The 47,942-nt window shown below is 40.6% G+C and carries 40 protein-coding genes and 1 pseudogene; 26 read left to right on the top strand and 15 right to left on the bottom strand.

Annotated features, from left to right (window positions below):
- The 16 genes from rfbC to BMY80_RS05675 all read left to right on the top strand — a co-directional run.
- Positions 1 to 420, top strand: a 420-nt coding sequence (rfbC, locus tag BMY80_RS05750) for a dTDP-4-dehydrorhamnose 3,5-epimerase (RefSeq protein ID WP_093141818.1), incomplete at its 5' end; no start/stop codon positions are given.
- A 144-nt stretch (positions 421 to 564) separates the two neighbouring features.
- Positions 565 to 2,892: a glycosyltransferase gene (locus BMY80_RS05745; RefSeq protein ID WP_177178505.1), complete on the top strand. Its 2,328-nt coding sequence runs from the start codon at positions 565 to 567 to the stop codon at positions 2,890 to 2,892.
- 26 nt (positions 2,893 to 2,918) lie between these two features.
- Entirely contained in the window at positions 2,919 to 6,137 is a 3,219-nt protein-coding gene (locus BMY80_RS05740; RefSeq protein ID WP_093141810.1) for a glycosyltransferase, read from the top strand.
- A 295-nt stretch (positions 6,138 to 6,432) separates the two neighbouring features.
- The gene (locus tag BMY80_RS05735) at positions 6,433 to 7,185 is read left to right on the top strand and encodes an acyltransferase (protein ID WP_143066463.1); all 753 of its coding nucleotides are present in this window, start codon (positions 6,433 to 6,435) and stop codon (positions 7,183 to 7,185) included.
- An 834-nt stretch (positions 7,186 to 8,019) separates the two neighbouring features.
- Positions 8,020 to 9,090, top strand: coding sequence for a hypothetical protein (locus BMY80_RS05730; protein ID WP_093141805.1), 1,071 nt, complete (start codon positions 8,020 to 8,022; stop codon positions 9,088 to 9,090).
- 678 nt (positions 9,091 to 9,768) lie between these two features.
- Positions 9,769 to 10,953, top strand: coding sequence for an efflux RND transporter periplasmic adaptor subunit (locus tag BMY80_RS05725; RefSeq protein WP_093141802.1), 1,185 nt, complete (start codon positions 9,769 to 9,771; stop codon positions 10,951 to 10,953).
- A 43-nt stretch (positions 10,954 to 10,996) separates the two neighbouring features.
- The gene (locus BMY80_RS05720; RefSeq protein ID WP_093141815.1) at positions 10,997 to 13,012 is read left to right on the top strand and encodes a MacB family efflux pump subunit; all 2,016 of its coding nucleotides are present in this window, start codon (positions 10,997 to 10,999) and stop codon (positions 13,010 to 13,012) included.
- Between the two features lie 11 nt (positions 13,013 to 13,023).
- Positions 13,024 to 14,433, top strand: a complete 1,410-nt coding sequence (locus BMY80_RS05715; protein ID WP_093141800.1) for a TolC family protein — start codon at positions 13,024 to 13,026, stop codon at positions 14,431 to 14,433.
- A 752-nt stretch (positions 14,434 to 15,185) separates the two neighbouring features.
- A complete protein-coding gene (locus tag BMY80_RS05710) occupies positions 15,186 to 16,424 on the top strand; it encodes a hypothetical protein (RefSeq protein ID WP_093141797.1) in 1,239 nt (412 codons plus the stop codon).
- Between the two features lie 291 nt (positions 16,425 to 16,715).
- Positions 16,716 to 16,898: a hypothetical protein gene (locus BMY80_RS05705; RefSeq protein WP_031579644.1), complete on the top strand. Its 183-nt coding sequence runs from the start codon at positions 16,716 to 16,718 to the stop codon at positions 16,896 to 16,898.
- 279 nt (positions 16,899 to 17,177) lie between these two features.
- Positions 17,178 to 17,684 (top strand): hypothetical protein, encoded by a 507-nt coding sequence (locus BMY80_RS05700; RefSeq protein ID WP_051621923.1) that lies wholly within the window; start codon positions 17,178 to 17,180, stop codon positions 17,682 to 17,684.
- Between the two features lie 396 nt (positions 17,685 to 18,080).
- Positions 18,081 to 19,040: a TAXI family TRAP transporter solute-binding subunit gene (locus BMY80_RS05695; RefSeq protein ID WP_093141795.1), complete on the top strand. Its 960-nt coding sequence runs from the start codon at positions 18,081 to 18,083 to the stop codon at positions 19,038 to 19,040.
- Positions 19,041 to 19,789: 749 nt separating this feature from the next.
- A complete protein-coding gene (locus tag BMY80_RS05690) occupies positions 19,790 to 20,686 on the top strand; it encodes a hypothetical protein (protein ID WP_093141792.1) in 897 nt (298 codons plus the stop codon).
- Between the two features lie 692 nt (positions 20,687 to 21,378).
- Positions 21,379 to 22,806 (top strand): AAA family ATPase, encoded by a 1,428-nt coding sequence (locus BMY80_RS05685; RefSeq protein WP_093141789.1) that lies wholly within the window; start codon positions 21,379 to 21,381, stop codon positions 22,804 to 22,806.
- Positions 22,796 to 23,440, top strand: a complete 645-nt coding sequence (locus BMY80_RS05680) for a hypothetical protein (RefSeq protein ID WP_093141787.1) — start codon at positions 22,796 to 22,798, stop codon at positions 23,438 to 23,440. The genes BMY80_RS05685 and BMY80_RS05680 overlap by 11 nt, the downstream gene beginning before the upstream one ends.
- A 437-nt stretch (positions 23,441 to 23,877) precedes the next feature.
- Positions 23,878 to 24,648, top strand: coding sequence for an LbetaH domain-containing protein (locus tag BMY80_RS05675; RefSeq protein WP_051621925.1), 771 nt, complete (start codon positions 23,878 to 23,880; stop codon positions 24,646 to 24,648).
- A 215-nt stretch (positions 24,649 to 24,863) separates the two neighbouring features.
- On the opposite strand, the gene BMY80_RS05670 is transcribed toward BMY80_RS05675, so the two are convergent.
- The 3 genes from BMY80_RS05670 to BMY80_RS05660 all read right to left on the bottom strand — a co-directional run bounded on the left by BMY80_RS05670 (position 24,864) and on the right by BMY80_RS05660 (position 27,280).
- Positions 24,864 to 25,283, bottom strand: a complete 420-nt coding sequence (locus tag BMY80_RS05670) for a type II toxin-antitoxin system death-on-curing family toxin (RefSeq protein WP_093141784.1) — start codon at positions 25,281 to 25,283, stop codon at positions 24,864 to 24,866.
- Between the two features lie 265 nt (positions 25,284 to 25,548).
- Complete coding sequence (locus BMY80_RS05665) at positions 25,549 to 25,797, bottom strand: hypothetical protein (protein WP_093141782.1); 249 nt, start codon at positions 25,795 to 25,797, stop codon at positions 25,549 to 25,551.
- A 736-nt stretch (positions 25,798 to 26,533) separates the two neighbouring features.
- Complete coding sequence (locus BMY80_RS05660) at positions 26,534 to 27,280, bottom strand: alpha/beta fold hydrolase (RefSeq protein WP_093141779.1); 747 nt, start codon at positions 27,278 to 27,280, stop codon at positions 26,534 to 26,536.
- A gap of 544 nt (positions 27,281 to 27,824) precedes the next feature.
- Between BMY80_RS05660 and BMY80_RS05655 the strand changes: the two genes are divergently transcribed.
- Complete coding sequence (locus tag BMY80_RS05655; protein WP_093141776.1) at positions 27,825 to 28,355, top strand: hypothetical protein; 531 nt, start codon at positions 27,825 to 27,827, stop codon at positions 28,353 to 28,355.
- A gap of 226 nt (positions 28,356 to 28,581) precedes the next feature.
- Here BMY80_RS05655 and BMY80_RS05650 read toward each other — a convergent pair whose 3' ends face one another.
- Entirely contained in the window at positions 28,582 to 29,610 is a 1,029-nt protein-coding gene (locus BMY80_RS05650) for a bile acid:sodium symporter family protein (protein ID WP_093141774.1), read from the bottom strand.
- Positions 29,611 to 29,965: 355 nt separating this feature from the next.
- Here BMY80_RS05650 and sfsA point away from each other — a divergent pair, with 355 nt between their 5' ends.
- A complete protein-coding gene (gene sfsA / locus BMY80_RS05645) occupies positions 29,966 to 30,652 on the top strand; it encodes a DNA/RNA nuclease SfsA (RefSeq protein WP_093141771.1) in 687 nt (228 codons plus the stop codon).
- 86 nt (positions 30,653 to 30,738) lie between these two features.
- On the opposite strand, the gene BMY80_RS05640 is transcribed toward sfsA, so the two are convergent.
- From BMY80_RS05640 to rsxA, 9 genes are all read right to left on the bottom strand, one after another.
- Positions 30,739 to 31,518 carry a hypothetical protein gene (locus tag BMY80_RS05640; RefSeq protein ID WP_093141768.1) on the bottom strand — a complete coding sequence of 260 codons (780 nt, stop codon included), beginning with the start codon at positions 31,516 to 31,518 and terminating at the stop codon, positions 30,739 to 30,741.
- Between the two features lie 16 nt (positions 31,519 to 31,534).
- Positions 31,535 to 31,888 carry a histidine triad nucleotide-binding protein gene (locus BMY80_RS05635; RefSeq protein ID WP_031580030.1) on the bottom strand — a complete coding sequence of 118 codons (354 nt, stop codon included), beginning with the start codon at positions 31,886 to 31,888 and terminating at the stop codon, positions 31,535 to 31,537.
- Between the two features lie 203 nt (positions 31,889 to 32,091).
- Positions 32,092 to 32,880 (bottom strand): TatD family hydrolase, encoded by a 789-nt coding sequence (locus BMY80_RS05630; RefSeq protein ID WP_031580031.1) that lies wholly within the window; start codon positions 32,878 to 32,880, stop codon positions 32,092 to 32,094.
- A gap of 306 nt (positions 32,881 to 33,186) precedes the next feature.
- Positions 33,187 to 33,876: an electron transport complex subunit E gene (locus BMY80_RS05625; RefSeq protein ID WP_093141766.1), complete on the bottom strand. Its 690-nt coding sequence runs from the start codon at positions 33,874 to 33,876 to the stop codon at positions 33,187 to 33,189.
- The gene (locus tag BMY80_RS05620; RefSeq protein ID WP_093141763.1) at positions 33,876 to 34,502 is read right to left on the bottom strand and encodes an RnfABCDGE type electron transport complex subunit G; all 627 of its coding nucleotides are present in this window, start codon (positions 34,500 to 34,502) and stop codon (positions 33,876 to 33,878) included. The genes BMY80_RS05625 and BMY80_RS05620 overlap by 1 nt, the downstream gene beginning before the upstream one ends.
- Positions 34,495 to 35,625, bottom strand: a complete 1,131-nt coding sequence (locus BMY80_RS05615) for an RnfABCDGE type electron transport complex subunit D (RefSeq protein ID WP_093141760.1) — start codon at positions 35,623 to 35,625, stop codon at positions 34,495 to 34,497. The genes BMY80_RS05620 and BMY80_RS05615 overlap by 8 nt, the downstream gene beginning before the upstream one ends.
- Entirely contained in the window at positions 35,625 to 37,562 is a 1,938-nt protein-coding gene (gene rsxC / locus BMY80_RS05610) for an electron transport complex subunit RsxC (protein ID WP_093141758.1), read from the bottom strand. The genes BMY80_RS05615 and rsxC overlap by 1 nt, the downstream gene beginning before the upstream one ends.
- Before the next feature lies 1 nt (position 37,563).
- A complete protein-coding gene (locus BMY80_RS05605) occupies positions 37,564 to 38,112 on the bottom strand; it encodes an RnfABCDGE type electron transport complex subunit B (protein WP_031580036.1) in 549 nt (182 codons plus the stop codon).
- Positions 38,113 to 38,271: 159 nt separating this feature from the next.
- Positions 38,272 to 38,850: an electron transport complex subunit RsxA gene (rsxA, locus tag BMY80_RS05600; RefSeq protein ID WP_031580038.1), complete on the bottom strand. Its 579-nt coding sequence runs from the start codon at positions 38,848 to 38,850 to the stop codon at positions 38,272 to 38,274.
- A 765-nt stretch (positions 38,851 to 39,615) separates the two neighbouring features.
- On the opposite strand from rsxA, the gene BMY80_RS05595 reads away from it, so the two are divergent.
- From BMY80_RS05595 to BMY80_RS05575, 5 genes are all read left to right on the top strand, one after another.
- Entirely contained in the window at positions 39,616 to 41,013 is a 1,398-nt protein-coding gene (locus BMY80_RS05595) for an AAA family ATPase (protein ID WP_093141755.1), read from the top strand.
- A gap of 510 nt (positions 41,014 to 41,523) precedes the next feature.
- A complete protein-coding gene (locus BMY80_RS05590) occupies positions 41,524 to 42,306 on the top strand; it encodes an SIMPL domain-containing protein (RefSeq protein WP_093141752.1) in 783 nt (260 codons plus the stop codon).
- Positions 42,307 to 42,650: 344 nt separating this feature from the next.
- Positions 42,651 to 43,832 carry a TatD family hydrolase gene (locus BMY80_RS05585; protein ID WP_093141749.1) on the top strand — a complete coding sequence of 394 codons (1,182 nt, stop codon included), beginning with the start codon at positions 42,651 to 42,653 and terminating at the stop codon, positions 43,830 to 43,832.
- 101 nt (positions 43,833 to 43,933) lie between these two features.
- Positions 43,934 to 44,167, top strand: a complete 234-nt coding sequence (locus tag BMY80_RS05580; RefSeq protein ID WP_093141746.1) for a primase-like DNA-binding domain-containing protein — start codon at positions 43,934 to 43,936, stop codon at positions 44,165 to 44,167.
- Positions 44,168 to 44,242: 75 nt separating this feature from the next.
- A complete protein-coding gene (locus BMY80_RS05575) occupies positions 44,243 to 44,869 on the top strand; it encodes a hypothetical protein (protein ID WP_093141743.1) in 627 nt (208 codons plus the stop codon).
- A gap of 126 nt (positions 44,870 to 44,995) precedes the next feature.
- Here the strand turns inward: BMY80_RS05575 and BMY80_RS05570 are convergent, their stop codons facing one another.
- Positions 44,996 to 45,643 (bottom strand): hypothetical protein, encoded by a 648-nt coding sequence (locus BMY80_RS05570; protein ID WP_093141740.1) that lies wholly within the window; start codon positions 45,641 to 45,643, stop codon positions 44,996 to 44,998.
- Positions 45,644 to 45,850: 207 nt separating this feature from the next.
- On the opposite strand from BMY80_RS05570, the gene BMY80_RS05565 reads away from it, so the two are divergent.
- Genes BMY80_RS05565 through BMY80_RS12555 form a run of 3 tightly spaced genes read left to right on the top strand, consistent with a single transcriptional unit; the run spans position 45,851 to position 47,768 of the window.
- Positions 45,851 to 46,084 carry a hypothetical protein gene (locus tag BMY80_RS05565; RefSeq protein ID WP_218140321.1) on the top strand — a complete coding sequence of 78 codons (234 nt, stop codon included), beginning with the start codon at positions 45,851 to 45,853 and terminating at the stop codon, positions 46,082 to 46,084.
- Positions 46,084 to 47,442 carry a restriction endonuclease subunit S gene (locus BMY80_RS05560; RefSeq protein WP_177178504.1) on the top strand — a complete coding sequence of 453 codons (1,359 nt, stop codon included), beginning with the start codon at positions 46,084 to 46,086 and terminating at the stop codon, positions 47,440 to 47,442. Before BMY80_RS05565 ends, BMY80_RS05560 begins: the two co-directional genes overlap by 1 nt.
- 2 nt (positions 47,443 to 47,444) lie before the next feature.
- Entirely contained in the window at positions 47,445 to 47,768 is a 324-nt protein-coding gene (locus tag BMY80_RS12555) for a virulence RhuM family protein (RefSeq protein WP_245730062.1), read from the top strand.
- On the opposite strand, the pseudogene BMY80_RS12795 reads toward BMY80_RS12555, so the two are convergent.
- A pseudogene (locus tag BMY80_RS12795) lies at positions 47,722 to 47,883 on the bottom strand (IS3 family transposase); the annotation flags it as partial. The gene BMY80_RS12555 and the pseudogene BMY80_RS12795 overlap by 47 nt on opposite strands.
- Between the last annotated feature and the right edge of the window lie 59 nt (positions 47,884 to 47,942).

The following is a 47,942-nucleotide window of genomic DNA, read 5'->3' as shown; positions in this document are numbered from 1 at the left end:
TTTGTGCAGGACAACCAGTCAAAGTCCAGTATCGGTGTATTGAGAGGACTTCACTATCAGCTTAACAATCCGCAGGGAAAACTGGTGAGAGTAGTATCCGGTACAGTATTTGATGTTGCAGTGGATATCAGAAAGAGTTCACCGACCTTCGGTAAGTATGTAGGTGTGATTCTGTCTGCCGAAAACAAGCGTCAGTTCTGGATACCTGAAGGATTTGCGCATGGTTTCTACGTAATGAGTGAAACAGCAGAGTTCGTATATAAATGTACAAACTACTATGACCCTACATCTGAACATTCAATTTTATGGAACGATCCTGATATCGGTATTGAATGGCCTTTGGTTGAAGGTGTCAAGGTAAATGTTTCTGAAAAAGACGGAAAAGCCTCATCATTTAAAAACGCTGTTATTTTCGATTAGTTTTATAAATCTAAAATTATTGGTGAACGATGTTGTGGATGGATAAGGATGAATTAACAGCTTTGCCAAGTTAATTTTTTCAATTCTTATTTGGTAATAATCTTTGTGTTTTAGTCACAAAAAATATATATGCTAGAGAAGTTTATGGATAATATAGTTTGCGGTTGGATTTCTGATGTTCTGTACAACAATCGTATTGTCGGCTGGTTATTAGATCCTTCCTCAACATCTCCGAGAGATGCTGTGGTAGAAATTAATGGTTTTGCAATAGATGTTTTATGCAATGAAAAAAGGCATAATCCAAAGAACTATAAAACTCACATAAATAATGGTTTTAGCGTTTTGATCGATGAAAAGGTTTATGCCCATTTAAATTCAAAAAATATTATTAAATTAATCGATAAATCAACAAATAGTGAAATTGCAAAATCTGTAATAAAAATCGATTTGGACTCATTGAAAAAACAGATTTTTAACGATGACAGTATATTTGGAGAAGTTAAAACTGAATCTGATTCAGGCGTACTAGAAAAAAAGAAAGTTATAGGTAAGTTAAATTCAAAGTTCAACAACCTGAAAATATCCGGTTGGCTGGCTTCTACAGATGCTGACGCAAAAGAGCCTAGAAAAGCCTTGTTGAAATTTCCTAATGGAATGTCCTTTACGGTTAAAACAAATAAATTCAGAAAAGACTTAGTATCCAAAGGTATAAACGGAAATTCCGGTTTTGTTTTTGACATTCCTCTGGATCTGATTGCTCAGTTGCCTGAGACCTTTGAGGTATCACTCTGGGATAAAAAACTGAATAAGTTGATTGACAAGGTAAAGTACAGTAATCAGCCAGTTTTTACTCCTCGGAATTTTGATGAATATTTAAAGTATTCAATGGTTATGCCTATAGCGTATGCTCCTTTTTCAGAAAACTACAAAAGATGCTTTGCTTTCATGGAAAATGTAGCGGCCAGATTGGCAAATCATAATTCAAGCACTCTGGTTTCTGTAATCATGCCAGTATACAACCGAGAAAAAGTTGTTAGGGAATCTATAATGTCTGTTTTGGCGCAGACATATCAGAATTTTGAACTGATAATTGTAGACGATGGCAGTACAGATAATACGGTAAGCGTCATTGAATCCATTAAAGATAATAGAATAGTTCTTTTAAAAAATCGCAAGAATAAAGGCTGTAGTTACTCGAGAAATTTAGCTGTAAGCAAATCTAAAGGTGAATATATATTCTATCTTGATTCTGATAATACCTGGGATAATCGTTATCTTAAGGTAATGGTTGGCGCATTTGAAACACTCCCTAAAGCCTCAGCTCTTTACTGTGGCCAGTATTTATTCAAAAAGAACAGTGACCAATGTTATGCAGTGAGATTTGCATCATTCAACAAATCATTGCTGGAGAACAGAAATTACATTGATATGAACTGTTTTGGTCATACCCGCAAGTCGTATGATGCAATAGGGGGATTTGATGCTTCTTTGAGAAGACTTGTTGACTATGATTTAATATTACGGTTAGCAAATGCTTTTGAAATATATTCTGTTCCGGTAATTTTATCAAATTATTACTATGACAAGGCTGACAATACTATAACATCAACTGAAATACTTCATAATTTACAATCTGAAAAGTACCAGAGTTTTAATCTTAATAAAAAGCCTGAAGAAGAACTTAAGGTCTCAGCAGTAATTCCTAATCACGAAACTATAGATGATTTAGAAGAGTGTATAAATAGTCTGATCTCTGCAGGTTGTTCTGAAATTATTGTCGTGGATAACAATTCATCTGAGGATTGTATAAGAAGATTAGAAATACTAGAAAAAAATAAAAAAATTAAACTTATTAAGAATAACTGTAATTATGGTTTTACTTATGCTGTAAATCAGGGAATGCATCTTGCTGATGTTAATAACGACATTCTGCTGGTTAATAATGATTCTGTATATACAGGCAATTCAATTTATGCAATGAAAAAGGCGGCTTACTCATTGGATAATGTTGGATTAATAGTTCCAAGACAGGTCCTATATGAAGACAACGAATCAATTACGATTCATGTTCCATATGCTAACAAAAAAAATAAATGTGACGTTAATTTATCAATCAGACACTTCAATATAGATTCTGTTCCTCTGTTTAGTAATGGTAAAAACGTTAAATTGAATTTTGCTCCTTTTTTCAGTGTGTATATTCGAAGGGATATTTACAGTTTAGTCGGTGATCTTGATGCTGAACACGGCAGACATTACAGATCAGACAGAATTTATTGTGATGTTATTAGGCATCTCTGGAGGTTGAATATCTTCTATGTTGAGGATTCTGTTGTGTATCACAAATTACAGAAATCTACAGCACAATTGAAATCAAATAAAGACGAGTATGAAAAAATTTTTGTGAAAAATTCTTGGACTTCAGAGGAAATGGAACAAGAAGCTTTTACTAAAAAACATTGGGAATTTTAACTTATTTTTATCGCTTGGAATATTATATGAGTAGTGTTATTGGAAAGTTTGGTACCAAAATAAAAGGAAACAGAATTGTAGGGTGGCTGGCCTTAAAAGATTCTAAAGAATTAGATATACGAACAGCAAGATTAGAATTTCAAAATGGGCAAAAATTTACCATAAAGGCCGATGTTGAGAGAGATGATCTTCGTGAAAAAGGGATTAACAAGGGGGTGGCAGGTTTCGTTCTTGAATTATCAGAGGAGGTCTTTAGTAATCTGCCTGCAACCTTTACTGTTTCGCTTTTTGATAACGATTTAAATGAACAGGTGGATAAAGTTTATTATAACAATCCCTATTATTTGAATAACTCTGAGAATGCCGGTTCATCTAAAACTGTAATTAATTCAGATAAGAAGTACATATTCCCAAAAGATGGAAAATATTCCGTAGTTGAGCGTTTCAATTCTGCTCTGAATTCTGAAAGAGACGATTGCAAGGACGTGTTTGCGTATCACATAGAGCAGTTAAAGGATCTTAATTTAGAAAACAAGCGTATCAGTTCTTATTTAAGTAATAAAACCAAATCTCCTAGAATAGCAGTATTCAGTTCTTGTTCTAATTCTTATGATGAAATTAGATGTCCTAAGTACCTAGATCCGAAGTTTGACTATGTACTTTATACTGATAGTGCTGAATATGAATCTGGAGTTTGGAATGTCCGTCGCGCACCATACTGGTCAAGTGACCCAACCAGAATCAGTCGATATGTTAAAACGCATCCTCATTATCTCCTAAAGGATTACGATATTGCTATTTGGGTTGATACCAATATTTGTATTGCTGGAGATATTTCTGATGAGATTGCCAAATTTTTAAAATCAGGAAAACCGATAGGAGCTTTTTATCACCCGTTAAGGAAGAGTGTTTATGATGAAGCTTCTAAGTGTATTGAATTAGGCAAGGACGACGTTGACGAAATTAGTCAGCAGATTAATCGTTATAAAGCTCTGTCATATGAAAACAATGATTTGATAGAGAGTAATTTTATGATGTTCAATCTGAAGCATCCTAAGTTATCAGATATAATGAATACCTGGTGGGCAGAAATTGACAAGTTCAGCAGAAGAGATCAGCTGTCATTAAATTTTGCAATTGATAAAAATCTTGAATCATGGTACCCACTGGCAGATCAAAGAATTTGCACAAGAAATCACGAAAAAATTATTTATTATCCACATAAGCTAATGGATGATTTTGCAAAGACAATTAATAGTTCTTTATTTAACAGGAAGGTTTTTCCTTCGTCCAATGATTTCTTCAGTTTGCATAAATCTGATGTCTTAAAAAAATATAATAAATTGACTGCTGATGTAATTATTCCTGTATATAACGCACTTGATGATTTAATTAAGTGTATTGAATCTTTAAAAAAATACCGAAAGAATTGCATGTATAAATGTATTATTATTGATGATGCCAGTGAGCAGGATACTCAAGAATACATACTGCAGTTAACTCGTGATTTTGATTGGATAACGTCTGTTCGTAATCAGTCGTCTGTTGGTTACGGAAGAGCTGTTAACATAGGTATCAATAAGAGTAAGGCTGATTTCCTCGTTCTCTTAAACAGCGACACTATTCTTACTGATGGTTGGATTGAAAAAATGGCTGATGCTGTATTTTCAACTGTCGGAGCGGGCATAGTTGGTCCTATTTCCAATGCTGCAAGTCATCAAAGCATTCCATACACCAAAGGTGTTAACAAGCAGACTGCTGTAAATCCGATTCCAAAGGGACTTACTCCTGATTTGTTGAATTCATACCTGGAAAGTTGGACAGAATTTGGAAACTACCCTAGAGTTCCGTTAATACATGGCTTCTGTATGGGGGTAACAAGGGAAGTAATTAATAAAATTGGAGGCTTTGACGAAATTCATTTTCCTAAAGGATATGGAGAAGAGAATGATTTTTGCTTCAGAGCGACAAATGCAGGTTTCTCACTGGTAATAGCTACTAATACATATATATTCCATGCAAAGTCAAAGTCTTATACTCAGGATGTTAGAATCCCTCTGATGGAAGAAGGTAGTGCAACCTTAGCAAGTTTATACGGAAAGAAGAGAATTAATAGAGCGGTAGACTCAATGTCAACCAATCCAATATTGAAATCTCTTCAGACCAAGGCTGAATATCTATACAAATATATTTACAGTAATCTTACCAAAGTATTTATTCTACGAAGAAAAAGTTTAGATTCTTTTGAAGATATAAGATGGTGGTTACGAGTAACTCCGTGGTTATCAGATAGTTTTAGTAAAGTTGCGAATGTGTATAGTCTTCCTTCTCATAAAAAGCTACCTAACGTTAATGACCCTGGTATTTGCTATATTCATGAGAACATTGATGAATTCTCTGATATTGAATTAAGTGACTGGATCGAAAGATGGAAAAATAATGGCGGAAAGATAATATACGACGTAGTATGTAATCCTTTCAATCCTGATTCATTTAATAAAATTTATAAACTTTCCAACATTGAATCTGCATTGCTAATGAAGAGAATGCAGTGGTTAATTAATAAATGTGATTTTATTACATGTCCTTCTAAGATGATTGCTGATCAATTATTGGCAGTCAATAAGAATGTAACTGTAGTTCCGTACAGCTTAGACAAGCAGCTTTGGCATTTAGATATGAAGGAAGAGGATGTTATCCCTCATAATGAAGAGGCAAAGTGTAAAATCGGTATTCTGGATTTAACAAGAAACAGAATTGATTATTCTAATTTACTTGCCGTAGCCAAAATGCTGGAAAAGAATCATGCGGATAAACTTTCCTTTAGCCACATATGTGTTGAGTCTGAAGTTGTTATAGGCAAGAGAAAGTCGCTTCCAAAGAAACAGAATTATTCAAATCTTATTCAATGGCTGTTTGAAGTTATTGATTGGGATATTGTGATAATACCTAAGATATACGACTCCGGTGAGCGTGATTTGTTATTTAAGATCTGTATGTCATTGGGATTATGTGTTGTTTGCGAGAATGTAGTTGGACTCCCTTCATATGCAGAAGACGGATACAACTGTACTGTTGTAGATTCAGATAGTGTTGATGGTTATGCAAATGCAATAATCGATCTGATTTCGCATGACGAAATACGCATTGCGTATGCACATAACGCAAAAGTGACAGCCAGACAATTTGATTCAGATTTACAGTGTTGTTCGCTGGAAAGTTTGATTTATCGTGAAAATAAATAGCTTCACTTATTAATAATAACGCACATGGAAGTTGTACATGTGCGTTAAAAGTGAAATAAGGTACGAGATATCAGATATGATTTTGAATAATAGTTAAATTATCCGCAGAAACTATTTATGTAAATTTAGTAATCTGCAAAACATGTAGACATTTAATATGCCTATTAATGTTTTGAATATTGATTGTTCTTTAAATTTTTGTGCTTTTGGGGATTGCTTTAGAGAATTAAGTTATGTTCAAACAGTCTGTTGTTTTATGTTAGTTATAATCAACGCCAAGCAATTGGGAGGTAAAATGATTAGAATTGAAGGAAGTTTAGAAGATAATTATGTGAATTGTGATGAAAGTGTAACCATCACAGGAGTTATTGACGGAAAAGACAATAAAATTATAGTCGGAAAATTTAATTCAAAAGCTAATATTAGTTTAAATATTCATGGAAGCAATAATACAGTATTTATTGATTCTTCTGACTATACAATCAAGAGTTTAAAAATAGATATTGGTAATTTTAATCATGCAAATAATGTTAAATTATTAATTGGAAAAAATTTCCAGTGTTCTCAGACTGTCTTTTTTTTATACAATCCATCGACCGAACTGTTAATTGGTGATTCGTGTATGTTTTCAAACGGAATAACGATTAGGCTTGGTGAACTCCCGCATTTAATATTCGATAAAAGTACTAAAAACTATATTGACTTAACTGAGGGTGTTTATATAGGAAGTCATGTATGGATTGGGGAAGGAGTATATGTAACTAAAAAGGCCTCTATCCCAGAGGGGTGTGTTGTTGCGGCTAAATCTGTTGTAACCAAACGTTTTACCACTCCTAATTGTGTTTTAGCCGGAAATCCTGCCAAAGAAGCAAAAGTTGGAATAGAGTGGATAAAAAATCGTGGATATTGTAAGAGCCACAATAGTGAGTTATCCCTAATCTTTGAAGATTATTATAATCAGGCAATGCAGTATGACAGTCAAAAGATCGAAAATTATGAGGAATTTATTGAAACTCAAAGATTATATCTTAAGAGTAAAAATAAGTAAGATAACGTGTCTCTATCATTGATAGCAAGGAATACAGAAGAATTGCATTATTATTAGAAATTCTTCTACCGAATATTAGAAAAATCATAATTGCATAGGTATTTAGGTTGTTTATTTTATAGAACACGACTTTAAGATATCTTCGTATTTTCTTTACGGAGATAATCGTGTGAACAAAATAATTGAAAGTCTAGGCTGGTAATGAAAGATTTTTTCTGAACAAACATCTGGCATGCATATTATGTAGTGGTGTATTTCTGCACAAATGCAAGAACGTTTGTTATACCGTTTAGAGACAGTGATTATACTTTGGGAATGATATTTGAGAGTTAAATAAAGTTTGTATAATAAGTTAATTCTGAAATATCTGGTACTTAATTTAAGTTGTGCCCATTTGGACCAAAAAGATATAAATCGTAATCTTGCTCAGAAAAATTAAGGATTTAATTTTCACTAGGTATGGCGTCAGAGATATTAAAATCTGAGATATGAGCACTAGATGCTTAATTCAGAATTATGTGGTTAAAAGTTTTGTATTCTCCTGCTAATCATAATAGCCTTCAATTATGTAGCTTCAAAATATCTAATTCAGGGGCGTGTAAGGAAATGTTGTACGGAGCCATTAAGTTGACCTCTGTTGAAGCTGCCATTAAATCATCAGAGGAAAAAAGCTTAGACTGATTGTTCAGAACTGTAATTCTAACCATGTACGTTAGCTTTGTAATTTCCCTGCAGTGATATATACAGTCAGTACTGTAGAATCTGAAAATGCCTGTTTCAGGAAAGTTATAAAAATGAGGCTCATTTTTATAAAGCAATTTCTAGGTAACTTATATGAATTACAACAAAATATACAATTCTTTAACCGACGTGAATATTGATGATGGGTATGAGTCTTGTGTAAAACAGATTGATTTTTCATACAACAAATTAAAAGATCCCGGATACTCCATAGATAATGAAAACTGTCCATCATATCATTTAGAGCAGTTGAAACGAGATTGCCTGCATGATCGTTTTTCCATTGATTACAGTAATTACCATTTTGAATGTTTAATTAATATGCCGAATTCAGAAGAAATCGGCGATTCAATGTTTGTTATTTTTTCTGGAGCCCGAGATCTTAAGAAAGACAGGTTACCTGTATTCAAGAGGTGGTCATACCATAAATTTGTAGATTCAATTGTATTAAATATTGCTGATCCAATGTTTTATAAGTTTAATGATCTTTGTCTTGGGTGGTATTACGGTGATGAAAATGAATCAGCGATTAAACTTTGTGGCGATATAATAAAAAAAATTCAATCGTTGCTTAGTATAAGTAGTAAGAAATTGTTTTTCTTTGGTTCTTCCGGTGGCGGATACGTTTCGTTACAGATGGCAATGTATTTTTCTAAGACTACTCATATAGCCATCAACCCTCAAATTATACTAAGCAATTTTTTTTACGGTAAGACTTTCAGTGAAATTACTGGAATCAATTTGCTAACCAGAGATGACTTTAAAAGAAATCAGACAATAGAAATTATAAAAAACAGGATTAAAAATAGCACAAACCGTTTCTTTATTATCCAAAATCTTCAATGCAAGGATGATTGTACACTTCAGTTATTTCCGTTAATGAAGGAACTTGGTATCAGTAAATTTCATTTTGGACTCAATAATTATAAAAATTTTGCATTATGGATGTATAGCTGTATTGGCGGTCATAACGCTCAGGGGGATCAATTAATATTCAGTTACGTTATATATATTGCGCAAAAAATTTCAGAAGGCTCAGAATTAACGGATTTTGATTTCTTTCTGATTAAAAACATCAGCTGTATATGGCGACAGCGTGAGTGGTTTTTATCTCAGCATAAGTCTTGTTTATCGAAACTAAATTTTATTGAGAAGAATAAGTAAAACAACGTGCAATAATACCTGAATCCGGGGTGGTACACGGTTTTTGTAATTGTGTGCAAAGGATGAGGGATTATTGCATATAAAAAGCTCGTCATCATCTTTATTTTAGGGTAATAAGAAAAAGTAGTATGTTCTGAATTTCTGACAAACATAATTGTATGAATGCATGAAAACGTGTTACACAGGAAGCTTTTGTATGATTATTGAGCGTTAAGTCTACACCTTTACACCAGCCAGAATAAAAATCTTAATATTCCTCGTATTATTTCCATGTTCTGTTACCCTTTGAAACAAAATGTAACAGTTTCACCAGACTTTTTAGGATACAATAAGCTTAAGAATAAAAATATCCTTAAAGTTGCTGATCTTTTAGCCTTTTTGGCTGTTTTCTGAACTTTAAATCGCACAGATTTTCAATTCTGATTATAAAGATTGAATCATTGATAATCTGGTTCTAAAAGTCTGTACAAAAAAGTATTACGAAGTTAAAGGCCTGATAACCTGAAAACTGACTAATTCAAAACCAGAAAGATAAAGCGGCCAAAAAAGCGGACACAGATCCAAAAAGAATTCAGCTTCCTGAGGATATGCAACTCTGAATATTAAAACAAATCTAGACCTGAACAGTTAAACAGAAATTATAAAAACTGATTCATACAACTGATATTGGACGTGATCATGAAAAAATTACTCATAGCTTTACTGATAGCCGGTGCTGTAGGCGGATTCGCATACTACAAGTTCGGAGGAGAGAAGGAACTGCAGTATATGACCATACATGCCTCTCGCGGTGACGTTGTTGAAACCGTACTTGCATCCGGAACTCTGGTAGGGCGCAACGAGGTAGAAGTCGGTGCCCAGGTGAACGGTCAGATACAGAAGCTGTACGTAAAGCTTGGTGACAAGGTAAAGAAAGGGGACATGATTGCCGAAATCGACCCTCGTACTCAGCTGAACAGCTTATCAAGTGCCAAGGCTGAACTTCGTATCGTTCAGGCTGACAAGAAGCAGACAGAAGCTCTTCTGAAGCAGCAGGAACTTGAGTACAACCGCCAGCTCAAGATGAAGAAAGGCAATGCCACTTCAGATGCCGATCTTGAAAAGGCGGAAGCCAATCTTGCCCAGACCAGAGCCAAGCTCGAATCATGTGATGCAAATATTGAAAAGGCTAAGATCAGTGTTTCAACCGCAGAAACCAATTTAGGCTACACTAAAATCACCGCTCCGCGTGACGGTGTGGTAATCGGTATCGTTACCGAAGAAGGTCAGACCGTGGTTTCCACTCAGAGTGCTCCTACAATCGTTAAGATTGCGGATCTCGAAACCATGACCGTGGAAGCTGAAATTTCAGAAGCTGACGTGGTTAAGGTTAAACCGGGCATGAATTCATATTTCACCATTTTAGGTCTCCCTGACAGAAAATTTGTCAGCACCTTCAGAGACATTGAACCTGCCACTGAATCAGAAAGCTCAAGCTCATCATCAAGCGCAAGCTCTTCAAGTTCCAGCCAGGCAATCTACTATAACGCTCTGCTTGACGTGGACAACAGCGAAGGCCTTCTCCGCAAGTCCATGACCGCCGAAGTCACCATTATTCTCGGTGAAAGCAAGGATGTACTGTATCTGCCTATTGCCGTGCTCAACAAGAATCTCGGAAACAGCAAGTACATGGTTTACGTTAAGGGTGCCAACGGCAAGGCTGAAGAAAGAGTGGTTACGGTAGGTCGCAAGGACAACATTAACTATGAAATCGTGGACGGCATCACCGAAAAGGATGAAATCATCATCGGTTCCGATGTTGCATCTGCGGAAGCTGCGGCAATGGCGGCCGGCAATTCAAGACGTCGCGGTCCTCGTCTCTAAGATAAGTGTGCTTACAGCTGTTTAAGGGGATATTATCATGTCAATGGATAATAACATTAACAACGCTCAGGTAGCGGAATCAGCCGGCAGTACATCGGAAAAGCCACTCCTCGAGGTTCATGGCGTAACCCGCAGTTTCGGTCTCGGAACCGAAACCGTGGAAATCCTGCACGGTATTGATCTTAAAATCTATGCCGGTGAAATGGTGGCCATCATCGGTCAGTCAGGTTCCGGTAAATCAACACTTATGAATATTCTGGGCTGTCTTGATAAACCAACCACCGGTGAATACTACATCGAAGGCAGAAAAACCTCGGATCTTGATTCAGACGAACTGGCAGGTCTCAGAAGAGATTACTTCGGTTTTATCTTTCAGCGTTATCATCTGCTTGGTCATCTCAATGCCACCGGCAATGTGGAAATTCCGGCAATTTATGCAGGCATCAAGAGTGACAAGCGTGTGGATAGAGCCAACGATCTTTTAAAGAGACTCGGACTCGAAGAAAGAAAGGAACATCTGCCAAGCGAACTTTCCGGCGGTCAGCAGCAGCGCGTGAGTATTGCCCGCGCCCTGATGAACGGCGGACAGGTGATTCTCGCGGACGAACCTACAGGTGCGCTTGATTCTCACAGCGGTGAGGAAGTAATGAAGATCCTGAAGGATCTCAATGCCTCAGGCCATACCGTAATACTGGTTACCCACGATCCGAAGATTGCGGCCAACGCCGGTCGAATCATCGAAATCAAGGACGGTGAAATCATTGCCGATTACAAGAACGACAAGGTCAGTCTTGAACGTCATCAGCTGGCGGAAGAGGACAGGGTGGTTCTTAAGGCGGGATTCATTCTGCAGATGCGTGCCTACGTGGACCGCTTCAGAGAAGCTTTTAAAATGGCTTTTATCGCCATGATTTCCCATAAGATGAGAACTCTTCTTACCATGCTCGGCATTATCATCGGCATCATGGCTGTGGTCAGTGTGGTGGCTCTCGGTAAAGGCGCCAGCAACAAGGTGGTAAGCGACATCAATTCCATCGGTACCAACACCATTTCCGTATTCCCGGGCAAGGATTTCGGGGATATCAGATCAGGTAAGATTGAGACTCTGACCGTACAGGACATGAAGGTTCTGGAACAGCAGGTGTTTACCGACGCCATTACTCCGAACCGTCAGAGTTCGCTTCTGACTCAGTATCATGACATTTCCGCAAATGCCAAGGTAGCAGGCGTAAGTGAGCAGTTCTTCAGGGTAAAGGGCTACGAGATAGCAAACGGTCATCTTTTCACCAAGCAGGACGTTGACAGTCTGGCTCAGGTTGCGGTTATCGATGAGAACACCAGAAAGAGATTCTTTGCCTATGAGAATCCAATCGGCAAAACTCTTATGGTAGGCAAGGTTCCATGCGTGGTTATCGGTGTTCTCAAGGCTTCAGATTCTCCGTTTGACAGTCAGGATTCCCTTAACATCTACATTCCGTATACCTCCGCCATGAGTCGTATCGTGAATGAAAAATACCTGGGATCCATGACCATCAGAGTAAAGGATAACGTTCCTAATGCCGTGGCCCAGGAAGCCATTGAACATGTACTGACCTTAAGACACGGAACCAAGGATTTCTTCACCAACAGTTCTGATACCATTCTTAAGACCATTACCTCAACCACTGATACATTTACCTATTTAATCAGTGCCATTGCGGTTATTTCCCTGATCGTAGGCGGTATCGGGGTAATGAACATCATGCTGGTGTCAGTTACCGAACGTACCAAGGAAATCGGTATCCGTATGGCGGTAGGTGCCAGACAGAGCGACATCCTGCAGCAGTTCCTTATTGAAGCCGTGCTGGTATGTCTTATCGGCGGCGGATGCGGGGTAATCTGTTCATACGGCATCGGAGTGGTTTTCGGAATGTTCGTGCAGAGCATTAAAATGGAATTTTCAGTTACGTCCATTATAGCCGCGGTAGTCTGCTCATCCCTTATCGGTATGCTGTTCGGATATCTTCCTGCAAAGAATGCGGCCAAGCTTAACCCGATTGATGCACTGGCACGTGAATAGGAGTTGAAACAATGATTTTAAATAAGAGTATTCTCTCAGCCTGTATTGCCGGAGTAATTTTAAGCGGTTGCACCATGCTCCACTCCGATTATCAGCGTCCGGAACTTGACGAATATGTTTTCGTGAACGGAGCCGTAGGCGGTGAAACGTCAGGGACTGTTGCCGAAGCATCAGGCACTGCTTCCGAAAATGAATTTACCGTAACCGACAGCTACTGGGTTCGTTTTGATGATGAAAAGCTTACTGCTCTCATCGAAGAGGCTCTTGCCAACAACAATGACTACTATCAGGCTCTGATTAATGTCAGAAAGGCCATGGTTCAGGCAGATATCACCGATGCCGATCTGATTCCGGATCTCAACGCAAGTCTCGGCAGCGGCATATCCAAGCCTCTTAAGACCGGTGTCTCCAACCGTTCGTCAGACAGCTCGCTCAAGGTTAGCTATGAACTGGATCTTTTCGGCAGACTGTCTGCCGAAAGCAAGGCTGCATCCTATAATGTTGAAGCCAAGACCTTTGACGCACGCGCGGCAAGACTCAGTGTTTCAGCATCCGTGGCTTCAGTATACTGGCAGATTGTCTACTACAAGGATGCAATCCGTCTCAGTGAAAACAATCTTCAGGACAGTGAAAAGACTTATTCCATCATGAAGACCCGATTCGACAGCGGCTACATTTCAGAACTGGAACTTCTTCAGGCAAAGACTGATCTTATTGAGGTTCGTACGACGCTTGCCGAGCAGAACAACAATCTCAAGAACAGCATTTCAGCAATGAATATGCTGTTAAACAAGGTTCCTACTGCTGAGGTGGTTACTGCGGAATCTCTTGCTGATCTGAAGGTTCCGGCCGTACGTGCGGGGCTGGGCAGTGATCTTTTAAGAATCAGACCTGACGTGGCATCAGCCGAAGCTTCGGTAAAATCAGCTCTGGCCTCAAAGGATGCGGCAAGACTTGACATGTATCCGAGATTCAGTCTGACAGCTGGGCTTTCAGCAGGTTCCTCATCCGAACTGGTACAGTTCTTTGAAAATCCGGTAGCTTCGATTCTGGCAAATCTGGCTCTGCCTTTCATAAACTACTACAAGAATTCCCTGCAGATTGATCTTCAGGAGCTTAACCGCGACAGTGCGGAAATGAATTTTGTTACCACGTATTACAAGGCACTCGGTGAGGTTTATCAGGCTCTTAACAATATTGAAAATGACAATATTCAGTTAAGCAACAGCAGAGAAAAGCTTGAACTAAACAAAAAGACGGAAGCTCTGTATCGTGACAGATATGAAGCAGGTTCCGTGTCTCTCAAGGATTATCTCGAATCCAGAAAATCCCGTCGTGCAACGGATCTTGCAGTATGCAAATCAATGCAGAATTCTCTCAACGATACCGTGGTCTTTGCCAAGGCTTTAGGCGGACTTTAACTTAAATCCCTGAAATAAACCGCAGGGCTCCTGCGGTTTATTATTGAGCCCGCTCAAAAAAAATCAACAAAATACAACTAACGTATTCCTGTTCAGACGAACTTCGTGATTTTTTACTCTAGATATTTGGGGCTCTGCATTATGTCCTTTTTCAATAACCACATTCTCAATAATTCTGTGATTAACCAAATTACCAGTGAAACTGCAAACAGTAGAATGAATCACTAAGAAATTCTTCAAATTGTTTTTAATTGTGCGGAAAACAGAATAAGACTTGGATATTTTTCCCTTAAATGCTCCCTTGAGGTGTATACTTATCAGTTTAGCTGTGTATCGATCATACCGACATTCCGCAGTAGAAAATTGTACAATTAATAGTTATATATACAAAATACATGATGTGTGTCATAAATTTTGTAATTGTTTGATCTAATATTGATCAAACAATTGTTGAAATTCAACTGTGGAACGTCAGATCATACTGTTTAAAATGCTGTTATGGATTGAGAGCTGCTCTAATCTTCTTTCTTCAGTGCAGTGTGCCTACAGTCAATTGTGATAATCACAGATTATGTCCTACAGAAAAGCAAATTATTGGCAAAGGGTGAAAGTTTAAGTTAGAATCAATGTGGAGGATTGTACGACCATTCTACAGCATGTATTCTAGAGCTCCTAAAATACAAGGATTATGCTTTTATTCCATATAATTAAGTAGAAAAGTTAGGTCACGTAATTACTATTTGGAGAATGAATTGAATTTTAAAACACTACTGAAAGAATCTAGTAATATTATTCACTGTAATAATGTTGATTACATTGATAATATTAAGATTGGTAATAATGATTTTATTTTTGATGAAACAATATTAAAATCATTTTTCATTTACAATAATACAACTAAATTATATGTTTTTTTAAGTGCTGTAGGAATTCAGAGAGATATTTATCCTTTATTTCACCGTATTAGTTGGCATGACAGATTTGATGGAATGAAAATTTTTTTTGATGACCCAACTAGAGACATTATAAAATTTTCCCCTAGTTTTTATTTTGGTAATCCAGAAAAGAATTGTTTATCTTATATAAAAAACATCATAGAAAAATTAAAAGAGCACTACAATCTTAATAATGAGGATATAACTTTTATATCTTCATCAAATGGTGGCTTTGGATGTATATATTTATCTAATGAGCTTCATGGGGCAAAGTGTATTGCTCTTTGTCCTCAGTTGGACGTAAAACTTTTTTTAGATGAATCTCGGTTTAATATTTTTAAGGAAAAAACAGAAATTTTCAATAATGATGCCTTGCCAGATATTAAAGACCGGTTAAATCTATATAGAATAAGTAAAAATAACTCAACTAAATTTGTCATATTTAGTAATATTGCCTGTAATTCAGATAAGAAACAAATGGATGCATTTTGTGAATACATCAACTACAGTTATAAGTTGGGTTTGAATAAATTGAGTGAAAATTTCTACTTAATAATCGTTTCAATGGATAATATAGATCCCCATAACGTTCAGCCGGATGTGAATTTCTGTAGTTATCTCAGCAAGTATTTTTGGGAAGACTGTGAAGAAAGGAGAATTTCTAGTGTTAATTATTTCATTGACATGATGAATCAGACTAATGACTTGGATTTTAAAAATAAAGTTATATGTTCTATTCTTGCGTGTACTCCTGAGACTTCTAAAATTATTCTTAAAAGAAGGGAAGATGGAGTTGTAGATATTTTTTTCAATGAAAAGGTGTACTTAAGGGTAAATAACTTTAAAAACAAGGTGCGTCCTAGCATACGCATAAGTAAAACAACAAAAAGTTTAGATATGAGTAAAATATACACATATGTAAAAAATTCCAATTCATACATTGATGAAAATCATAATTGGGTTAATATTTTCAAGGATCCAATACCTGTGGATGAGTATCATGTTTGGTTTCAAGATATAACTAGCAATTTGGGTATTTTTCAAAATGGAAATTAGTTAACAGATAGGCTATAAGTAATAAAATTTTCAAAAATATACTGTACTGAGTATGTGATTACTTTTCTAATTAGTAAAAAAGCTTTTTCTTAACACGAAGAATCGTGGAAATTATAAACGATAGATGGCTAAAGGTATGTTAAACATTTGTTGAATAATGCTTCCCTAAAATATGAAAAACAAAGAGATTTTTAGGGCGTGTGAACCAAACTCTGTAAATTACATATAGCTAAAAATGTCAGAAAAATTCCTGAGATATAATTTAACTTATATAATCAGGAGTTTTGCATTATGGTTAAAGAAAAAAAGTCCGTCCACAGGATCCAGATGACTGAAGGGAAGCATCAGATTATCAAACAGCTTCTTCAGGAATATAATATCGAAACCGTAGCCGACATACAGGCTGCTCTTAGGGATCTTTTAGGCAGTACCATCAAAGATATGATGGAAGCTGAAATGGAGCAACATCACTGAATCTGTTTTAGATGCTGAAATATCTCAAATTCGCTGTGTAAATCAATATTTATGCATAAACTGTATCCTAAAGTTTCTGTCTGATTTATCTATGTGTTATAAAAGGTGCGTCGGTTTATAAGATAATTATATTCCGTGAATGTTTGCCGGATGTTTAAGGTTAACCCGGATGAGGTTCAGATTAGTATTAAATCATGAGGCATGGGCATGTGACCGCATGAAGAACATGTACGGGAACATTATGCCCATATAAGATATCAGACAGAGGAGAGCGGTATTTTGGCAGAAATTTATTTGGCGTTTTATAAAGGAACGGGGCCTTCTTTTTACGATCGTATGGTAGACGGAGCCATAAGGCTTTTTACCAAAGGTGAATACTCTCATGTTGAACTTGCGGTAAAGAAGGACGTAACCAGGGAAGACGGTTCCGTTGCCACGGTTTATGAGTGCTACAGTTCAAGTCCGCGTGACGGCGGTGTCCGCGTAAAGGAAATCAGCGTGGATAATCCTGAACAGTGGCTGCTCTGTAAGCTTAATTTTACCGATGAGGAAAAGATTAAGGCTTATTATGAAAAGACCAAAGGGAAGAAGTACGACTTACGCGGAGCTTTAGGTGTTGTTCTGGGATTCAGACAGAAAAAGAACAGATACTTCTGTTCCGAGTGGTGCTTTAACGCTCTTGAGGATTCCGAGGACGGATGGCGTTTCAGTCCTAATCATCTGGAAGCAGTATTCAGAAATGCGGATCTTTTTGCTGACATCAGCAACAGACATGATAATGTCTAGCTTATCGGTATCAGGACTCTGATAATCATCGTAAAGGATTCAGAAATTCAGGATTTATCTGCAGAGATTTATATTTCTGAATCCGTTTCCTGAGACCTCTATAATATAACTGATGCTTTCAGGTTCACTCTTAATCGTGACTTAAGCTAAAGGTTCCCGGGTTACCGTAATTGCTCCGAATCTCAGGTTTATTTCTGAAATACGGACTGCTTCATATTAATCAGACTGATAAAATTATAAAATGTCAGTAGGGTTATCTGTTTTTCCTTATTAAAGGGAAGACACGGAAAGTTTAATATTTCTTTTCGTGACGATCCGTTGCGAAAGGTCTGTCCTGACGGAGTTGCACAGTATCCGTAATGAGTTGAATCTCCGTTAAGTTATGGGTGTTTTGCCATGAAAAAAACATTTTTATCAGTCTTTACAGCCACGCTTCTGTCGGTTTTTGCTCTTTCAGGATGCGGTTCAGAGGATATAAAGATAGGTACCGCCGGCGAAAACAGCAAGTATATGGAAGTCGGCAAGGTTATAAAAAGCAATCTTGAAAGAACCGGAGATTTCAAGGTGGCTGTTCTTTCTTCTGCCGGTTCGGCCGCCAATGTCCGCAACATAAACACTGGAGATATTCAGCTGGCTCTGGCTCAGAACGACGTCAGCAATGATGCGTACCATGCGGTAGGTGCCTTTAAGGGCGGTTTCCGTCTGGATGACTTTGCGGCAGTTGGAGCTCTGTATGCAGAAGCCTGTCATATCGTGGTAAGAGAGGAAAGCAATATCCATCATATCAACGAACTGCTCGGAAAGAAGGTGAGCATCGGCGAACTTCATTCAGGTACCGAACAGAATGCCAAGCAGATCCTGAGTGCCTATGGTATTGCCGGATACAATACCGAGTCCGTAAATCTCAATTATCAGGCTGCAACAGAGAGTCTTAAAGACGGTGATATCGATGCCATGTTTGTGACTGCAGGCGTGGGCATGCCTTTACTGGTAAAGCTTGCGGAAGAAACGCCAATCAGATTTTTATCAGTTGATGACCACGAAGCAGGGGAAGTTATAGATAACTACGGTTTTTATACCAAAACGGTCATTCCTCCAGGATCGTACAAAGGTCAGATTATGCCGGTTCAGACCGTGGGGATTAAAACACTGCTCATTGCAAGCCGCAGACTTTCATCTGACAGCGTTCAGAGTATTACCGAAAATCTGTTCAGCCACGCTACAACCTTCAGGGGGATTATTCCGGTAACTGAAGAACTTAATGAAAAAAATGCCGTTGACGGCGTTTCCATTCCGTTCCACAGCGGAGCTGCAAGGTATTACCGTACCAAGAACATCAGAGTGAGAACTGAATAATCAGTGTTCATTACAGTATGAACTGATGACCGGTTTTCAGCATTCTGATGCAGTCAAAAAGTAAAAACATCTGATTTATTTTCTGGATATAAGTCAGATGTTTTTTTATGTCTGAGGAAGATTGCTGTACTTAGTGGCAAAACATCCAGAATTGACAGGCTTTTAAGAGAGCCGTTATCTGCAAAACCTTTCGAAAAGCAGTTATGTAAAGAATGAATCACCACTAATCATTGACAGGTGTTTATTATTTGTTTATTTAAATAAAATGTTAAGCAGATGTTGTAAAAATGTGATTAATAGTGATTTTCTGAAAACGTTTTATGTGTATTATTCCCACCGTAGCAATAGACAAATCTATTCTATGACTTTATTGGTTAAGGACATTTATTTCCTTGGTCCTCAACTAAAGTTATTTTTGTCCAAGTTTGGCTCCCGATGCCGTATCGGGAGCTTTTTTTATTCTGTTTCAGTTACATCCAGTCTGCCGTAATCGATAACTGCCTTCATTAAGTCTTTTTATTCCCCGTATGTAATCAGTATTGAGTGTTTTTTAAACAAAATTATTCTGTTTCCGTTATTTTTTAGCTATGTATGTTTCAAACTGTGAACTTGGCGAGGGTAAATTGATTTCAGTTCCCTATAATGTCCATATACTCCATTAAAGTATATGTGTTTTATGCACAGTTTTTTTCCGGGACGTCGGAATTTATTCAGAAAATGTATGTCCCGCAACGGTTAAAGCTAAGGTTATGATTTTTCAGAAAAAGGGCTCAAAAGCATTGATTATGGCAGTTTCTGCCGTGATGTCACTGATGTGTGCTGAAGTATTTTCAGCTGACGCAGAGCTTTTGGCATCTTCTGAAAATGAGACTTTATCATATGACGATAATGTGTCTGACGGCATTCAGACAGTGACTGACGAGGTAATGGATACTGCCAGCGTCAGTACCTGTCACGGTTCCGTTATTCCGTCATACATTCCTGATACCGGATACAGGGATATCTTGTCCTACAGTATTCCGGTAAAAATCAACGGTCTTCACAATCATAATCTTCTGGAATCTGAATCAAAAATACCGGTACCGCAGGGCGTATATACCGTATGCGTTGATTCTGACCATGATCTTAAGTGTGAAGGGGAAGTCACTGCAGGTGTTACCGATTCCCTGGGATACTATATTCTTGCATGGAGTGATATAACCGTTAATCCTGATGTTCTGGACAACGGTTACATAATCGCTTATTCAACCAGCGGCCTTACTGAAGAATTTTTCAGATACCCGGTTTCAGAACTGGGCTTCAGGTACAGCACGGAAGCAGAAATACAGTATGATTCACTGTATCTTAACAGTCTTTCAAATATTCAGACTCTTATAGGCCGACAGAATTTCAACAGAATTCTCGGTATGGTTTCATCTACAGATTTTTCTGTAATGAATCCTGAAGAGGATAACGTCTACCGTACCATTATGTATTCATTCGATGAATCAGGTCTTGGTTCAAGGGAAATCTACACCAAAGATAGCAACGATCTTTCCCTGATGGTAAATTCCGAGTACAACCGCGTGGCATCCAAGGTCAACGACCATGAGATGGACAACATAGTTTCACTGATAATCAGCAATATCGACGGTTCTGAATACTGATTAGCTTTCCTTTACTACCCCCGATGAATAAAAACGCTTGTGATGTCTTTTCAGACAGTCTGATTCGTGTTTTGTAAAACGAATTCTGCTAGTGCTCTTTTCATTGTCTTTGGAGTCCACCAAAAGTATGTTCTCGAGATATACAATACAGACAACCTGCCTCATGGAAAATGAGATATAGCCTGAATATGCTGATATCTTTAAAAGCGTTCGTTAATAAGGCTGAAGTCGTATTCGCAGATCTTTATCCGATTAAATATGTCAGTAGAGTAATCCTGTAAGAGAACATCCAAAACTTTTTTGTGACTATACCGCCTATGTTTGAGGAGTGTGCAGACTCAGCTTCTGCATCCCGGAACTCCTTCTGTGATAAGCTCCTGTCTTTGAGATTATTTCAGAAAAAATAATTTTGTCGTTCACTTAACTAATGTGTGAAATTTTTATTGGTTTTTCTGTTTCAGTCTGCGGTGAACAGTAACGAAAAAGTGTTGCACCTTAAGCTTGGTTTTGACAAAGCGAATGTTCAAAGAAATTCAAATCTGAAATATAATTAAATTTATGAAATTTGCAAAAACTGAAAATGAATAAAGAAATCGGAATATTTTGTGAATATTTTAATGTTTGTATTTGTAATCTTGAGAAACGATGATACAATAATTATAAGACTCATGGAATGAGGGGAGGTAACTCATATGAATGCATCAGTTGTCCGCATTACGAATATCTGCATTCAAAACTTTAAAAACGTTATTAATGGCAGTCTTTCCTTAAAAAACGCAAGAAAGGACTACAAGGCAAGTGTTATTGGTATTTATGGTCAAAACGGATCCGGTAAAACGTCAGTTGTTGAAGCACTTGACCTTTTGAAGATTGTGCTTTGCGGGCGTCCTGTTCCTTTGGAGTTTGCCGATTATATCAATGCTGATTCAGACGAGGCGAGACTTTCTTTTGAGTTTAGTATTCTGCTGGAAGAAGAACCGCAAACAGTTATATATCAATTCAGTATAAGAAGCGTGCAAGATGCAATTCAGAATACAGTTGAGCTAAATCATGGTGAGCGGAAAGTCGTTATTTTTAACGAGTTGCTCAAATGCCCAATTTTGTCAGATAAGCAGACTAAGATTGGTCGTTTAATGGATACCAGTTGCGAAGATAGTTTTTCTCCGGTAGCGAAGAGACATCTGCTTATAGGAAACAGCAGAGAGACAGCTACCAATTCTCTGGTTGCCAAGAAGCTTGCAGAAGCGTCTTCCAGGTCTTTTATCTTCTCGAAGGAACTGTTGGAAATTATTCGCAAAAATGTGGAAGTACATCGGGCAGAAGGCAATTTTGACAACGATCTTAAATTCTATTTTTCAATTATTGAGAGCCTGGTTAACTATGGAAACACCAGCCTTTTTGTAGTGAGAACATCACATACAGGAGTAATCAGTCTGAATGCTCAGCCATTGATGTTTAAAATTTCGGAAGGTAGTCTAGACTATCAAGGAATTATTATGTTGCCACTTGGTAGTCCTGTTGAGATCCGGGAGAAGGAAAAAAATGTGGTAGAGAAAATCATTTCTAATATGAATATCGTTCTTACACAATTGATTCCCGGACTGACTGTAGGTGTAAAAGATTTGGGCTCTTTACTTTTACCTGATGGAGAACGCGGAAATAGGATTCAGTTTATGTCCAATAGAGGAGCCAAAGAGATACCTCTTAAATATGAATCTGAAGGTATCAAGAAAATAATCTCCATTCTCCAGTTGCTTATTGTGGTTTACAATAAGTCATCAATTACTGTTGCAGTGGATGAATTGGATGCAGGAGTGTTTGAGTATCTTCTTGGAGAACTTCTCCGTATTATTACGGAAAAAGGAAAAGGTCAGCTCATCTTTACTTCTCATAACCTGAGACCGCTTGAGACCATTGATCGAGGCTTTATTGCATTCACGACTACAAATCCATATCATCGCTATATACGCATGACGAATGTTAAGGATAATAATAATCTACGCAGCTTTTATTATCGGGATATAATGCTTGGCGAACAAGATGAGGAACTGTATAAGCCGACTCATAATGCAGAAATTGCTTTTGCCTTCAGAGAGGCGGGGGAATACAGTGGCTCGTAAGAAAATCGTATTTGTAATTGTAGAAGGACCTTCAGACGATGAAGCTCTTGGCGTTATGCTGGAGAAAGTATTCAGCAGTAGTTCCGTATATGTGCACATTACACACGGAGATATCACTTCAAAACCAGGAACCAACCCTTCAAAAATTAGAACTATTGTTTGTGATATTGTAAAAAAATATGCAAATTCAAATTACTTGAAAAAAACTAATTTTCAGCAGATTATTCATATAACTGATACTGATGGTGCATACATTCCCGATGAAAACGTGGTGGAGGATTCGTCGGTCAGTAAAACGAAATACTCTCTAACTGAGATACGTACGTCCAATGCTGACGGAATACGGGAGCGAAATTCGACAAAGAGTCGATGCCTCAATGTGTTATCAACCACTCAGACGATATGGAATATTCCGTATCAGTTATACTATATGTCCTGCAACCTGGATCATGTACTTCATAACAAGCAAAACTCTTCAGATGAAGAAAAGGAGAAAGATGCAGTGGCATTTGTGAGACGGTATAGACAGGATACTGATGGCTTTGTCAAATTCCTTGCAGAATCTGATTTCTCTGTGACTTCAGATTATGTTGATTCCTGGAACTATATCAAGCAGGAACTTAATTCCCTTTAACGTCACACGAATTTTGGTATTTGCTTAAAATCGGCAACCAAAGCTGTTTCTGACAAGGATACCTCCGCCAATGGAACAAAAGAATAGAATAAAAATCTTTTAACAGAAAATAAATTACTGTCACCAATGTTCAGTTTGCGCCTTCTAAACAGATTAATATTCTAATGTCGGAAATTTAAGCGTTTTGATCATGTTTTGGAGGATAATTCCGGACAGAACGTATGGAATGATAATCTGTCTCAAATTGTTGCGTGAATGACAGTCTTGATTTCTCCTTTGTGTAGTATAATTATCGCGGTTTTTGTACAGCAATATACTAAAGAATTTAGATTTCCGGTTAAATAGCGGTAAGCATACGACGGTCAGGTGTAAGTCGGTTTCTGACTCCTGTCGTATCATGTGACGCTGAATACAGACCGGTTTATGATGGAGAAGTCATGCTTTTCAATGTAAATGATTTTAGGCAGAAAATCAGGGATCTTCCTTTAACAGAAAATAAATTACTGTCACCAATGTTCAGAGACGATAATCTCACCAAACAGGGAAACAATATTATTGTTCTGCATGCCGGAGCTGATGATTCTGTTTCCTGTGACGTAATAACGCCTGAAGTCGCAGAAAAGGAATACCGTATCCGCATAAATTACCGTGGAAAGAATTCAGCCATCGTAATCTGGGATGATCTGTGTCTTAAGGCCTGTTCGGTTACCATGGGAGAGAACGGTCTTATTTATTTAGGCAGGTCCTTCAAGAGCAGACATTCAGTGAACATCAATCTGAGTAACCGAAACGGAACGATTTGCTTCGGTGATAACTGCAATGTCGGAAACATGAATGTATATGCAGGCGATGAAAAGAATCTGGAGGTTCTTGTCGGCGACAGATTTCTGTCTGCACTGAATCTCGAACTCAGGGCATCAGACGGACATACCATCTATGATCTGGATAATCCGGATGCTGCCATCAATAAGCCGGTATTCGGAATTCACGTGGCAAATCATGTATGGATAGGTATGAACGTTTTTGTGGGAAAAGACGTTATTATTCCTTCAGACTGCATTGTGGGTGCAGGCTCTCTCGTTACCAAAAAAAGATTCAAACCTAACTGTGTAATAGCAGGAACTCCGGCGGCGGTTATCCGTGAAAACGTGAACTGGGATGAAAGAACCATCACCAGATTTGAACAGGAAAAGAAGAAGAAAAAATAATCAGTCGGCAGGTGTCAGACAGTTAAGCAATGCAGGAGTAATCAGATGAGTATTATCCTTCTGATTCATTCCTGCATTTTTTATATTCGGTTTCACCGCTCCGGTCAGTCAGAAACTGAATGGAACAGAATGAAGCTTTCTGTTTTTCCTGCCTGGGGATATTGAGTACAGAAGGATTATATTGTCGAAATAATCACGACGGGGTTTAAAGCCCATTAAGCCTCGGTTGCGACCCGAGGTTCATTAATCGAACCCGGTTCGCATGACTGGACGGTATAATGGTTGTATATCCAGTTTTTTGCCTCATCTCTGCTTATTTCACAGATTTCAATTTTTCTGGCAAGATTCTGCAGTTCGTCATCAGTTGCATGGATACTGCATCCGTTCATGATCATGGTGGTGGTAGCAGCGAGAATCGCTGTTTCCCTGTTGTTGTATACAAAGGGATGTTCCCTCAGGATACTGTAGAGAATCATGGCTGCAAGTCCGGTGTTATAGCCTGATGATTCATCTATGGAGTCGTAGTTCTGTACAATGTTTTCCAGTATGTTTCTGTCTCTTATTTCTATCTGCTCAGAGCCGCACAGGAATTTATTAAGTCCTATCAGCTCATCCACCGAAAGAAGCTTTTTCATTTTTCTCTCCTTTGACATCCGTCGCCGATGTGATGCTGGCAGATGTCCTCTCCGTTTTTATTATTAACGCATACTCATAACGTATATCTGAACAGAAAACACCGACATACGTGATACAGATATTTACGCGTGCTGTTGCTTAATTATTATTATCATTATTACTGAACCGCATATCATCGAAATACGGAATCCTGCGGTTCTTAAAAATCATTCCGTCCCTGCGGTTTTATAACCGGAACATGAAGGGTAGCCGGCCGTCAGTAATTTATTTTCTGGTAAGGTTCCTGTAAATACTGAAGTTCATGTCCATGGACATGACTATGGCTTTTATAATCTCAGGACTTTTCAGCTCATCAGGAATACCGACGATCATTTTCGGAAAATAATCCAGCCGGTGAATGTCTGATATCACTGAATCAATTTCGGCATCAGAAAGATGAAAACGTTTAAGGGTTGTAATGAACCCGTAAATCATTTCTTCAGTCATAATGTCATGGTAGGTTGCTATGCTCATGGTCCTCTCCAGATATATTATTCCGGTCTTACGACTGATAATATACGGAGCTTTCTAAACTACAGGGCTAAAGAAAACTCCTGAAACCATAGATTATTACCTTCCGGAAACAAGCCTGTAAGGATCGGACTACAGCCGTGATGACATGATTCTAATCATATGTAACGGTAAAATTCACGGATGACTTTTACTGAAGTTGTTCTGATAACAGATGAAACAGGCAGATGACACAGCTCCGGTTTTATGCATCATTCGATGAGTATTTTCGGAACCTGAGGTAAACATTCTATGGTTTTAAAAATCAACGGCGCTTATCCGGCTGATACGACTAGACAGATAACCGCAGTCCCGACTATGGAACCCCTACATTAATTTATGACATCAATTGCAGAGCGATTCAAATGATTGTTTAATTAATCATTGTTATTTAAGGCATTTGTCAAAAAATTTTAAGAAGTGTGATGTGAGGCAGGGTGGAATTTCCGGTGTTTTAACCGCATCTTTGAGGGATTTGTTCTGATTTGATAAAAAGGTAAAACATCTGAAGCCTCCACCGCATCCGTACCTGCAGACCTGAGCATATTTCTGATAATTCAGGAGGGCATTACGGCAGTAATTCTGCAGAAGTACACCGGCATGCCGTATTACCTTCCTGCAGGTGCTGAGAATACGGAAACGGCAGCAGTTTCAGGTATGTGTCCTCAGAAACGGTTGTTTTTTCAGTACGGATTCCTTTTTATGAAAAATTCTTCTCAAGATACTGACTGATGCCGAGTACTATTTCTTCTGGCTTTTTCATATGAATGTTGTGTCCGCATCCGCTGATTCCGGTTACGGTTATGGCGGGATTACGGGCTTCGGCAAGCTTTAAGGCGAGCTCTCTGTATTTTACGTCGTTTTCGCCGTAAAGATAGAGAAGCGGAAGGTTTGTATCCTTTATAAGACTGCCAAGGTAAGGCATTTTACCTGTGCTCAGTCCGGTAAGAGTTCTGGCCATTCTTTCTCCGATATTGCGTGAGCGCATCAGAATGATTTTTTCCTTTTCCTCTTCATCAAGATCCGCAAAAACAGGCTGACCATACCATTCTGTAACCACATCCTTCATCGGACCTGAGGCAAACTTTTCAGCCCAGACTTTGTCGTTTCTGAATCTTTCTTTTCTCTCGGCCTTGTCCGCAATGCCGAAACCGGAGCTTTCAAGGATAAGTCCATTTACCTTAACCTTCGGACGTTCAGCGGTAAGGGCATAATGGGTTGCTATTCTGCCACCCATGGAATATCCGTAAAGGATGCATTCCTTTACCTTCAGGCCTATAAGCTGTTCCTCCAGCCAGTCATTTACGCTGGTAAAATCCACCTCGGCATCACTGCATCCGGACCCCGGCAGGGATATGATCTGCGCGCCTATGGAGAATTTGTCTGCAAAGGTCAGAAATTCATGGGCGGTTCCCAGAAATCCGGGTAAAAAAACAATCTGTAGCATATTCTGTTATCCTTTTTGTTCCTCTGCAGAGCACTGATATTCAACTGATGACGACATGTAACGTCAGACAGGTGTTACTTTATTAAAGAATATTCAAAACGTCAAGAATGAAGTCCTGTATACATTATCTGCCGAATAAAAATCGAAAGGATAACTGAAACACAATGAAGCAGTTCGCTCCTGAAATTCATAATATTTGCTGTTGTCACGAGTCATAACCAGTTCCTTCAAGGTTTATAAAAATCTGCTTATGCAGATGTTTTATTTCTGATTACCGGTCATTCAATAAATGTGTACTCATGTCTTCTGTAAAGTGAACGGCATAAGTGCAAAAAGGTAAAATAATTCGTGGTTAACAGAAATTTTTACTTTTTCGGGTACGATTACAGCAAAAATGTCGGTTAATTTTATTTTTCACAATTGTCATGCTGTATTTTTATTTATGCAAACGTGCGAATATGTCGTCTGCGACACATTCTCAATCTGCCTGTGCCGTTAAACTACCGGCATGTATATTTAAAGAATAACTGTTAAGTGAGAAGCCATGAGTTCTGAAAACAATAATAAAGCTGATGTATCCGCTGCTGAGAGGAATCAGGATGAATCAGCAGGGGATAATTCTAAAGAAAACGCAAGTAATGAAGCTGTTTACGACCTCAGCATGACGGCTTACGATGATGAATCATCAGACAGCGGTTTTGTATTCCTCGATGATGCTTCCGAAGATAATGACGGGACTGAAATCAGATCAACAGATGAAGATTCCGCAAGGCAGTGGTTTACCACGGATCAGCTTCATGACATTCAGGTGTTCATCAATGCCATGAACGGTCTTTTTAAACTGGTGGCCAACGCTGATTACACCGATCAGGTGAAATTCATCAGACAGAATATCTCCGTTCTGAGAACCATTGCCCATAACAGCACCGGACTTCTTGCCTATGACGAAAGGGAAACAGATGACGAAATCTATGCCTCAAGCCTGGTGATGAGATGGAGCTGCGGCATTCCTCTTGAAGAGGATCTTGCCGATAATTACGGTGAACTCGGAGTATGGAACTATATTCCGGAATAGGTTGCGTTTTCAGTTCCCGTCACCGTCACAATTGCCTGTTACTTCTCCCTCGTAAAGAAATATCTCAACCCCGGCAGAATACGGAACAGTCAGCTCTCAGGGATGATTAAAGGCTTTATTCCAGATTCAGGCAAAACAAAGGGATATGAGTTTTAAACTCATATCCCTGTTTTTCGGTAATGCGGTCTGAATTGCCGTATTTCTATTCAGCAGTCTTTAACCGGTGTTATCGGCTGCTGATTTCTCTGTCTTTACGCACCACCTGAGTACCCGCTGCCGGATTCACACCGTTCTTTTTCTCTCTGCGGTTATCCATGAGAAGATACAGGTTGGCAAGAATGGTTCCGGAGACGGAGTGCCATACGCATGATACTGCTGAGGCTATTGCGGCTTCAGGCACCATAGGGAAGAACTTGGTGCTGAGTCCGGTGGCAAGCCCCGCGTTCTGTACACCGACTTCAATTGAAAGAGTACGTCTTTTGGCAACACTCATTCTGTTGAGCATTGCTGCAAGATATCCCAGTACGTATCCTACGGCGTTATGCAGGAAGATACAGGCGAAGATAATAAGGCCTGATTCCAGGAATTTTTCACCGTGAACCGCGATAACTCCGCCGACGATGAAAGAGAAGGCGATAACCGCAACTCCGGGCATAAGTTTGACTGTTTCCTGAAAGAGCCTTTTTTTGCCGAAGGCAATGTTGGAAAGAGAGCCGAGACCTACCGGAATAATGGTCACCATAATAAGGAAGTTAACCATTGACCAGGGATCCATGCTGACGTCTTTACTGAGCAGCAGGGTGATAAGCAGCGGAGTCATTACCGGAGCCAGCAGGGTGGATACGGTGGTCATGCCGACGGAATAGGCCACGTCACCGCGGCAGAGATAACTCATGATGTTGGAAGATACACCGCCGGGACAGCTTCCCACCAGAATAAGCCCCAGTGTGAGACCGTCAGACAGATTGAAGAGTTTTGCAATCGCAAAGGCGGTAAGAGGCATAATGGTAAACTGAGCCACGGCACCGATACAGATATCAAAAGGGTGTTTTGCCAGGATTTTGTAATCCTCAGCCTTGAGGCTTACACCCATTGCCAGCATGATTACGGCCAGCACGATAATCTGTTTGTAGCCTGATACCCAGGTAAAAAGGGATGGAATGAAATAAGCCAGTACACCTGCACCGATAACAAATACTGCGGTATATCTGGCAAGAACAGCACTTATAAGGCTTAATAGACCCAATAATCTCATAAAAGCTCCAGTTTATTCGTTTATTCCGGCACTGTCTGCTGATAGGGGGCGCGGATAAACGATAAAGATGTGTTAAATACGTTTGCCTACTATTTTAAAACTTTTAATGAGACATTCAATAGCGTCATTGAGCAAAGCCTGTTATATACCGGAATACTTTTGCCCCTTCTTCAATATTTACATTCCCGACAATTCCGTGAAGAACCTGATTTTTTTTCGGGATCTGTCATTGGAAGAAAAGTATAAGTTCTAATCTGTACTATAATTGAAACAGAAAGTAAGTACCGTGCGATAGCCATAAGTACATAAAGTATCGATTTCTACCATATGTCCGTATTATTTTTTATTAAATGCCATGAAATATAAAAATATTACTCCGGCCGTTTTTCTGGATCGGCCCAACCGTTTCATTGCTCATGTGGAGACTGCCGACGGGGTCGAAACCGTGCATGTCAAGAATACCGGAAGATGCCGGGAACTGCTTATAAAGGGCAGTGAGGTTTACCTGACGGCTCCGGGAACTCCTGGCAGAAAGACGGTATATGATCTTGTTGCCGTGCGTAAGGGCAACGGGCTTCTCGTCAATATGGACAGTCAGGCACCCAACGTGGTTGTCAGGGAATGGCTTGATACCTTAGGCTTTGACAGAATTGTTCCTGAGCATTCATATGGTGATTCACGCATGGATTTCTACATGGAATACGGCAGTCGCAGATTTCTGATGGAAGTTAAGGGATGCACTCTCGAAATAGCCGGAACAGGATATTTTCCTGATGCTCCGACGGAACGCGGAGTAAGGCATCTTATGGAACTTGTAAGGGCAGTCGGGGAAGGATATACGGCTGTTCTTACATTCGTGATTCAGATGGACGGAATCAGGGAGGTGCGTCCTAATGTCAGCATGCATCCGGAATTCGGAGAGGCTCTTGAAAAGGCCTTAAAAGCAGGGGTTCAGGTAGTGTTTCTGGAGTGTCACGTTGAACCTGACAGTCTTACGTTTAAACATGTGGCCCGGGAGATAACTGCTGGATGGTTTAAATGATGTATGATACAGGATGGTACTGATAAAGATTAAGGGAGGTTCCTGTTGTTTCGGAAACCTCCCTTATATTTCTGATTAAGCTTCTCCTACTGGAGGGAACTGCTCTTCTGCCATACTGTAGATCCTGACTTGATGTCGGTGATCTTCAGAATCAGATTGATCTTGTTGCCGTTCTTGATGGCGGCTCCGGAAACAATGTAGTCCACGTTCTGGGACTTGGCCACTCTCACAAGATATGCGTAAGAGGTTCCGGAAGCAGCCTTGAGAATACGCTGACTTACGTCGTTGCCGATAAGGGTAAATCTTCCTGAGGCGGCAAGATTATGCTTCACGATACTGCTGTATGATGAGGCTCCCTTGCAGACGCCTTTGCCTACCGTTATGCCGGTAACCATGACGAGGTTGGGCTGACGCGGCTGGAAAGAGTATCCGGCAGCTTCGGAAAGTTCAGAAAAACCGGCCTTGATATTGTTATCATTGCCGATACAGGTATTGCGGACAACAGGGGGTTTTGAGCTTACGGTCGGCTTTTCGTCAATGGTGGCCGGAGTTTCTTCTTCAGCATCGGCCGCTTCGACGATCTTCTCTTCCTGAACAGGTTCACTCTGCTTTTCAACGATTACTGCCGAGCCGTTATCTTTAGCCTGCTGTTTTCCGGTTCTGTTATTCTTCTTCTGTTTCTTTTTGCTGTTCTTTGCAGTGTTTTTATCCGTGGTTGTCTTTGCCTGTACTGCAGGTTCTTCTGCCACAACCCTGGTTTCCTGCTTTTTATCCTGATGAAAAAGATCAGTAAGGATGTTACAGCCGGAAAGCACGGAAACGGATAAAAACAGTAATGATACTTTTGCCCAAATCTTAACAGACATAAAACAGGTATACTCCTTAGAAACCAGCTCCTACGATACGAAGTTTTTCACCGCCGAGAAGGTGCAGGTGCAGGTGAGGAACTTCCTGACCGCCGTCCTTGCCGCAGTTTATAACCAGACGGTATCCGTTTTCAGCAAAGCCCATTTCCTTGGCAATTCTCTTTGCGGTTAAAACCATCTTGCCGATTAATGCGGCATCGCCGTCTTCAAGTTCGTTAACTGAAGGAATTACTCTGTTAGGAACAATAAGAAGGTGAACCTTCGCCTTCGGAGCAATATCAGCAAAAACGGTGATGTCGTCATCCTGATAACGGATGTCTGATGGAATTTCGTGTCTGATTATCTTTGAAAAAATAGTTTCATCTGCCATGTGTGACTCCTTAAATTCTTATGTGTTCGTACCATGAATGATACCACGTAATTATAACATTCTGTACAAATGTTTTATACAGTTATCACACTGTTTTTAACGGGGAAAAAATGTCATTATGTTCTGAAAATGCTTTCGCGACGGGAGTTTTTGGGCATATCCTCAAAAGACCTGCATCGCGAAAGCAGGGGACGGTTTCAGCTTCAGGAGAGACTTACCTTAAAGCATGATGAAAAGTTTCTGGAAGTGATTTCACACAGGGTTTCGTACGGAATGTTCTTGATTTCCGCCACTGCTCTTGCGGTGTGTGCCACAAATGCAGGTTCATTAGGTTTGCCTCTTTTTGGAACCGGGGCTAGATAAGGAGAATCTGTCTCCACCAGCATCATGTCCGCAGGTACGTATCTGCAGGCTTCTCTCACGTTTTCACCGTTTTTGAAGGTTACGATGCCTGAGAATGAAATATAGAATCCGAGATCCAGTGCCTTTCTGGCCTCATCCTTTCCTTCGCAGAAGCAGTGCATTACACCGCCGCAGTCTCTTGCTCCCTCGGCCTTCATGATGTCCATGCATTCGAGTGCCGAACCGCGGGTATGAATGATTAGAGGCTTGTCCGTTTCCACAGCCAGATGAATCTGTCTGACAAAGCTTGGAATCTGCAGGTCGCGGGTTTCCGGTGTGCAGACGTAATCAAGTCCGGTTTCGCCGACGGCAATGACTCTGTCAAGCGCAAGAAACTTTCTCAGATCGTCGTCTTTCCAGTCCCTGTTTCCTTCGTTGATGTTTTCAGGGTGGATGGCGCAGGCACACCACACTTCGTTGAAATCCTTAACCATTTCATACATGTTCGGAAAACTTTCGAGATCAACTCCGGGACAGAGAAAATGGGTAACACCGGCTTCATGAGCCCTGGCTATGACATCGGCAACGTCCTTATGAACGTTCTGATAATCTAAACTGTCGAGATGACAGTGGGAATCTACTAAAAACATAATTAAACAACAGTACCAAATTTATAAAATTGCATGCTTTCCGGCAAAATATCCGCCATTATACTTAAACTCGCGTAAAAATTCCGAAAATATTCATGAATGATGATGTCAGCTTTCCGTCATCAGCCGTAATGAGCTGATTTTTACGGAGTCTTAAGTTTTTTGAGGGAGTGTTCCGGATGTTACGCCGCACCGGCGTCATAACTTCAGAATCATAATGAATCGGGGGCTTTCATTCAGGACGTGAGAATTTATATGAAAAACGGGACAGCATGCTGTCCCGTTTCTGACCAGTACAGGTGTACGTTATTCTGTAACGATGGTGGATTCGCTGTCGCGTTTCTTGCTTGAGTTCTTGATGTAGAGTCGGTTATCAAGATAGTTCTTTGCAGCCACCAGAAGTCCCAGGGTAATGAATGCCCCCGGAGGCAGAATGGCTATCAGCAGACCGTCATCGGCACTGAAGAGGTTTATCTGCAGATTTCTGCCTGACTCGCCGATAAGCTGATCCATGCCGGAGAACAGGGTGCCCTTGCCGATTATTTCTCTGACTCCGCCGATAAAGAGAAGTACGGCGGTAAAGCCGAGACCGTTGGCGAAACCGTCAAGAGCAGAGTAGAACATGCTGTTTCTTGAGGCGAAGATTTCCGCTCTGGCGATGATGATACAGTTGGTTACGATGAGGGATATATAGAGTCCCAGCGCTTCGTAGAGTTCGGCGGTATAGGCCTGCATGCAGAGCTGTACGCAGGTTACCACAGAGGCGATGATTATCACGTAGATGATAATGCGCACTTCAGCCTTAAGCAGTCTTCTTACCGCTGAAATCAGCAGGTTGGAAACCGTAAGCACGGCAATGGTGGCAATGCCGAGTCCGAGAGCGTTGGCCGCGGTTGAGGTTACGGCCAGAAGCGGACAGAGACCCAGAAGCTGAACCAGTCCCGGATTCTTGTTCCAGAGTCCGTCCTTGAAAATTTCAGAAATCTTATCAAACATTATTTCTCTGCCTCACATTTCTTAAGGGAACCGAGATCCAGTGTGCCGATGCGTTCGAGCATTGCTCTGGTGGAACGTACCACTGCTCTCGGAGTTACGGTTGCACCGGTGAAGTAATCGAAATCGCCGCCGTCCTTCTTCACGTCGAATCTGCGGTTGGAAAGACCGGTTCCGGTGAAGCTGTCCAGATAATTTCCGGTACGTCTTAAAATCTTGTCACCGAGTCCCGGAGTTTCATTGAATTCAACCACGTCGACGTAGTTGATGATGCCGTCTGCACCGACACCTGCAACCATTGAGAACGGAGTACTGTAACCGCCGGTCACATCATAGTAAACCACGTATGCGGTAACCTGATCCTTTGATCTGGCTACATACACTTTTTTTTCTGCTGAACCGAAGCCGTCGGCAAGATAGCATTCGGCACTGGGATTGTTGTCAAACTTAACTCCGTTGAGCAGATGTCTGAAGGCACTGTTCTGCTTTTCAATATCTGCCTGACGGATGCTGTCAGCGGTAAAGTCCTTCACCGCAAACACGATGCCGAGGCAGCACATGGTGATGAGTGAGAGCAGGAGTCCCACGTACAGAGAGGAGTCTCTGAAGCCGTTTGTCTTGTTAGTCATTGATATTCTCCGGAGTGAAGCCCTGACCGAATTCACGTCGTCTGGTCATTACTGAAATCAGCGGGGCGCAGGCGTTGCCCAGCAGTACGCTGAAGGCTACCGCATCAGGGTATCCGCCAAGGTTACGGATAATTACGAAAAGCACTGCTATGACACAGCCGAAAATCCATGCGGCAGACGGCTTGGAAACTGCCGTTACCGGGTCGGTCATGATATAGAAGGCTCCAAGCAGTGTTGCTCCGTAGAACAGGTGATACCAGGGAGCCAGATAAAGTTCCGGAGCAGCCAGATAGAATGCGGTGGTCAGAACCGCTGAAGTTCCGAGGAATGCCAGCGGAATTCTGAAATCAATGATGTCCCTGATGAGAAGAACGGCACCTCCAAGGAGGAAGCATACGCCGATTACCACTCTGGCAAAAAGGGTATAGAAGGAAAGATCAGGGGCGTTTTCCGCAACAAAACCCTGTACGTTCCTTTCCGGCTGTTCGTGTTTGGCGTCAACCAGGAAGGTTGAACCGGTGTATCCGTCGGCTATTCTGAACTGTTCCTTTTCCGGAAATCTGTCGAGGTAATCAAGCTTTGAGATCTGTCTGTTTATATCAAGTTCACTGGCTGATCTGTCCACGTTGAATATGATGGATGCCGCGCGTGACGGACTTATTATCCTGTAGGCATCAGGCATTGCGTTTACATAGGTGGTCATTGGCAGCGGGGCGCTTATGAGCAGGAACACGAATCCCGCCATGGCCGGATTGAAGATGTTCTGTCCCAGACCGCCGAATATCTGCTTTACAACCACGATGGCAAAAACGGAACCTATTACCGAAAGATACCATGGCAGAAGAGGCGGGAGAGTAAATCCCAGAAGCACGGCCGTAACCAGAGCTGATGAATCTCTCCAGATGAGATTTATTTTTTTCTTTCTCAGCTTAAGGCATATCATTTCCGAAAGAACGCAGCTTACTGTGGTGATAAGCATGGTAATGATGATGCCGAAACCATAAAAATACACACTGGCGGCAAGTGCCGGAATCAGGGTAAGAATCAGTGTTCTCATTACCTTTCCGGTGGTGGAAACACTGAGATCGTGCGGAGCACTCTCCTGAATCAGATTACTGCTCATTACTGTTCTCCTTTATTTTTATCTGCTGAAGTCTCTTTTGCCTGTCCGGCTCCGGCGGCTTCTTCCTTTGCCTTTGCTCTGGCAGCCTTGATGGCGGCTGCCTTTTCGAGGGCCTTTGCCCCGGTGCCTGCAGTTTCAGCCTGTGCGGCTTCAGCTTTGGCCTTTGCTCTCGCAGCCTTGATGGCGGCTGCTTTTTCGAGTGCTATTCTTTTTCTTTCTTCAAGGTCGGCGCTCTTTGAAGCCTTCTCGGCTGCAGGTTCAGCCGGAGTCTGGGAAGCAGGAGCCTTTACCCCGGTGCCTGCAGTTTCAGCCTGTGCGGCTTCAGCTTTGGCCTTTGCTCTCGCAGCCTTGATGGCGGCTGCCTTTTCAAGAGCGGCTTTCTTTCTTGCTTCAAGTTCGGCATCGGCACCTGCAGCTGCCGGTTTTTCGGAAGCTCCGGCTGAAGCCTGCTGGTTCTTGATCTTGGCAAGAGCAGCAGCCTTGCGTTCAGCTCTCAGTCTTTCTTCCTCTGCAAGTTTCTGCTGTTTCAGGGTATATCTTTCCTTGGCAGCCTTTATCTTGTCCTTTTTCAGCTTCTCAATCTTAATCTGAGCCTTTTCCTGACGGAATTCGGCTATCAGACGGATGGCACTAGGGCAGACGAATGAACAGCATCCGCATTCGATACAGCTTTTAAGTCCGCATTTAAGTGCGGATTCATGTTCGTTTGCCACGCAGAATGCGTATAGTTCATACGGAATAAGACGTGACGGACAGGCTCTGGCGCATCGGCCGCAGCGGATACAGTTTACCTGCGGCTTGGTACGTTCGATTTCATGCTGAGCCGGTGCAATAATACAGTTGGATGTTTTGATGACAGGAACGTCCGCATTATGAATGGTAAAGCCCATCATCGGTCCGCCCACGATAATTCTGGGAGTTGACGGAGCGTGATATCTGAAATGGGTAAGAAGTTCCCTGATGCTGTATCCTAACGGAATTTCCACGTTTGTCTGTTTTTCCAGCGCGGTACCTGTCACGGTTACGATGCGGTGAGTCAGAGGCTTGCCCCGAAGCACGGCATCGGCTACCGCATACACGGTGCTTACGTTGTGTACCACAATGCCGTAGGCTGTTGAGCGGGCATTATAAGGAATCTCGATACCGGTGATTACGGTAATGAGATTTCTGGCTGCTCCTGAAGGATACTTCACCGGAATTTCCGTAACTCTGGTGTTTTCCACTCCTGATGTCTGAATGGCTTCGCTGAGCTTTCTGATTGCCTCCGGCTTGTTGTTTTCAACGGCAATCACCGTATACACCGGATTAAGGATATACTGAAGCACTCTGATGCCTTCAATGATTCTGTCAGCTCTTTCCTGCATCAGTCTGTCATCACAGGTGATGTAAGGTTCACATTCGGCACCGTTGATAATCAGTACCTGACAGTTTTCAGCCTTCGCGGAGCTCCTCAGCTTCACGTCGGTCGGGAATCCCGCACCGCCGAGACCGGCAATACCCATTCTGTTGATATGGGTAAGCAGCACCTCTCTGTCAACCGAGGTGTAGTCAGGGTATGAATCATGACTGAAAGGAGCGTTCTTCTGCTGTTCTTCAGGCGTGTCGCATTTTATTCTGATGCATGGTTCCTTGAATCCGCTCGGATGAGGAACACCGGCAGGAGCCACGGCTTCCACGGTTCCGGAAACAGGTGCATGGATAGGCACCTGCATCGGACTTGAAGGAGATGTCAGAGGTTCATCTGCCAGAACATGCTGTCCCGGTTTCACCAGAATGTCGGCGGGGGCGCCGCTGTGCTGTTTCAGCGGCAGAACCAGGTATTCCGGATCCGGAATATGTTCAATCGGTTTGTCTGCGGTGATTTTGTTTTCAGGAGGGTATATACCGCCTTTGAAACGGAATAATACCCCGTTTTTGATTTTATCCCATCTGGACATCTTATCTGCTCTCCTCTGAATTTTCGATCACCCAGTCCCATGTATCTGTGGTTGGATCAGGGGTTACCATGGCGATGCACTTCTTCGGGCAGGCATCGATACATTTGCTGCAGCTCATGCAGTAGGAAGGAATGACATGGTATGGATGCTTGAGCTGTCCTTCAATGGCGTCATACGGGCAGGTCCTGGCGCATTTGCCGCAACCGATACAGTTTTCCGCGCTGATGCAGGCAATTCGTTCCTCTTCCTTCATACCGTAGGTTGAGGTAACGGGAATGTGCATGATCTCCGCGATCTTTCTGATAACCGCGTCTCCTCCCGGAGTACAGAGGTTGATGGGGGCCTTGCCGGCGGCAACGGCGGCTGCGTATTCGGAACAGCCTACGTATCCGCACTGACCGCACTGTACCTGAGGCAGGTTGCTGTTTATCAGATCAGCCGTAGGGTCTTTTGATTCGACTCTGAACTTTTTGCTGGCGACACTGAGCAGAAAACCCAGACAGAATACGCCGGCAGTCAGAATCAGTATAACCGTAAATTGCTCTAACATGATGCTTTTACCAATATCTTCCTTTATGTGTTTGTTTTAGTTTTTTATGCTTTTCGCATCTGCGAAATTATTGCGGTCCGACACCGTATACCTTAATTTCAGTATATGCTGACACCTGTACATGACAGAGTCGCTAATGGAAAAAGGGACGGGAAAACGTTACTGACCGATGAGGTTTGTAAAGCCCATGAAAGCCATGGACAGCAGACCTGCGGTAATCAGAGCTATGGCGCTTCCTTTGAACGGACCCGGTACGTTGGCGTGTACCAGTCTTTCGCGCATGGCGGCGAAAATAATCAGCACCAGTGAAAAGCCTGCTCCGGCGCCCAGACTGAATACCAGAACCTCAAGGAAATTGTATTCCAGGCTTATATTTAGCAGAGCCAGACCGAGAACGATACAGTTGGTGGTGATGAGAGGGAGATAAATCCCCAGAAGCTTGAAGATTTCGGGGCTTATGTATCTGACCATCACTTCGGTGAACTGAACAACGCCTGCTATAACCACAATGTAGGAGATAAGTCTCAGCTCGGTGATATCAAGAGGTACCAGAACCAGCTTATCCATCAGATAGCATGCTGCGGAAGTCAGAACAAGTACGAAAGTGGTGGCAAGTCCCATGCCGGTAGCCGAGCTTAACTGCTTGGACACTCCGATGAACGGACAGATGCCGAGAAATCTGGTCAGCACGAAGTTGTTTACGATGGCTGCACTAATAAACAGTAAAAAATATGACATTTTATCTCTATTCCTAAAATTTCCGCTAATTCTATCACAAATGCCTGATTTGAGTTTAACAATTTCCGGTCTGAAGCACCTGCGTAAACAGGTTCCGGACATTGTAATTCATAACTTTACACATCTTTTTACTGTTGAGGAAAAATCATGTGAAACAATATTTTTCAGAGCCGTATCCGTTATTTTTTTAATTCCTGTATGAATTATGATTTTCTGTGCCGAAAAGTTCTGTTTCACAGCGCATGCTCAGGAGAAAACGCGTTAAGAAATTTTAGATAAATAAAATATCCGTCACCGAACAGCCCTTTAAACTAAGGGATTCTGTATAATTCATATTATAACTAGTGATATACTAGGAAATAAAACAGTGAGATTATCGCACATATTTTGTGATTTTAAAATATTTTTTTATCATTCAGCTTTTACTGACATTTACATGCCCGGGGAAATTCTGTTTTTTTAGAGAAGATAAACGTGTATGCACCAGTTCATCTGTTCAAAAAACAGAGAAAACTCTGTTTGGTTTTGCGAAAAAAACGCATAATCTCATTATTCGTTTTGTAATAAAACAACAAATTATCAAAATTCTTTCAGGCAGAGCTCTTGAATTAGTGAGCTTTTGTTGTCTTAAAGAAAAACGCAGGTTAATTTTTACTTGATTTTCATAATGGTGACGTTATGTGATTTTTTCACATTTGCTTGATATGAGAGATTATGTAGGATATATTGTAAATATGTGCATGGTTGCTCAGAAGAAGAAAAATTATGAGTGTTTCAGGTATGCTGGTGCGTTTCAATGTGGGGAACTTCTGCTCAATAAGTGATAATCAGTCATTCTCCATGATATCAGGAAATGTAAAAAATCATAAAGATCGTTTGTATTCAGCAAAGGATTTTAAAATACTCAAGTTTGCTTCAATTTTTGGGGCAAATGCATCAGGAAAGTCAAATCTGATTAAGGCTATTCATTATGCCGTTACAATTCTTCTTCAGGGCACAGAAAATTCTTTTGCTGATTCAAACAGAAATAATTATTTTCGACTTAATCCATCAGGTAAAGACAGAAATTCATACTTTGAATTTGAAATACTTATAAATGATTCTGTTTATGCATACGGCTTTGAAATTTCAATATTTGAAAAGAAAATAAAGGAAGAATGGCTAATCAGATTGGGTAAAAATGAAGATGAAACTATCTTTACTCGAAAAACTGATGATGGAACTTCATATTTTAATGATAATTACCTGAACTCTGATATAGCAGGACGAATGAATATTTATTTGGATGACTACAGTCATGTTTACTATAAACTTTTTCTTAAGGAGATTGTGTCCAATAAGGCTGAACTCTATAAAAATGATGGAAAACTTGGAATTTTAAGAGAAGTTTATAACTGGATTTCAAATATAAATATTTTATATCCTAATACACCAGTCACTGGATACGATACATTGTCTTTTGATAATTTTTCAGATTTGATGAAGGCACTGACAAGTTTTGACACAGGAATTTCCAAAATTATTTCACACGAAATTTCAAAAGAGCAGGCCTTTGATAAAGTGAGTTACAGACTTCGGGACGATGTTGATAAGACGATAGAATTTTTAGGCAGGCAAAGAACAGAAGCTTTATCCGGAAGAGATAGCAGAGTTCTGCGTGTAAACATTAATGGTAATTTGATATTAATTTCTATTAATGGTGATGAAATCAAATTCAAGGAAATCTGTTTTGAACATTTTGGTGTTTCTGATGTGAAATTTTCTCTTGGGGAAGAGTCTGATGGAACAAGAAGACTGTTGGATTTATTATCTGTATTATTTGCTGAAGAGAATTCATTATTCATCATTGATGAATTAGATCGCAGTCTGCATCCCCAGCTCACCCTTTATTTCGTAAAAACATTTCTGAGAATCGCCAGAAAAAATAATATACAGTTAGTAATAACAACTCACGAAAGCAGGCTTTTAAATCTTAATTTACTCAGACAGGATGAAATTTATTTCATCGATAGAAAAGAAAACGGGGCTTCTGCCATAGTGCCTTTTGATTGTTTCAAGGAAAGATTTGACAAGAGAATAGATGTCGCTTATTTGGACGGCAGGTACGGGGCTGTACCGCTGTTTGATTCTATATACCCTGATTATGAAGATGGGGAAGATTAATAATGAGAATTGATCGTGAATACGGCAAACGTTCGGAAGAAGATAGTCTGGAGCCCAAAATCAAATGTAGAATCGGTATTGAAGGAATGTCCTGGCGGTTCATACAGCAAAACCGGACTGAAGTTTGATGATAATTATAAGGATAAAGTCCATACAGCGATAAATAATTCAAAAAAATATACTACGGAAGTCAATGAACTGAAGAACAGTTTAGGCACTAATGCAGGTGTGCTAATTGAAAGTATGACGGAATGAGACGAAGCCGATTGCAAGTTTTCAGCTGAAAGTGAGTGCTGACAGCTCCCGTATTACCGGTATCAGGTAAATCCGGTAGCTTTCAGATGCCCGTGTTTATCGGATTTTTATGTAGCCTTTGTACTGAATATGTGCTAATTTGTGTCTGTCTGTCAATTTGCGTTTTTTTGATATCGATAAAAAAATGCATGTTGTTTTGGTTGTAAGATTAAGTAAGTGGTAGTGTACGGATTACCATGATTGGGATTAAAGATTATGTTTAGATCAAAAACATCATCCATTATTACTGAAATGCTTCTTGCAGGTGTGTTTATCTGCACCGGAGCTTCATCTTATGCGGACTGCGATGAAAAGCAGGGGACCATCTCCATCCAGGGTTATTCTTCAGTAAAGGCTCAGCCTGACGTGGCATACGTTCGTGTTGCGGCCACCGTTCAGTCTGAATCAGCGGAAACAGCCAGAAAAGCCGTTGAAAAATCAGTATCGGCTTTCATTGACGGACTGAAAAAGGATTCCTCTTTAAAAGACAGCATCAGAAAGGATGACGGCAGCATAAAGGCTGAAAGCATCAGTGTTAATCCTGATTACGTTTATGACAGCAAGACCAGTGAACGACGCGTATCAGGCTACAGTGCCAGCAGAACGGTAGTGGTTAAAATCAGAGATTTCGAACAGATTTCCAAAGTCCTCGATATAGCAGTTGCTTCAGGCATAAACAATATTTATGACATTTCCTACGAGCTGGAAAATCCGGCTCCGGTTATGGAAAAAGCCCGTCTTGATGCGGTAGCCGATGCGGCCTCAAAAGCCAGACAGATTACAGGTGCGCTCGGCGTCAGGCTCGGAACCATAGCCTCGATTTCTTATAATACTCCGTCATACGGAGCATCACATGATTATGTGCAGCCCCGAATGATGAGTAAAGGAATGATGATGTCCAACAGTGCCGCTGATTCAGCGGTCTACTCTCCGGACAAACTTGTATTTACCGATAATGTCAGCGTGGTCTACAATCTTGAACAGACTAAGAAGAATTAAAAGGAATATCCGTCAGAGACGCCTTATAAACAGACTGCATGAGCATTCAGTTCTCTAGAACCGTGATGCCCGGTCTTTTCTTCAGAACCGTTTGCCGGTGATGTATTTTCACCGGAGGGTATTTCATAACCTGCCTGAAGGCGGCACGAATACTGCAGAAAAGAAAACAGCCTGTCACAGCATGACCTGTTCTCGGAAGGTCAGTGAGTCTGTCGCATCCTGAAAAATACCGGAGCCTTCAGTTTATGTTTTCAGTTCAGACTTCCGATGCCGGGGAGCAGGGGCTGTTTTAGTTCATATCCGTGCCGTCATTATCCGTTCCGTTACAGAAAGAGGAGTATCCCGTGCAGTTTTCCGCATCGGCCCCGAATGAATCGAAGGCTCTGAGAGGTGATGACTCCTCCGTTTCAGACAAAATTTCATTATCAGACGTTTCCTGCGGTATTACCGATACTCACTGTCATATTTTCCGAACGGCTGATTCCCGTCTCATAAGTCTTTACCCCTCGGTTTTTAACGCCTGCTCCTTAAACGGTGAAATGCCTGTCGTAAGGGATGATTTTCTGCTGTGCCGGGACGAAGGAGAGGTCGATGCGTTTACTGAAGCTCTCGTAAAGCTCACCGGAAATTCAGGCAGAGAGGTTTTTGAAGAGCTTGAACGTCTTCTTTTACGATCTGCAGAAGCCTCCGTTTCAGAAATCATGGCGCCTGCGGTTACGCACTTTGAAGGACTTAGAAATCTGCGTCTTTTACGGGTTTTCAGTAAAGCTCATGCTGATGCGTCTTTCCCTGAAATCTTTTGCGGTATGGGAGTTCATCCAATGTATGCCGGGGATTTTTCACGTGAAAAACTTAAGACTGAGTATGAACTCATCAGGAGAGTTTTTTCAGAAAGTCCGGCCGCTCCGGAGGAAAAATCCGTCACTGCAGACGGACATCCGGTAAAGAAGCTTTTTGTCGGGGAAATCGGTATAGATAAAAGATTCAGGGATACAGTTCCGCTGGATGTTCAGACGGAAGCTCTGCATGAACATCTGATCTTTGCCGTGGAAAATCATCTTCCGGTCAATATTCACGGTGTCGGTGGAGACAATGAGATACTGCACGAGCTGAAAAGACTCAACCGGGTAAAAGGAATCATCCATGCCTTTACCGGAAATTCCTCAAGAGCCGAACAGTATCTCCGCAGGGGGTTAAAACTCGGTATCGGTCCAATGCTTCTGGCGACAGAGTCTCATAAACTGGAGGAGGCGGTACGGTATGCGGGAATCGATAATCTGGTTCTGGAAACCGATTATCCGTACATGTACATGAATCTTCCTGAAAACTCTTCATCTTCAGCTCCCGACACTGACAGCGGCGGAGAACAGGCATCAGCGGATGATTCATGTTTTTCACCACGCCGCAGGTCCGCGGCTTCACCGGATCTTCTGATTCATATAGTCGAAAGGCTTTCTGAAATTTTCGGTATCGGGAAGGAGGAGACTGCAGGAAGACTGCATCGGAATGTTGAGGAACTGTTCTGAATTCTTCTTTTCGGAGCGTATCTGATGGTCATTCATATCGTTGCATATCGTTGAAAAACTCCCGTTTCATGCGGTATCGTGGTGAGTGAATTTGTATATGAATGATGTACAGATACGAGAACAATACCGTTATCGCTTTCTACCATGAGTGCATGATGGAACGTGAGGACGGAAAGATCTCCGACCAATGCACTACCGGGAAAGTGTATGACGTCTATAAAGCATGGTGTGCCGATAACAATCACGGTTATTTCAAGACCGCCAGAGAGTTCAGAAACACGCTGGCTGAACATCTTAATACCAGCTTTGCAGATATGACCGTTCGCAGAGGTTAAGGCGGTACTTTAGAGAAATCAAAGAAATGCTGAAATTCGTAAACAGATTAGAAAACAATAATTGGGAGGTTTAATATGAAAGTTTTTGAATGGATACCAAATAAATCAATAGGAGATCTGGTCTTCAATATGACAAGGGAAGATGCCAGAAAGGCAATGGGGAATGCAACTTATACTCCGTGGTTTAAAGGAAGATCGGATATCTATAGAGACTACAGTATGCGTTTGGATTATGATGAAAACGGACTTCTCGAGTCGGTTGAATTTTTGGGAATGGAAAAGGGCTTTTTTGAAGTCTGGTATAACGGAAAATTAATATACCCAAAATATGAAAAGCATTTTTTCAATATTTTTGATAAAAGCAAGTTTACTCCTGATGAAACAGCTGCATCATCATATCAGTGTAATGAGCTCAATATTGCAGTAATCTGGGATAAGGACAATGGCCCCTCCTGTCTGGTGGCAAGAGAGCATTATTGGGATGAAGCTGACGAAATGTTAAAAGAGCATTCTCTTCTTCGCCAGTTGTCCTTCAAATTAAAACCCGGTATGACTAGGGAAGAAACACGAGAAATTCTTAAAGAGAAATCTGATAAATTGATGGTTAGGGGACGTGGTGATATCTATTCCAGATATCTGTTAGTTATATTTGATGAAAATGACAGAATGGTGTCTACAAAATTTGACTTTGACAGTATGTAGCCGGAGGTTAACACCATCAATGGGCAGATTGGCTATTTAGCCTACGAGCTTCTTGACGGTAAACTGATCCGCAATGAGGCGGTAAAAGTGCTCCGCATAAAGTAGCAGAGCACCATTAGAATCGCTTTACTTATCGTAGCGGAATGCAGAATTGCCCGTGAGGTTTTTAAGCAGAACCTTACGGGCTTTTTTGTACTCGTCACCGATGAAACCTAGCCTTAGCAGAAAGCACCTGAATGCGTACTTGTCATTGTCGGACTGATTGGTGCAGGAGGATACCCGTTTAAGCTTCCTTGCCAGATCGCAGAGTCTGCTCACAAACTCAGTGTAGGCAGACACCTCATCGGGATTGGTGGTGAACTGAAACCAGGCAAAGCTTACATTATCCTCCGTGATTTCAAGAGCCAGCTTATCAGTAACAAACGCTCGTGCAAGCAGTTCTGATTTGTTCTCAATCAGTTTCTGCAGATTGGCGAGAGCCGATTCGGTGAAGCTGTTTTTGGGCATGGATATGATAAGCCTATCCTCAGTCTGTTCCGTGCTTCCGGTAAATCCCTTGTCAGCTAAGTGGATAAGCAGACGTTCAATTGTTTCCTTATCTACAGTATCCGGAATTCGTAAGGTTCCGTCCTTTTCTAAAGTGCAGTCTCCGATTTTGTAAGCCATGCTCGGTACTTTCTGATAGCACGGAATGGCACGGAGTGCCGTGGCTATTTCTTCAGCGAGTTTAGGTCTCTGCTTTGGCTGTAAATAGAATCTAATATTTGTTTGCATGATTGTACCTTCCTTTGTTGTCTTAGGTCGGTACATATATATCCCTTTAAGGTGGCTGGATAGCAAGTTGTATGTGAGTGATAAATAAAGAGAATAGAACTTTAAATAGCATAGAAATTGCGCAAAGTCTATTGTTTTTTCGATTTTGCGAAATTCTGCTCGGAATATTGTGTATGCACTGTGGTATCATGCGGTGAATTTGAAATCGTGCCATTCACCTATGAAGGCGGTATTGATGCTTTCATGAAGAATGAAGTATTGTCTTACGCTCCTGATGCTTATGTAGATGAAAAGAAAACAGTTATCGGTTATGAAATCAGCTTTACCAAATATTTCTACAAGCCTGTAGAACTGCGTGAAATGAGTGACATATTGGAAAGTCTAAAAGCTCTAGAAAAGGAAGCAGATGGTGTGCTTGCTGAAATTATGGAGGGGCTTTGATGAATAAATACAGTGAATACACGGATAATCCCGTTCCATGGATAGAAAGAATACCTGCATATTGGGGGTTGATGCGAGGGAAAAACTTGTTTGCAAAAATGCAACGTCCAGTGAGGGAATTCGATGAAGTTGTAACATGTTTTCGTGATGGAACAGTAACTTTAAGAAAAAATCGTAGAATTTCAGGTTTTACCGAGTCCTTGAAGGAAATTGGTTATCAAGGGATTCGCAAAGGTGATCTGGTTATCCATGTCATGGATGCATTTGCAGGTTCGATAGGTGTTTCAGATTCTGATGGAAAAGGAACCCCCGTATATAGTGTGTGTCAAGCTAAAGGTGATAGTAATAATCAATACTATGCAATGTTATTACGTGAAATGGCTAGGACTGGCTATATACAGTCTCTATATCGAGGAATAAGAGAACGTTCTTCTGACTTCCGTTTTGAAGTGTTTGCCTCTCAGTTTTATCCAGTTCCTCCCCGTTCCGAACAAGATCAGATCGTGAAATTTCTGGATTGGAAGGTTTCGTGTATCAATAAGTTGATACGCATAAAAAAGAAGCAAATAGTATTATTTCGTGAAAAATTGGACGCTCATATCTCTGAGGTTATAACACATGGGATTAATACAAATGTTGAAATGAAAGATTCAGGTATTGAGTGGATAAAAGATATACCAAAACATTGGGAAACCATAAGGTGTAAATTTTTGTTTTCTGAAAGAGATGAACGTTCAGAAGATGGAAAGGAACAACATCTTTCTATGAGCCAGAAATATGGTCTTATTCCTGATAGCCAACTAGATGAACGAAGATTGCTTTCAGAATCATATAAAGGAGGCAAACTGTGTTATGAGAACGACCTTGTTTTAAATAGACTTAAGGCTCACTTAGGAGTATTTTCATTATCGCCTCAGTATGGGGTGATTAGTCCTGATTACACAGTACTTAAACCAAAGTCGGAAAGAATTCTTCCTTCTTTTGCTGAAATAGTATTGAAGAGCAATAAGTGTCGTGGCGAGTTGAGAACTCGCGTACGAGGCGTTGTTGAAGGCTTTTGGCGATTATACACGAATGACTTTAATTCAATAGAACTTCCTATTCCCCCTATAGATGAACAAAAAGAAATAATTGCGAATATCAACTTTTTTAAAGTGAATACGAAACGTTGCGAAGATATTCTAATTAAAGAAATTACTTTGCTGAATGAACTCAAAGAGCGAGTCATTGCTGATACCGTTACAGGCAAAATTGATGTTCGTGACACAATAATTCCTGAGCACGTATGTGATGACGAATATAACATTATCTATGAAGACTCTAAGTGTGAAGAGGAAAACGAGGATCAAAATTTGTAATTATGACTAATAAACAAGATCTTATTCCTAGTGACAACCAAGGTGATGTAATCATTTACCAAGCTGAAGATGGTAAAACAAAGATCGATGTCCGCTTTGTTGATGAAACTGTATGGTTATCACAGCAACAAATGGTGGAATTGTTTAAAACCTCTAGAACAAATATTGTTGAGCATATTGCTCATATATATGAAGAAGGAGAACTTGATGAAATTTCAACCTGTCGGAAATTCCGACAGGTTCGTCAGGAAGGAAGCAGAACCGTTTCACGGGAGTTGCCTTTTTATGATTTACATTGTAACCTCGGAGAACCAATTCTAGGCTGATACGACGATAGCCGTAACGCTTCTTATGTTCAGCATATATTGCCTTGATCTTTTCTGTAAGTTCCTGATTCTTTTCGTCCTTGTCAATTTTATTTATCGTGTAGTAATAATCAGAACGAGTCATATGAGGAACATCCGGCGTACCGTTGATGACTGCCAGTATGAATCACAGAG

It is taken from the genome of Ruminobacter amylophilus (assembly GCF_900115655.1).
Lineage (GTDB): Bacteria > Pseudomonadota > Gammaproteobacteria > Enterobacterales > Succinivibrionaceae > Ruminobacter > Ruminobacter amylophilus.
Note: the sequence above shows the minus strand (reverse complement) of the source record. Positions and strands in the feature narration are given on the sequence as shown.

Bases quoted from the DNA above. Each gene is read 5' to 3' on its own strand.
- BMY80_RS05745 (WP_177178505.1), top strand. From the start codon at position 565: ATGGATAATATAGTTTGCGGTTGGATTTCTGATGTTCTGTACAACAAT.
- BMY80_RS05740 (WP_093141810.1), top strand. From the start codon at position 2,919: ATGAGTAGTGTTATTGGAAAGTTTGGTACCAAAATAAAAGGAAACAGA.
- BMY80_RS05735 (WP_143066463.1), top strand. From the start codon at position 6,433: ATGATTAGAATTGAAGGAAGTTTAGAAGATAATTATGTGAATTGTGAT.
- BMY80_RS05730 (WP_093141805.1), top strand. From the start codon at position 8,020: ATGAATTACAACAAAATATACAATTCTTTAACCGACGTGAATATTGAT.
- BMY80_RS05725 (WP_093141802.1), top strand. From the start codon at position 9,769: ATGAAAAAATTACTCATAGCTTTACTGATAGCCGGTGCTGTAGGCGGA.
- BMY80_RS05720 (WP_093141815.1), top strand. From the start codon at position 10,997: ATGGATAATAACATTAACAACGCTCAGGTAGCGGAATCAGCCGGCAGT.
- BMY80_RS05715 (WP_093141800.1), top strand. From the start codon at position 13,024: ATGATTTTAAATAAGAGTATTCTCTCAGCCTGTATTGCCGGAGTAATT.
- BMY80_RS05705 (WP_031579644.1), top strand. From the start codon at position 16,716: ATGGTTAAAGAAAAAAAGTCCGTCCACAGGATCCAGATGACTGAAGGG.
- BMY80_RS05695 (WP_093141795.1), top strand. From the start codon at position 18,081: ATGAAAAAAACATTTTTATCAGTCTTTACAGCCACGCTTCTGTCGGTT.
- BMY80_RS05690 (WP_093141792.1), top strand. From the start codon at position 19,790: ATGATTTTTCAGAAAAAGGGCTCAAAAGCATTGATTATGGCAGTTTCT.
- BMY80_RS05685 (WP_093141789.1), top strand. From the start codon at position 21,379: ATGAATGCATCAGTTGTCCGCATTACGAATATCTGCATTCAAAACTTT.
- BMY80_RS05675 (WP_051621925.1), top strand. From the start codon at position 23,878: ATGCTTTTCAATGTAAATGATTTTAGGCAGAAAATCAGGGATCTTCCT.
- BMY80_RS05670 (WP_093141784.1), bottom strand. From the start codon at position 25,283: ATGAAAAAGCTTCTTTCGGTGGATGAGCTGATAGGACTTAATAAATTC.
- BMY80_RS05665 (WP_093141782.1), bottom strand. From the start codon at position 25,797: ATGAGCATAGCAACCTACCATGACATTATGACTGAAGAAATGATTTAC.
- BMY80_RS05660 (WP_093141779.1), bottom strand. From the start codon at position 27,280: ATGCTACAGATTGTTTTTTTACCCGGATTTCTGGGAACCGCCCATGAA.
- BMY80_RS05655 (WP_093141776.1), top strand. From the start codon at position 27,825: ATGAGTTCTGAAAACAATAATAAAGCTGATGTATCCGCTGCTGAGAGG.
- BMY80_RS05650 (WP_093141774.1), bottom strand. From the start codon at position 29,610: ATGAGATTATTGGGTCTATTAAGCCTTATAAGTGCTGTTCTTGCCAGA.
- sfsA (WP_093141771.1), top strand. From the start codon at position 29,966: ATGAAATATAAAAATATTACTCCGGCCGTTTTTCTGGATCGGCCCAAC.
- BMY80_RS05640 (WP_093141768.1), bottom strand. From the start codon at position 31,518: ATGTCTGTTAAGATTTGGGCAAAAGTATCATTACTGTTTTTATCCGTT.
- BMY80_RS05635 (WP_031580030.1), bottom strand. From the start codon at position 31,888: ATGGCAGATGAAACTATTTTTTCAAAGATAATCAGACACGAAATTCCA.
- BMY80_RS05630 (WP_031580031.1), bottom strand. From the start codon at position 32,880: ATGTTTTTAGTAGATTCCCACTGTCATCTCGACAGTTTAGATTATCAG.
- BMY80_RS05625 (WP_093141766.1), bottom strand. From the start codon at position 33,876: ATGTTTGATAAGATTTCTGAAATTTTCAAGGACGGACTCTGGAACAAG.
- BMY80_RS05620 (WP_093141763.1), bottom strand. From the start codon at position 34,502: ATGACTAACAAGACAAACGGCTTCAGAGACTCCTCTCTGTACGTGGGA.
- BMY80_RS05615 (WP_093141760.1), bottom strand. From the start codon at position 35,625: ATGAGCAGTAATCTGATTCAGGAGAGTGCTCCGCACGATCTCAGTGTT.
- rsxC (WP_093141758.1), bottom strand. From the start codon at position 37,562: ATGTCCAGATGGGATAAAATCAAAAACGGGGTATTATTCCGTTTCAAA.
- BMY80_RS05605 (WP_031580036.1), bottom strand. From the start codon at position 38,112: ATGTTAGAGCAATTTACGGTTATACTGATTCTGACTGCCGGCGTATTC.
- rsxA (WP_031580038.1), bottom strand. From the start codon at position 38,850: ATGTCATATTTTTTACTGTTTATTAGTGCAGCCATCGTAAACAACTTC.
- BMY80_RS05595 (WP_093141755.1), top strand. From the start codon at position 39,616: ATGAGTGTTTCAGGTATGCTGGTGCGTTTCAATGTGGGGAACTTCTGC.
- BMY80_RS05590 (WP_093141752.1), top strand. From the start codon at position 41,524: ATGTTTAGATCAAAAACATCATCCATTATTACTGAAATGCTTCTTGCA.
- BMY80_RS05580 (WP_093141746.1), top strand. From the start codon at position 43,934: ATGATGTACAGATACGAGAACAATACCGTTATCGCTTTCTACCATGAG.
- BMY80_RS05575 (WP_093141743.1), top strand. From the start codon at position 44,243: ATGAAAGTTTTTGAATGGATACCAAATAAATCAATAGGAGATCTGGTC.
- BMY80_RS05570 (WP_093141740.1), bottom strand. From the start codon at position 45,643: ATGCAAACAAATATTAGATTCTATTTACAGCCAAAGCAGAGACCTAAA.
- BMY80_RS05560 (WP_177178504.1), top strand. From the start codon at position 46,084: ATGAATAAATACAGTGAATACACGGATAATCCCGTTCCATGGATAGAA.
- BMY80_RS12555 (WP_245730062.1), top strand. From the start codon at position 47,445: ATGACTAATAAACAAGATCTTATTCCTAGTGACAACCAAGGTGATGTA.